This window comes from Pseudoduganella namucuonensis, from assembly GCF_900116645.1.
Taxonomy (GTDB): domain Bacteria; phylum Pseudomonadota; class Gammaproteobacteria; order Burkholderiales; family Burkholderiaceae_D; genus Rugamonas; species Rugamonas namucuonensis.
The window spans coordinates 23,546-68,150 of record NZ_FPBO01000042.1 but is presented as its reverse complement, the minus strand read 5'-3'; the positions used below and the strand labels follow the sequence as shown (position 1 = coordinate 68,150).

Below are 44,605 nucleotides of genomic sequence, written 5' to 3'. Positions count from 1 at the left end.
CTGGTGCACCGCCGACATCGGCTGGGTCACGGGCCACACCTACATCGCCTACGGCCCGACGGCGGTGGGCGCCACGCAGATCGTGTTCGAAGGCATCCCCACGTACCCGAACGCCGGCCGCTTCTGGGAAACGGTCGCCAAGCACAAGGTCAACATCTTCTACACCGCGCCGACCGCGATCCGCTCGCTGATCAAGGCCGCCGACGTCGACCCGAAAGTGCATCCGAAGAATTACGACCTGTTGTCGCTGCGCCTGCTGGGCACGGTGGGCGAGCCGATCAATCCAGAGGCGTGGGTCTGGTACTACAAGAACGTCGGCAATGAGAAGTGCCCGATCGTCGACACCTTCTGGCAGACCGAGACCGGCGGCCACATGATCACCCCGCTGCCGGGCGTGACGCCCATGGTTCCGGGTTCCTGCACGCTGCCGCTGCCCGGCATCATGACGGCGATCGTCGACGAGGCCGGCCAGGACGTGCCGAACGGGCAGGGCGGCATCCTGGTTGTGAAACGTCCATGGCCGTCGATGATCCGCACCATCTGGAACAACCCCGAGCGCTTCAAGACCAGCTACTTCCCCGAGGAGCTGGGCGGCAAGTACTACCTGGCCGGGGACGGCGCGATCCGCAACAAGGACACCGGCTACTTCACCATCACCGGCCGCATCGACGACGTGCTGAACGTGTCGGGCCACCGCATGGGCACGATGGAGATCGAATCGGCGCTGGTGGCGAACCCGCTGGTGGCCGAGGCGGCCGTGGTGGGCAAGCCGGACGAGACCACCGGCGAATCGATCTGCGCGTTCGTGGTGCTGAAGCAGGCGCGTCCGACCGGCGACGAGGCCAAGCGGCTGGCGCTGGAGCTGCGCAACTGGGTGGCCAAGGAGATCGGCCCGATCGCCAAGCCGAAAGAGATCCGCTTCGGCGACAACCTGCCGAAGACGCGCAGCGGCAAGATCATGCGCCGCTTGCTGAGGCTGCTGGCCAAGGGCGAGGCGATCACCCAGGACATCTCCACGCTGGAAAATCCCGCCATCCTCGAGCAACTTGGGCAGCAGGCTTGAGGCCGGCGCCTGTGGATATCCACGCTGCCTAAAAAATACGCAGCCATGTTTTCCTGTTTGAAATCATGGGCTTGGCAAGGCGGCGTTGGCCTTGTTAACAAGCTTATCCACAGAATCTGTTAACAACCGCACGCTCAGCCATGGAACCAAGCGCGCCACCCCCGGTCCAAACGTAAGCACCGCCGTCCGGCCGTGCGCGCACAGCCGGGGTGGGTATGCATGTGGTGGACGTGACGATGTTCTACGGAGGCGCGGGTGGCGGCGTCAGCACCTATCTCGACGCCAAGGCGCGCTGGCTCGCCGGCCGTGCGCCGCACCGGCACACCATCGCAAGTCCCAATCTCCCTCCGCACGCCGGCCAGGTCGCCCGCGCCGGGCCGCCGCACACGGCGGCGATCCCCGGCCTGGCCTTGCCTGGCCTTAACGGCTACCGGCTTCCCCGCTCGACCGAGGCGGCGGCGCGCGTGCTGCGGGCGCTGCGGCCGGACCTGATCGAGGCGGGCGACGCCGGCCCCTGCGCCTGGGCCGCCTTGCGCGCCGGGAGCCTGCTGCGGGTGCCGGTGGTGGGCTTTTACCACTCGGACCTGCCCTACCTGTTGAAGCGGCGCTTCGGCGCGGCCGCGGAAGGGCTGGCGCGTGGTTACGTGCAGCGCCTGTACAGCCGCGTCGACCTGCTGCTGGCGCCCAGCGCGGCGATGGTGCGGCGGCTGGCCGGCATGGGCCTGCGCGCCGCGCAGCAGCCGCTGGGCATCGACACCGCCGTGTTTCATCCGCGGCGGCGCGATGGCGCCTTGCGCGCGCAACTCGGCCTGCCGGAATCGGCCAGGCTGCTGGTCTACGCGGGCCGCTTCAGCGCCCTCAAACGGCTCGACCTGCTGCACGCCGCCATCCGCCGGCTGGGCGATCCCTATCACCTGCTGATGGTCGGCGGCCCGAGGGCCCGGCGCCACGGCCGCGTCACACAACTTCCGTACCAGGACAATCCGCGCGAGCTGGCGCGCCTGCTGGCCAGCTGCGACGCGCTGGTGCATCCGGGCGACAGCGAGACTTTCGGGCTGATCGTGCTGGAGGCCATGGCCTGCGGACTGCCGGTGGTGGTCACCAGCGGCGGGGCCGTGGCGGAACTGGTGGAACCCGGCACCGGCGTGGTGGTCGCGCCCAACAGCGTGGAGCGCCTGTGCGAGGGCGTGGACTTGCTGTTCGCGCGCGATCCGGCGGCGCTGGGCGGGAACGCGTGGCGGGCCGTCTGCCCGCGCCATGACTGGAACCGTGTCCTGCCGCTGTTGCTGGACCATTACGACACTTTATTGGCTGAACGGAGGGTTTATGTCCAACGCTGAACCGAAGGTATTGTGCGTCTCCATCCACGACGTGGCGCCCGCCACGTGGCCCGATTGCCTGCGTTTGTGGTCGGCGCTGCGCGCGGTGGCCGACATTCCGTTGACATGGCTGGTGGTGCCGCGCTACCACGGCAACGGGGATGCCCCGGTCTGGTACGAGACGGTGCTGGAAAATCTGCTGGAGCGGGGCCACGAACTGGCCCTGCACGGCTACACGCACATGGACCGTGGCGCGCCGCCGCGGGGCATGCGGGAAAAGTTCCTGCGGCAGGTTTGGACGGAGCGGGAAGGGGAGTTCGCCGTGATGGGCAGCGAGCAGGCGGGGCGCAAGCTGGCGCTGGGCCGGGACTGGTTCGCGCAGCGCGGCTGGCCGGTGCGGGGCTTCGTGGCGCCAGCGTGGCTGCTGGGGGACGGGGCCTGGGAGGCGCTGAAGGCGTCGCAGTTCGCCTACACCACCACCTACACGCACTTCCACTGCCTGCGGCAAGGGCGCGCCGTGTTCGCGCCCACGCTGATGTACGCCTCGCGCAACGCGGCCGGGCGGCGGCTGTCGCGCCTGGCGGCGACCGCGCAGACATCGCTGCTGGCGCGCTCGCCGCTGGTCCGTCTCAGCCTGCACCCGCGCGACGCGCGCCACCCGGAGCTGCTGCGGCACATGCAGCGCTGCTTGGCCGCCTTGCTGGCGGCCCGCCAGCCACTGACCAAGGCGGCGTACGCGGAGGCGCTGCCGACCCTCCCTACTTGAACGCGTAGCTCGCGCTGGCGTACCAGCGGCGGCCGCGCGGGTCGGTGTAGGTGGGGTCGTAGCCGGAGATGAAGTAGTAGGCCTGGTTCGAATACGGCGGACTGGTCGCGCTGGTCGACGTCAGGCTGATGTTGGCCGGGCTGGTGAAGCTGGACAGCAGATGGCCCGGCCGCTAGCCGAGCGGCGCGGGCCGGGCCGCCACCGCCACGCGGTACGCGGCGGCGGAGTCCAACGGCCGCAGCGCGTGCACCACCGTGGCCAGCGACGCCGCGCAGGCCACCGCCACCAGGTCGCCGCGCCGGCACAGGCTCAGGGCGTGGCGCAGCGCGTCGTCGGCGTGCGCACGGCAATGCACGCGCCGCCCCTTGGGCATGCCCGCCAGGGCGCCCGCCGCCACCAGGCCCGCCGCCTCGCCGGGCATCCTGCCATGGGTGTCCGCCTCGAAGATCACGACCTCGTCGCAGCCCTCGCCGCAGGCCTTGCCGGCGGCGATCAAGTCCTCGCAGCGCCGCTCGCCGGACGCCGTCACCATGCCGATCACGCGGCCGCCGGACAGCGCGCGCGCCCGGTTGGCCAGCGCGGCGTGCGCGCCGGGATGCTGCACCGGCGCCACCACCAGCTTCACGCCCAGCACCTCGAACACGGGGGCCTTGAGCGCGTTGTCGATATCGTGCGCGATGTCCTGCGCGCTGTCGCGCGCGGCGCCCATCCCCTGTTCGCGGGCATGGGCGCCGAAGCCTCCAGCCATCCTGCGGGCGGCCGAGGCAAGCGCCCCGGCGATGTCGGCCGCCTTGAGCGGCTGCTGGGTGGCGCGACCGGCCTCGGGGGCCGCCGCGATCGATAAGATGCTCTCCATTGTGGACTCGCCAGTTGTCTGTATGGAACGAGTATGGCGGCGCCAATGTTGCTGCGTAGAGGCGCACAGCGCGTCGCTTTGTAAGACTGCGCTGACAAGCACCCTTATGTTCCCCGGGAACTCAGCGCTCTCCTACCGCCAGGAGCGCGAGCGGCCTATACCGCAACTTTCTTCCAGCTTGTATCTTGACTTGGCGTTGGGACAATTGTTCCAGCCTACAACCAACCATATGGGGGATATCATGGGCTTTTTAGCGTGGATTATTATTGGCGGCCTGCTCGGCTGGGTTGCGAGCATGATCATGAAGACGGACGCACAGCAAGGCATGTTCTTGAACGTGGTGGTGGGGATCGTGGGGGCGATGCTGGGCGGCCTGTTCCTGGCGCCGATGTTCGGCAGCGGCACCATCAACGGCAACGACTTCAGTCTGTTGTCACTGGGAGTTTCCCTGCTGGGCGCCGTGATCCTGCTGGCCGTCGTGAACCTGCTGTTCCGGGGACGCGTACGCTAGAACGACACGCCGAAAAGGGCGAAGGAGCGGTTCGCCGCTCCTTCGCCTTTTTTTTAGTGGTTCTGCTTTTGCTTGGCGCCGCCGCCCGCACCCTCGGTGCTGCCGGCCTTGGTGCGCGAGGTGTGGTCCTCGCTGCTCTTGTCCGACTGCTTGCCGCCGGACTCGTTGGCCTTCTGCTGGCCGCCCTGGTCGCCGGTCTGCTTGTTGCCGGTATTCTCGGGCTTGTCGTTGCTGGTCTTGTTCGAAGACATGTGGATCTCCTTGATGGTCTTGTCGCTCCCGCCCGGACGGACGGGATCACTCATGTTAATTCGCAACAAAGCCCCGGCGTGTAGGCGGACATCCGCGCGCGCGGTAGGACGGCAGGCTGAGCCTGGGCTGAGCCTATACCGCGGAGGACGGGGAAGTCCCCGGCGCCGACCCTGCCGCCGCGGCATGCGCCGCGGGATGAACGGATACGCCGTCCACCTCCGCCGTGGCCTTGCGCACGACGCGCTCCACCGCCTGCGCCAGTCCCTGCTGGGAGATGTGCTGGATCATGTGCCCCGCGCCGGGCAGGATGGTCAGTTCGCTGTGCGCGATGTCTTCGTGCAGGCGCGACGAGTTGTGACCGGCGGCGGAGATCTTGTCGTCCTCCCCGGCGATGATCTCCACCGGCATGCGCAGCTCCGGGTAATGGCGCTTCAGCATGGCCGCGCTGGGGATCATCATCGCCGTTTCGGCGGCCTCGGCGCGCAGCTGGTCCGGACGCAAGCTCATCCATTTTGGATGGAGGCGGAAGCTGTCCGGCACCTTTTGCGGATGGAAGGAACGCCGGATCACGAACGGCCACATCAGCCGGCCCACCAGCGGCGAGAGCGTATAGCGCAACAGGTCGCCCAGGATGGGGATGGCCGGCGTGGCGGTGAGCCAGTCCAGCCGCGCGCTGGGATAGTAATAGCCGGACGCCAGCACCAGGCCCGCCACCAGGCGGGGATGGCTGCGCGCCATCTGCAGCGCCACCATCGCGGCCCACGAGTGCGCCAGGATCACCGCGCGGTCGACACCCAGCTGCGCCAGCGCGCCGGCCAGCAGCTTCGCCTGCGCCGCGGGCGTCCACACGGTGCTTCGCGGACGCTCGCTGTAGCCGAAACCGGGGCGGTCGAAGGCGATCACGCGGTGATCGTGGGCCAGCCGGTCCAGCAGGCCGGCGTTGCGGAAGTCCTCCGCCGTCACGCCGTTGCCGTGCAAGAGCACCACCACCGGGCCCTCGCCCTGGCTCAGGTAGTGCAGGCGGACGCCATCGACGGTGACGAAGTCGCCGCGCGGCGGGTGGTCCTGCTCGACCTGGCGGGTCTGGCTGCGCACCACGAGCCAGGACGCTGCCAGCACAGAGACGGCGCCCAGGGCGTATTTAATTTTGGTCGTTCCGGACATCCGGGAAATCTTGCTCATGTCAGCTCCTTGGCGATTGCGGGAACCGACATGATGCGCCGCGCGGGGGCGCGCGCCTGTAGGAATGCTGTGCCGCCGCACGTAGGACCCGGCCCGGCCGGCGCCGTCAATGTCCGAGGTTCATCGCCGAGATGGCGCGGTGCAGCTGCTGGAAGTCCAGCGGCTTGGTGAAGTGGATGTCGAAGCCGGCGTCGAGCGCGGCCTGCTTGTCGTCGTCCTGGCCCCAGCCGGTGATGGCGATCAGCGCCATGTCCGCGCCGCCGGGCAGTTGCCGGATGCGCCGGGCCAGCTCGTAGCCGGTCATGTCCGGCAGGCCGATGTCGAGCAGCGCCAGGTGCGGGCGCGAGGCCGTGATCGCGTCCAGCGCGTCCTGCGCGGTGGGCGCCGTGCGGACGTCGTAGCCGAGGAAGTCGAGCGCCATGCCCAGGCTCTCGGCCGCGTCGGCGTTGTCGTCCACGATCAGCGTCGTCAGGCCGGAGCCGGCCGGCGCCTCCACCCGCGCGGCGGCCTCCGGCGCCTGCAGCGCCTCGGCCGGCAGCGGCAGGCGCAGCGTGAAGGTGCTGCCCAGGCCATGGCCCTCGCTGGCCACCGCCAGCGCGCCGCCATGCAGGTCCGCCAGGCCACGCGCCAGCGCCAGGCCGATGCCCAGCCCGCCCTGGGCGCGCTCCAGCGCCGGCGTGAGCTGGGAGAACATCTCGAAGATATGGTCGAGCTGCTCGGGCGGGATGCCGATGCCGTTGTCCTTCACGTCGACCACGGCGGCGCCGTCCGCGGTCCGCAACACCAGGCTGATCCGGCCGTTCTCGGGCGTGTACTTGCATGCGTTGTTGAGCAGGTTGGAGACGATCTGCGTCACCCGCACCGGATCGATGCGCAGCAGCACCGGCTCGTGGCCGACGTCCACGCTCAGCGTCTGGCGCGCGGCGTCGAAGGCGGGGCGGGCGCTGTCGGCCGCGCCGCGCACGATGGCGCGCAGGTCCACCGTCTGCGGCCGCAGTTCCAGCTTGCCCTGGCTGACGCGCGACACCTCCAGCAGATCCTCGACCAGGTGGGTCATCTGTTGCAGCTGGCGGTCCAGCATGCGGCGCGCCCAGTCCAGGTGCGGGTCGGCGAAGTTCTTCAGCCTGAGCGTCTCGATCACGCTGGCCATGGGCGCCAGCGGGTTGCGCAGCTCGTGCGCCAGCGTGGCCAGGAACTCGTCCTTGCGGCGGTGCTCCTGCGACAGCGCTTCGTTCAGCGCCCGCAGCCGCAGCTCGGCGCTGCGCAGGTCGGCCGCCGCCGCCTCGGCGGTCTGGCGCGCCTTCAGCAGCTCGCGCTCGTACTTCTTGCGGTCGGTGGCCATGAAGGCGGCGATCTCGTGCCGCACCACGCCGTCCTGTTCCCGGCGCTGCGCGTTCAGCATCATGGGCAGGCGCCGGCCGTCCTTGTGCAGCAGGTCCAGCTGCACCTCGGCCACCGAGCCCTGGATCTGCAGCAGCGGGATCAAATGGGTCTGGTGGAACACGCGCGCGCCCATCGGCAGCAGTTGCGGGAAGCGCATCGCGCCGACCAACTCGTGCTCGCTGTAACCCAGCCAGCGGCAAAAGGCCTCGTTGACGCGCAGGATGGCGCCGTCGGCCGCCGCGACCAGCAGGCCGCACGGGGCGCGGTGCCACGGATCCTGGTCCGTCTCCATCAAGTCAGTCCCGGACCGTCCAGGAAGCGCTGCATGGCCGCCACGCTGGCGGCGGGCGAGCTCAGATGGGGGCAGTGGCCGGTGTTTTCGATGACGACGAGCTGGCTGTGCGGCATGGCGCGGTGCATGTAGTCGCCCACTTCCATGGGCGCGATCAGGTCGTCGCTGCACTGCATGATCAGCGTGGGCGTGCGCGACAACGGCAGGTCGGCCCGTTGGTCGGACAGGAAGGTGACGCGCGCGAAGTGCCGCGCGATCTCGGGATCGGTGCGGCAGAAGCTGTTGGTGAGCTCGGCGGCCAGTTCCGGCTGGTCCGGCGCGCCCATGATGGCCGGCGCCATGTTGCTGGACCAGCCCAGGTAGTTGCCGTCCATGGTGTCGAGCAGGTCCTCGATGTCGGCGCGGGTGAAGCCGCCGCGGTAGCCCTCGTCGTCGATATAGCAGGGCGAGGGGCCGAGCATCAGCTGGGCCGCGAACCTGTCCGGCGCGATGTTGCTGGCCAGGAGGCCGATCATCGCGCTCACCGAGTGGCCGACGAAGACCACGGGGCGCTCGGCGTGGGCGTCGACGATCTCGAGCAGGTCGCTGGCGTAGCCGTGCAGGGTCTGGTACTTGTCGCGGTTGTAGGCGGTGAGGTCGGAGCCGCCGCTGCCCACCAGGTCGAACAGCAGCAACTGGTGGGTTTCCTGGAAGGTGGGCGTCAACAGGCGCCACATGCTCTGGTCGCAGCCGAAGCCGTGCGCCAGCACCATCAGCGTCTTGCCCTTGCCGAGCAGGTGGATATTGTTGCGTTTGCCGAGATCCATACGTCTTCCCAGTTGCCAATGTTGCCAAACTTGCATTCTAGCACCCGCTGGCGCGGAGGAGAGCGCAATTGCGTGCGCGCGCGTACATACCGACGGGACCGGCGGCTATAGGCTGGCGCAAACTCCTGAAGGACTACCCGATGACCCTGCCCGATGCGAAGGCGAGCGACGCCCGCGTGGATTCCCGCCCGGATAATTATGTGCGCGTGCGCGGCGCCCGCGAGCACAATCTGAAGGACGTGAACGTCGACATCCCGCGCAACGCGCTGGTCGTGTTCACCGGCATTTCCGGCTCCGGCAAGTCGTCGCTGGCGTTCGGCACGCTGTACGCCGAGGCGCAGCGGCGCTACCTGGAGTCCGTGTCGCCGTACGCGCGGCGGCTGTTCCACCAGATGGCGGTGCCGGAGGTGCAGTCGATCGAGGGGCTGCCGCCGGCGGTGGCGCTGCAGCAGCAGCGCGGGGCGCCGACCACGCGTTCCTCGGTGGGCAGCGTCAGCACGCTGTCGAACTCCCTGCGCATGCTGTATTCGCGCGCCGGGGAGTATCCGCCCGGCCAGGAACTGCTGTACGCTGAATCGTTCTCGCCCAACACGCCGCAGGGCGCTTGCCCGGAATGCCACGGACTGGGACGGGTGTACGAGGTGACGGAGCGGTCCATGGTGCCGGACGACACGCTGACCATCCGCGAGCGCGCCGTCGCCGCCTGGCCCACCGCCTGGCACGGGCAGAACCTGCGCGACATCCTGGTCACGCTGGGCTACGAGGTGGACACGCCCTGGCGCGAGATGAGCCGCAAGGACCGCGACTGGATCTTGTTCACCGACGAGCAGCCCACGGTGCCGGTCTACGCCGGCCTGACGCCGGAGGAGACGCGCCGCGCGCTCAAGCGCAAGGAGACGCCCAGCTACCAGGGCACCTTCACCGGCGCGCGCAAATACGTGCTGCAGACCTTCGCCACCACCGAAAGCGCGTCCATGAAGAAGCGGGTGGCGCAGTACATGGTGAGCGCCGAGTGCCCGGCGTGCCGGGGCAAGCGGCTGCGGGCCGAGTCGCTGTCCGTGACGTTCGCGGGACTGGACATCGGCGAGATCGCGCGCCTGCCGCTGACACGCCTGGCGCTGCTGCTGCGGCCTTACGCGGAGGGGCGGCCGCCGGGGAAGGGCGGCAAGGCGGCCGCGTTGCATCCCGAAAAAGCCATCGTCAGCCAGCGCATCGCGCAGGACGTGGCGGCGCGGCTGGAGGTGCTGCTCGACCTGGGCCTGGGCTATCTGAGCCTGGAGCGAAGCACGCCGACGCTGTCGCCCGGCGAGCTGCAGCGCCTGCGCCTGGCCACGCAAGTGCGTTCCAGCCTGTTCGGCGTGGTCTATGTGCTGGACGAACCGTCGGCCGGCCTGCATCCGGCCGACACCGAGGCCCTGCTGCGGGCGCTGGACCGGCTGAAGGCGGCCGGCAATTCGCTGTTCGTGGTCGAGCACGCGCTGGACGTGATACGCCACGCGGACTGGATCGTCGACGTGGGGCCGATGGCGGGCGAGCATGGCGGCCACGTGCTGTACAGCGGCGAGCCGGCGGGCCTGGACGCGGTGGCGGAGTCGCGCACGGCGCACTATCTGTTCAATCACGCCGAGCGCCCGGCGCGCGCCCCCCGTCCGCCCACCGGCTGGCTGGCGCTGCGCGGCGTGGTGCGCAACAATCTGCAAGGGCTGGACGCGGACTTCCCGCTGGGCGTGCTGACCAGTGTGAGCGGGGTGTCCGGTTCCGGCAAATCCAGCCTGGTCAGCCAGGCGCTGATCCAGCTGGTGTCCGGCCACCTGGGCCAGGACGCCGCGCCGGCGGACGAGGCGGCGGACCCGCTGGCCAGCGAGGAAGCGGCCGCGCTGGACGGCAGCGTTGGGGGTGACATCGCGTCCATACGCCGCCTGGTGCGGGTGGACCAGAAGCCCATCGGCCGCACGCCGCGCTCCAACCTGGCCACCTACACCGGCTTGTTCGACCACGTGCGCAAGCTGTTCGCCGCGACGAAGCAGGCGCGCGCCCGGCACTACGACGCGGGGCGCTTCTCGTTCAACGTGGCGAAAGGGCGCTGCGACAACTGCGCGGGCGAAGGCTTCGTGATGGTGGAACTGCTGTTCCTGCCCAGCGTGTACGCGCCTTGCCCGGTATGCCACGGCGCGCGTTACAACGCCAAGACGCTGGAGGTGCGCCACCGCGACCGGAACATCGCCGAGGTGCTGGGCATGACGGTGGACGCGGCCTGGGACTTCTTCGCCGACGAGCCGCCGCTGCGGCGCGCGCTGGACACGCTGCGCGAGGTCGGCCTGGGCTACCTGCGGCTGGGGCAGCCGGCCACCGAGCTGTCCGGCGGCGAGGCGCAGCGCATCAAGCTGGCCACCGAGCTGCAGCGCACGGGGCGCGGCAACGCGCTGTACGTGCTGGACGAGCCGACCACCGGCCTGCATCCGTCCGACATCGACAAGCTGATGAAGCAGCTGCACGGCTTGGTCGACGCGGGCAACACTGTTGTCGTGGTCGAGCACAACATGCAGGTGCTGGCCGACAGCGACTGGATCATCGACGTCGGCCCCGGCGCGGGCGAGGAGGGCGGACGCATCGTCGCGGCGGGCGTGCCGGAACTGGTCGCCGCCGCCAAGGACAGCCGCACCGCGCCGTATCTCGCGCGAGCCCGCGCCGCGGGCCTCCACCCTGCCAAACGTCGTACAAGAACTGGATGAGAAGTTTCAGCCATGCATCAAAAGAACCATAATGCCCAGTTTGACTAAATTGGGCATATGGCCCATAACGAATTCATGGATCGGATACCTGGCCGACGGCATTCGGGGGAAACGGAATGAGTAACGCGACAGCCTTCCGCACGTTCAGTACGCGGGACGCAAAGATGCGCTTTGGCGAGTTGCTGGACGAGGCGCTGGGGCAGCCCGTCGGCATCACCAAGCACGACAGGTTGACCGCCTATCTTGTTTCCAAGCGGGATTTTGAATCGATGTTGGCAAACATCGAAGCGCTCCAGGACCAGCTTTGGCTTGCGAAGGCCGAGCTCGCAAGGAGGGTTTTGTGGGGGCCGAGCGGATCGAGGCGGTCCTGGGGGATTTGAAAGATTCGGAGCATGAGAAAACTGGCCCTGACGCATGCTGATGTTTCTTGAAGCTGTTGAGCGGCGCGATGAAGCTGCCGTCGCTCATGGTGGCGAATCGGGCAATGCCGACATCGATGCCGATCGCGGTGGCCGCAGTAGGCAGCGGCTGCGCGACTTCGCGTTGCGTCTGAATCGACGCGAACTACTTGCCGCCCGACTGGCTCACGGTGACGTTGCGGATCTCGCCCTGCACGTCGCGGCTGTTACGGTAACGCAGCCAACCGAGCTTGGGCAGGAAGATGCGGTCATTGCCCTGATCGAACTTGATCTGCTTCGGGTCCGGGTTGGTCGAATGCCGCACACTTACACGGCGTTTCTGTCGCATTAGCGCCATTCAAGTGCCGTTCTCCGTTGAAGTTTGTCTTTTTGCAATTAATCTAGTACAATTTTTTCAACACCACAGGACTGCCCAACGTACTTTTTCACCTTAAGCACTGCCAGGGAGGGATTGCCGGGATGACTGATCGGCTGGATGCGGGAAAGCAGCAAGGCGCAGCAGGCGCCGGTGAAGGTTTTTCTGTTTCCATGCCGTCGCTGGGTTTGCCGAAAGGCGGTGGGGCCATCCGTGGTCTGGGGGAAAAATTCACGCCCAACCCGGCCACCGGCACCGGTGCGATGTCAGTGCCGATCGCCGCAAGTGCAGGCCGCAATGGCTTCGGCCCGCATCTCTCCTTATCCTACGAATCGAGCGCGGGTAACGGTGCGTTCGGTCTGGGTTGGCGCTTGTCCCTGCCTGCGATCACCCGCAAGACCGAGCGCGGCGTGCCGCGCTACCTCGACGGGCAGGAATCCGACGTGTTCATCCTGGCCGGCGCGGAAGACCTGGTGCCGGCACTGGATGCGGGCGGCGTGCGCATGTCGGTGCGCAGTGAGTCCGGCAAGTACAGCATCGAACGCTTTCGCCCGCGGGTCGACGCGGCCATGCTGCGCATCGAACGCTGGACTCGCGACGATGGCGACGTCCATTGGCGCACCACCAGCCATGATAACGTGCTGACCGTCTACGGCGCGCCTGGCGTAAGCGGCGCGCGCATTTGCGATCCGGCCGATCCGGCGCGCGTGTTCAGCTGGCTGATTTCCGAAACGCGCGACGCGTATGGCCAGGCGATCGTCTACAAATACAAGGCTGAGGACGACGCGGGTGTCGACTCCGGCCCGGGGGACCCGCATGTGCGCGGCGCCAACCGCTATCTCAAGCGGATCCTGTACGGTAATAATGCGCCGCTGCTCGACGCGCAAGGACAGCGGCCGGAGTCGCTATCCGCACACCAGGTCGAACACGCCGGCTGGATGTTCGAGCTGGTCTTCGACTATGGCGACCACGCGTCGCTTGCTCCTGCGCCCGACGACCACCTGGCGCGGGGCGCGGATGGCACGCTTCGCTATCCGTGGCCCAGGCGCATCGACGAGTTTTCGGCCTACCGCGCCGGCTTCGAGATCCGCACCTCGCGCCTGTGTCGGCGTGTGCTGATGTTCCACCATTTCCCGAGCGAGGCCGTGGGCACCGCCTGCCTGGTTCGCTCGACCGATCTGCGCTACGCGGGCGATGATGACCCAGGAGGCGATCCCGAGGCCGCGCGCGCTCCGGTCTATGCGCGCCTCGCGGCGCTGACGCAAACCGGCTACCGGCGCACTGGCGGCGGCTACGACGCCAGTTCGCTGCCTCCGCTCGAATTCGCCTACACCGCTGCGCAACTGCAGGACCGGGTGGAAACGCTCGATGCGCGTTCATTAGACAATCTCCCGACTGGTATCGACGGGACCAGTTACCGCTGGACCGATCTGCATGGCGAGGGCGTGCCCGGCATCCTGAGCGAGCAAGCAGGCGCTTGGTATTACAAGGCGAATCTGGCGCCCTTGCAGGCGTTCGAAACGGCCACGGAGCAAGGGGCGGCCCGCTTCGGGCGCACCGAAACGGTCGCAGCCAGGCCGAATGTGTCGCTGGCTGGTCCGGTGCAACTGATGGACCTAGCCGGCGATGGTCAACCCGACGTGGTGGTCCTGGATCGCGATGCGCCGGGCTTGTATGAACACGACGGGGCATGGGGCTGGAAACCATTTCGGCCCTTTCCGTCAGTGCTGAACCGCGATTTGCGCGGCGCCCAACTCAAGTTCATCGACCTCGACGGCGACGGCCACGCCGACCTGCTCATCACCGAGCAGGACACCCTGGTATGGCACGCCGCGCTCGGCGAGGACGGATACGGACCTGGCCGCAGGGTCGCCCAAGCGCTCGACGACAGCGACGGTCCACGCGTGGTGTTTGCCGATGGTGCGCAGAGTATCTACCTGGCCGACATGAGCGGGGACGGCCTGAGCGACCTGGTGCGGATCCGCAATGGCGAGGTCAGCTATTGGCCCAACCTGGGGCATGGCCGCTTCGGCCGCAAAGTCGCCATGCGGCGTTCACCACGCTTCGACCATCCCGACCAGTTCGACCACGCCCGCATCCGCCTGGCCGATATCGATGGTAGTGGCACCAGCGACCTGATTTACCTGCACCGCGATGGGATCCGGATCTGGTTCAACCAGTGCGGCAATGGCTGGAGTGCATGCGGCACGCTCCGCTCTTTTGTGCCGCTGGACAACTTAGCCCATGTCGTTCCGCTCGACTTGCTCGGCAATGGCACCACCTGCCTGGTATGGTCATCGCCGCTGCCGGGCAGCGCGGGGCGGCAGCTGCGCTATATCAACCTCGTTGGCGCGGACAAGCCCCACCTGCTGGTGCGCAGCACGAACAATCTGGGCGCCGAGACGCACATCCACTACGCCCCGTCCACGGCGTTCTACCTGCGCGACAAGCTGGCAGGCAACCCCTGGCTGACGCGCTTGCCATTTCCCGTCCACGTCGTCGAGCGCCTTGAAACCATCGATTTTATCCGGCGCTCGCGCTTTGTGACGCACTACGCCTATCACCACGGCTATTTCGACGGCGAGGAGCGTGAATTCCGCGGTTTTGGCATGGTCGAGGAATGGCATACCGAGTATTACCGCGACAGCGCCGCGGTGGAACCGGATATCCCGCCCGTCCACACCAAGACCTGGTATCACACCGGCGCCCCCCCTGGTCCGCAGCACTGGCCGCGCCAGGCCGCTCGCGAATATTTCCAGCCCGCTGGCGGCGCCCAAGTCCCAAGCTTGGAACCCAGCGCGATACCGGATGGGCTGGACGGAGCGCAAGGGCGCGAAGCGTGGCGCGCGCTGCGCGGTAACGTGGTCCGGCAAGAGGTCTACGCACACGACGGGGCCGGCGGCGTACCCGCGCAGGAACTGCGGGCGCAGATTCCCTACGTCGTCACCGAGCGCAATGTCCGCATCGTGACGCGCCAGCCCCGGGGCGGCAACCGCCACGCGGTGTTTGCGATGCAGTCGGGCGACACGCTCACGGTGCACCATGAACGTGAAGCAGGAGCACCCAGGGTCGAGCATCGCCTGACCTTGCAAGTGGATGACTATGGCAATGTGCTGCAGGAAGCGATGGTCGCATACGGCCGCAGCGGGGCGCCCGCCGCTCCGGCCATGCAGGCGCTACAAGAGACCATCCTTGCCACCTGCACAGAGCGGCGCCTTGCACAGGCGCATGGCGGCGGGGCGGTCGATACCGAGTCAGCCTACCGCACGCCGCTCGAAGGCGAGGTGTCAGAGTACGAGATCACGGGACTGATTCTGCCGGTCGGCCAGAACATGTTCAGCCGTGACGACATGGCAGCTGCCTGCATCGCCCCTGTCATCGACGTCGCGGCGGCGCCCAGGGTCGGCGCAGTGGAACGGCGCCTGATCGGACGCACGCGCACCCAGTACCGCTCGGACGACCTGGCCATCAATCTGCCCTTGGCCGTGATGCAGTCTTCCGCGCTCGTGTTCGAGAAATACAAGCTCGCATTCACGGCCGGCCTGCTCGGTACCGTTTACCAGCGCGACGGTGTGAACCTAGTGGCCGACCCACGAGCTTTGCTGGCCGGCGCCGGCGGCGATGGCGCCGGTTATATCGAACTCGATGCGGACGGCGCCTGGTGGGCGCGTTCCGGGCAACGCTATCTGTCGCCCGACGCCGCGCATAGCCCCGCGCAGGAACTGGATTATGCGCGCGCGCACTTTTTTTTGCCGCATCGCCTGCGCGATCCTTTCCACGCGGCGGGGTTCAATACCGATAGTGTGATCGGCTACGATCCCTACTGCCTGCTGGTGCGCGAGACCCGCGACTGCCTGGGTAACCGGATCAGCGCGGGCGAACGGCTCGTGGACGGCAGCATCGATCCCGCGCGCCCAGGCAACGACTACCGGGTGCTGCAGCCTTGCTTGGTCACGGACGCCAATGGCAACCGCGCGCAGGCCGCGTTCGATGTGCTTGGCATGCTAACCGGCACGGCTGTCATGGGCAAACCCGCGCCCGCCCAGGCCGAAGGCGACACGCTCGACGGCTTCGTCACGGACTTGCCGGCCGGCGAGCGCGAACAGCTGTATGCCACAGGAGAGCCCGGTGCGCTGCTACACAACGCGGGTTCGCGCATCGTCTACAACCTCCACGCATTCCGTAACTCGCGCCTGGCGTTTCCTGCCGACCCGACGCAATGGCGGCCCGCCAGCTGCGCCATGCTCTTGCGCGAAACCCATCACGCCGACGTCGGCGTCGGTGGACCCGCCGGCCCGCGGGTTCAGCTCAGCTTCAGCTATTCCGACGGGTTCGGTCGCGAAGTCCAGAAAAAGGCACGCGCGGCGCCAGCGCCAGGCTCGGCCGCGCGCCGCTGGATCGGCAGCGGTTGGGCTATTTTGAATAGCAAGGGCAAGCCGGTGCGCCAGTTCGAGCCGTTTTTTTCCGATCACCATGGTTTCGAACACGACAATCGAGCGGGCGGCCGTGCGGTCCTGTTTTATGACGCGCTCGAGCGCGTCGTGGCCAAGCTCAATGCCGATCACAGCTGGGAAAAGACACGTACCGGCGCGTGGGAGACGGTGTCCTGGGACGCCAACGACACGGTGAACCAAGCCGATCCAGGCAAGGACGCCGATGTCGGCGCGTTTTTCCGCCATCTCCCGCACCACGACTATCTGCCGACTTGGCATGCGCTGCGCACGGAGCCGGCGCACGCGGCTGCGTTCGCGCAGAGTACGCCCGGCGCTGCCGACCGCAAGAACGAAGCAGCGGCGGCGGCCAAAGCCGCCGCGCACGCGGACACGCCGTCGAAGATCCTGCTCGATCCGCTGGGCCGGGGGTGCCTACACATTGCGCATAACCGGGCGGGCGGGGCGGACACCTACCCATCCACGCTGACCGAATTCGATATCGTCGGTCAGACGCGTCAGGTCACGGACGCCGGCGGGCGCACTGTGGTGCGCTACCGTCACGATATGCTGGGCAATCGGATCAGTCAGGCGGATATGGACGCGGGCCGGCGCTGGATGGTGGCCGACACGGCCGGTAGGGCGCTGTGCGTCTGGGATGACCGCGGCAATATCCGGCGCACGCGCTACGACGCCTTGCGCCGGCCAGTGGCTTCGCTGCTGGCCGAGGGGGGCGGGCCTATGATCATGACCGAATGCACCGAATATGGGGAGCGCGAGCCCGGCGCCGAGGGGCGCAATGCGCGCGGCAAGCCGGTGCGCGTGTTCGACCAGTCCGGTTCCGTCATTACTGACCAGTACGATTTCAAGGGAAATCTGCTGCGCAAGTATCGCCGTATCGCGCGCGAGTTCAACGTCCTTCTCGATCATGGGGATGGCGCGGGAGCGCCCGCGCTGGAGCCGGAAGGCTACCTCAGTTTGTTTCGATACGATGCCCTGAACCGCCCGGTGTGGCTGGTGCACCCACACTCCGACCAGCCGAACGCGCGCGTCAACGTCACTGCTCCAGCCTTCGACGAAGGCGGCCTGCTGACGAAGGTCCAGGCATGGCTGGGCAAACCAGGCCAGCCGCCGCCGCTGCCGAATGACCCGGCAACCCTTACGCTGGTGACATCCGTCGAGTACGACGCCAAGGGACAGCGCCGCGCCATCGCCTATGGCAACGGCGCTACGACGACCTATGCTTATGATCCGTTTACGTTGCGCTTGGCGGCACTTGGCACCGTGCGACTCGATGGCACCATCCTGCAAGACCTGCGCTACGCGCGCGACGCGATCGGCAACATCACCAGCATGCGCGATGATGCGCAGCAGACCGTATTTTTCCGCAATCGCGAAGTGGCGCCGGAGGCCCACTACACCTACGACGCCTTGTACCGCTTGACCGAGGCAAGCGGCCGCGAACATTTGGGCCGCGCCGGCGGGTCGCCCATGCTCCATTCGCACGGCGATGCGGGCCGTAGCGGCTTGCACAGCGCAACGCCCGGCGGCCAGTTCGCGCCGAACGATGGCGACGCGATGGGGCGCTACCTCGAACACTACCTGTACGACGCAGTTGGAAACCTGCTGGAAATGCAGCATCGTGGTGAAGATCCTGTGCACGCGGGTTGGACCCGGGCTTACGAATATGCGGAGGCAAGCCGGCTCGATGGGGCGGTAAGCGGAAATCGACTTAGCGCTACGAAGGTCGGCACTCTGACCGAGCGTTACAGCACCGCCGGCGATGGCTATGACTCGCACGGATGCATGACCCACATGCCGCATTTGCAAAAATTGGAATGGGACTATGCCGACCGGTTACGCATGACGCAGCGGCAACGGGTTGATGCCGCCGATACAGATGGCGAACAGCGCGACGGCGAGCGCACCTGGTACACCTACGATACCCAGGGCCAGCGGATCCGCAAGGTCACCGTGCTGGCGACCGGCCAAGTCAAGGACCAACGCCTTTACCTCGATGGGATGGAGTTTTATAGCAACAGCATCGGCACGGTCTCAAACACTGAAACGCTGCATATCATGGACGACCGGCAGCGTATCGCCATGGTCGAAACGCGCTCCGCCGTCGCGGGGGGAGACCCTCATCCGCTGCTGCGTTACCAGTTGGGCAATCAGCTGGGCTCCGCTACTCTGGAACTCGATGAGCTCGCTCAGATTATCTCGTACGAAGAATACACACCGTATGGCAGCACCATCTATCAGGCGGTACGCAGCAGGACGGAGGCGGCCAAACGCTACCGCTACACGGGCAAGGAGCGCGACGAGGAAAGCGGCTTCTACTACCACGGCGCGCGCTATTACATACCGTGGCTTGCACGCTGGGCCAGTTGCGATCCGCTGGGTGTCCAGCCGGGCCACGAAAACCTGTATCAGTACGTTGCCGGGGAACCGGTGGGCTTGCGCGACCCGGATGGCAGGTATGAGCAGGGCGGGGTGCTCGATGAGGTTCTGCAGGGAGGCTTTTACGAGGGTGAATCGACGTGGAGCGGCACCTTGATCAATGTGGGCATCGGTGCGATTCCTTACGTCGGCCAGGCTGCGGATATCAGAGATATCGCTGCAGCGGGAAAAAAAGTGCGGGACAACCCCGGATGGCAATCCGCAGCCGAGCTGACGCTTGCTGTCATCGGAATCGTGCCGGTCGTTGGCGACGCCATTAAAGGCGGGGCGAAGATGGCCGCAAAAGCGACGGCCGAGGTGGCTACGTCGATCGCCCAGAAGGTCGGCAAGGTCGGGGCAAATACCTCAAGCTTAACGATTGCATCCAAACTAGCTACTGGCAACCCAGCCGCAATTGCACGTGGAATGGGTGAACTTAATTCGCGCCAAATCGCTGCACTAGATAAACTTCCTGAGTTTGGGTCAAATACAATCGTCCATAAGTCTTTTGGACAGAAGGACTTGGCAGCATTGACGGCTGCAACCGGTGACGAATTCGCGATGTTCTCCACGGGTGGCCGTAGGTTAATCTATCGTGGTGATGCGACATCGGTTCCGATCACGCCTGAAATCGCTCAGAACTTGGCAAAGCAAGGCTGGCGATGGTCATCCCACGTCCATCCGGGATATGACACCGGAGCGTTGAGATCGTCCTTAGGTGATCAAGCCGTTCTGAGAGCGATGGGGGGAAATCAGAGTGCGATTTTCAATTCGATGGGACAGCGAAGCATGTTCACGCCGGCTGGTGATAGTTTAAATGGATGGACGCCATGGTAAACGCAGCAAAATTGTTAGGGCTTTCGGAGATGGAGGCGATTGCAAAGAATGCCACCTTCGCAGCCTTGGCTGGATATGTGCCGCCTTCAAACGAAGAGAAGGCTGTCATGACTTTAGGTAAGGTGGTCACAGATACGGAAGGAATTTTCGAACTGTATATTCCATCAGAACGCCCCCAGGACGCAAAGGTAATTAGCTGCGCCAAGGTGAGTCGAATGACTGGCGAAGTCAGGGTCGAAGTATTCTTGCAGCCGCTCTAAATAGATAGAAACGCCTGGCGATCCGGGCGTTTCACTTATGGAGCAAATAACCATTTCGGAAAAGCACACAAAGGCGGTGATGAAATCAGGTCGTAACTGGAACCGGAGTGCGAAGTGGCCTTCTGTATAAAAAATGAAAAAAGTTATGAAGGCACTGAAATTATTAAGCACACCTCTCAAGGTGATGGCGGTTAATATGGCAGAATGGAAATGAATAATTACCGTGGAAGTAACGCTGCTTGAACCACTTTTAGGGGGTGAAGAAGCACATGAGTTCATGTGGGTGAGGGCAAAACTACGAAAGGAAACGAGAGCTGGGCGGTTTCCAGAAGCTACAGAATGGGCATCGTAGTGCACTGTTCGGCTAATAGGCTCAAGCAAAATACAGACCGCATGGATGGAATTGACATAGCACCAACGGCGATGTGGCAGCAATTTACGTCCGAATTATGATTTATTTTGGAATGAGAGAATCCTTTGCCAATACTCACTTTACTCGACGTAATCCTCGGCATCATCTTCGTATACCTGATCTTCGCCCTGATCACAAGCGCAATCAACGAGGCGTTGGCGGCGATTCTGAGCAGCCGCGCCAAGTGGCTGCACAAGGGCATCCGCGCCCTGTTCGGCGAAGAAGGCAAGGCCGACGACAACGTGGCCGCGTTCTACAGCAGCCCCTTCATCCGCTACCTCAGTGACAATTCGAGCCTGCTCACGCGCGGAGTCAGCTACATCCCGGCGCCGGCCGCAATGAAAGCCCTGCTCACCCATACTGTCGCCACCCAGGAAGGCGCATTGCCCCTGCGCCAGGGGGTCGAGCGATTGCTGGCACTTTACCCCAACACCGCGCTCGGCGTGGCCAATGCAATTGCGGCGATTCCCGCCGGTCCCCTGCACGATGCGTTGAAGTCGCTCTACGAGGACGCTCTGGGCAGCGTAGAGCAGTTCCTGCACGGTCTGGGCGCGACGATCGGCAAACTCGGCAAGGAGGACAGCATCCACGCCGCCGAAGCGGTTGCCAGCCTGCTCAAGCGGCTGGCGCGCGACTTGCCGGCCGGCTGGGATGCGCTCCAGGCCACCGTGGAAAACTTGCCGCCCGGTTCGCCGATTCGCGCAGTGATGAAAGACTTACTGATGGGCGCACGCGGCAACGTACTTGCCTTCGAAGCCGGGTTCGATACTTGGTTCAAGGGCTTCGAGACCCAAGTCGGGGCCTGGTATCGGCAGAAAACCCACTTGGTGCTGATCGGAATTTCCGTGTTCATAGCTGTAGCCATGAATGTCGACACCATTGCGCTGGTGCGCCAACTCTCAACCAACGATGACATGCGCACCGCGCTCGCGACACAGGCGCTAGCCCGCGTCAAGGAAAACGGCGTCGCGGTGGAACAGCGGGCGGCGCTGATCAAGGCCCGGAGCGAGCATGCGGCATTGGTCAAGGCCGCGGCCGAGAAACCCAAAGATGAAACCGCCGCCGCTACCGCCGCCGTGGCGGCAGCAAAAGTCGATCTGGCGGAGAGGACGCAACTCGATGCACAAGCCGCCTACGAGGAGGCACTGAAGACGGAAGTGCAGGCGATGGAAAAGGCGGGGCTCAGTTTCGGCTGGGAGTCAGTCTGGTTCTCCTCGCTTGCAGATACATGGCCCGTTAGCTGGGTCGCCGTCGTGATTACCCTGTTCACCAAACTGGCGGGGCTGATCCTGACTGCGGCCGCCCTGACCCTGGGTGCGCCATTCTGGTTCGATTTGCTGCAAAAAGTGGCGCAGGTGCGTTCGGTCGGGCCATCTCTGATCGAAAAGAAGAATTCCGATCATAAAAAATAGTGCAAGGAGACGATCATGCAATTGAACGGCAAGCTGCTAGCTTCCCTGGGGGACAAGCTGGGCGACTACCAGGAAAAATTGTACAAGACCGGCTATCTGGATCAGCCGACGCTGCCGGACGGAGACCCGGACGGCGTCCTCGTGCAAGCTTTCGGCAAGTTCGTCAATAACTATGGCCTGGCGCCGCATGGCGTTCTAGACCTGTCGCTGCTGGACAAGGCGCTGCGGCACGCCGATACAATCGCGGGGCCCGGTAACTCCCCGGCGTTGACCGGGCGAGTTCTGATGGATTACGGCGCGCCTGCGTCGGGCCTGCGACTTCGCCTGCTTGAGCGGCAGTTCGGCGGAGCACCCGTTCAGATCGGCGCCGACATCACGACGGACGATGACGGCTTGTTCGCCCTGCCGTTCAATTCGGCCAGCACGGCATCGTTCGAAGTGGTCGCCATCGGCCCAGACGACAAGCCAATTGCGCTGTCGCGTACCTTGCGTGGGCTCCAGGACGGCGCCACGCTGGTCTTGGTCGCACCGCAACGGCTGCAGCCTGCCGAGAGTGAATTCGCGCGCCTGTCAGCCGCGCTGCAAGACCGGCTCGGGGTGGGCGGCGACTTGTCCATGGCCAGGGAAGACCCGGACGGCGAGGGCCACAGCGACTTGAGCGACCTCGCCGCCGACACCGGATGGGACGCCCGCATCCTGGCGCTTGGTGCACAAGCCAAACAGCTTAGCAAGACCACCGGACTGCCATTCAGCGTGCACTATGCACTGGCGCGCACCGGCATGCCGAACGATCTCCACGGCTTTGCCGCAGCCCACGCCAGCGATGTGAAAACGCGCCTGATGGCGGCAAAGGAAAGCGGCATCGCGACCCTGGACGATGCCGAGATTACCGCCGCGCTGGAAGTACACGCGAAGCTGGCGCAGGCACTTCTGATGCAACGACCGCTCAATGCCGCTGGAACGCCGGTCGCCGCCTTCATCGAGCAGGCGGCCCCGGATGGCGACGCCGACCGTTTCAAGCAAGCCTTGTTCAAGTACACGACGGCCGGAACGGCGGACAAGACCCTGTGGGACTTCGCGCGCGAAAGCAAGGTGAGCGACAAGACGCTCGCGCGCCTGGAGTTCCAGGGGCAACTGGCGTCAATCACCAAGTTCAACCTGGAGGTGATGGGGGCACTGCTGGAGCGAATGGATACCGCCGAGCCCGTTAGCCAGATTGCGGGAATGGGGCTGTTCAAGGCCGCGGCGTGGCACGACCAATTGAGCGCGCTGGCCGTCGACGATGCGGCGTGGGGGCGCCTGTTGCCTCCCGGGTCTGATGGCCTGCCGAGGGAACAGCGCCTGCAGCTATACGCGGAGGAACTTGCGCGCCAGGTGCGCCGCACCTATCCGACCGAATCGGTGATTCAACAAGTTATCGACAAGGAATTCGACATCGCCGACGGCGCACGGGACCGCGTTGTCAAGGCGCTTAAAAAAGGGCGCGGCGACGGCTTCCAGCTGGGCGCGCGCGGTATCTCCGAACTGGCCGACAGCCTGAAGGACGCCCCGGAGGCCAAGGCCGCTGTGTTACGCCTGCATGCCCTCTACCAAGTCACACCAGACGACGAGACGATGACCGTGCTATGGAAGGTGCCTGAAATTAAGAGCGCACTGGATATCGCCGATATTCCCCAGCATGAATTGATGGAGCGCTTGCGCGCAGCGTTGGCGAATTCGCCCCTGTTTGATGCCATGAAGCCGCGGCTGGAAATCGTCTACGAGAAAGCGAAACAGGTTGCGACTGCGGTGACGTCGTTTTACGGTACCGTCAGCACCCTCAGTACGTCCTCGAACACGAGCTCGCCGGTCCTGCCCGGGCGCAGCGCATCTCTGGCAAAGGTGTCGACCCTGGGTGAGTTGGCTGGCGTCGAACTATCCGAATGCGAACATTGCCGCTCGGTGCTGAGCCCCGCCGCGTATTTCGTCGACCTGCTGACCTTGCTGGACCCGCCCGACGTGAAATGGCAGAGTTTTCTGGCAACCTACCGCGCCAACCATCCTGATCCATATCCCTTCGACAAGCCCTTTGCCGCGCTGGATAAGCGCCGCCCGGATCTCGCTAACCTGCCGCTCAACTGCGCGAACACCGATACCCGGCTGCCGTATATCGATGTGGTCAATGAAATTCTGGAAAGCTTGGTGGCGGGTGAAACGCTCGGCGCCGATGTCGATAGCGCGGGTGACGAAGCCACTTCCGACGAACTGGTCGCCGAGCCGCGAAGGCTCAACGGCGCCGCCTATTCCAAGTTGGCGCACGCCGTGTACCCGCTTAACTTGCCGCTCGACCTGCCTTGGGAGCAGGCGCGTGCCAGCGCCACGCTACTGGGCCTGAAACCGGGCGAACTCGCGGAGGCATTCAATGTCGGCAAGCTGTTCAGGGGAATGGGCTCGGAACGACCGTCGCACTACGAGGCGGCGCTTGAACGGCTCGGCGTCTCCCCCGCAAGCGCCGAGGCGCTCACCGGCGAAACTCGGCTGAAAACCTGGTACGCGCTGTATGGGTATGCCGACGCAAAGACCGCCGTTGCCGAGCTAGGTCGGGCCGGCGTGCTGGCCGAGCGGCTGCAAGTGTCACCGGCGCAACTGATGGAGCTCGTACGCTGTCAGTTCATCAATCCGCGCCTGGACGCGCTGGTGACTTTGCAAAAGTGGGGCGTGGCGCTGGCGGACGTCGTGCGCGATCGGCACGGACCGCCATTGTCGGGCACAGAAAAGGCCAGCTACGAGGCGCGGTTGGCCGCCGTCACCAAACGCTATGGCGCGGTCGCGAAAGGATTCGATGCGGCGCAATGGATCAAGCAACATTGGATAAACGGTGATTTCAACGCGGTGCTGGTACTGTCGGACCGGGCCGCCGGTGGCGATTTCAGCGACGTGCGTTTCGCGGCCTGCAATGGCGACGCGCCGACCGCCATCACGTTTTTAAGGCTGAACCAGTTCGTGCGCCTGATGCGCCACTTCGACTGGAGCGTGGCGCAAACCGACCAGTGGCTGAGCGCCTTGTATCCAGGCGGGTTGGAGGCGCTGAAAGGCGAAGCCAACTGGGCCGTGCGCAGCCGGGTTATGTTGATCCAGCTCGATCGAGTCAGGCAGCTCGAGGGCATGCTGAGCGGCGTCGCGGACGGCGTCCAGTTTTTGCAGGCGCTGTGGGGACCGCTGAGCACCAGGGGGCCCGATCCGCTCTACACCCGAATTTTCCTGCGTGGCGCGGAGACGGAGCTGTTCGATCATCCTGAAGGAAAATACCTGAGCGACGCCAAGCTCCTGGCGGATAACCACACCGGTGTGTTGGGGGCGAAACTGCAGCTCGACGAAGCCAGCATTCGCTTGCTCCTGACCGACGAAGTGAAGCTCGATCTGGCTCTGGTATCGGCTCTCTACCGGCATGCCCAGTTCTCCCAAGCCCTAGGGATGCCGGTCGCCGATTTGCTCGAACTGAAGCGGCTATCGGGCATCGACCCCTTCATCCAGGCGGGAGACGACCCGGAAGACTTGGCGCAGGCTTCGGAACAGACGCTGCGGTTTGTCGGCTTCGTGCGCGCTATGCGCGCGGCGCAGCTAAGCGTGCCGCAACTGGCGGACTGGATGGCCGGGCGCGCCGAGGAGGTGCCAGAGGCCATGCTACAAGAGCTGGCCGCAGGATTCCAGGAAGCGGCCAAGGCACTTGATAGGGAAGATAGGGAAGACGTGCAGGTTGCCGACCAGAACCGCGCACGGGGACTAGTCGCGGCGCGCCTAGCAACGTTGTGCCGGTTGGACGTTGCGGCGCAGCGCGAATTGCTGGGCACGCTGGAAGTGGCGCCGGGCGCTACGCTGGTAAAAGTGTTCTTCGATGCCGTCGAGAGCGACAAGATCGCGCCACTCGCCGCGCTGCCGGAGGCCTGCGCCCAGGCGTTCCAGTTTTTCCTGGTCGCCCTCGATGTTGCCAAGGGATTGAAACTGAGCGCGGGGGAACTCGCCGTCGCCTTGTCGGCCCCGCCATTTTTCGGGGGCGATAAGGCCACCCTGCTGGGATCGTTCAAACAGGCGAAGAAATCCGAAGCCTTCGACGCGTGGGAGGGATTGATCGGCTACGTGGCGCAGCGCCAGGCGTCGGATTTCCCGCGTGCAGCCTGGCTGCCGGTCCTGCACGCCTGCACTGGCGGACCAGGCGCCGCCCAGCTCGATGCCTTGCACGCCGCACTGGCCGCGCTGACGGGGAGCGCGGCGCGCGATGTGCAGGAGGCGTGCCCGGAAGTGCCAAAGCACTGGGGCGTACTGGAGAAAGTCGTCGCCGTGCTCAAGGCTGCCCGGCGGGTTCGCCGCGCGCCGTCCGACCTTGCTTCCTGGACGGCGCTGGCCGATCTGGAGCTGGATCATAAGAAGCGACTGTTTGTCAGTGAACAACTTCGCGCGGCCGCCCGCGCCCGCTTCGGCGAGGGCGGCTGGCGACTGGCGATCCGGCCGCTGGCGGACGCGTCGCGTAAGCAACGGCGCGATGCCCTGACTGCCTACATCGTGCACGCGAAGAAACTGGCCGACGCCGACGAGCTGTACGAAACCTATCTGATCGATACGCGCATGGAGCCGGCGGTGCTGACCTCTCGCCTGCGCATTGCGATTGCCGCCGTGCAGTTGTTCATCAACCGCTGCCTGCTCAACCTGGAAAAAGAGAGCGTTAAACCCTCCGCCATCCCCACCGCGCAATGGGACTGGATGAAGCGCTACCGGGTGTGGGAGGCGAACCGCAAGATTTTCCTGTATCCCGAGAACTGGCTGGAGCCGGAATTCCGCGACGACCGTACCCATTTGTACCGCCGTCTCGAAAGCCGGCTGCTGCAAAGCGACCTGACCAGCGAACTGGCCGACAGCGCCTTCTTCGAATACACGCGCGACCTGGAAACCTTGGCCAACCTGGACATCGTTGCGATGACCTGCGAGCAGCACGATGACGTGGCGTCCAATACGCTGCATGTGATCGGCAGGACCCATGCGTCTCCGCGCAAATATTTCAATCGCCGCTACGCTCAAGGCATGTGGACTCCCTGGGAGCCGCTGGACGCCGATATCCAGGGCGACCACGTGGTTGCCACCTTCTGGAAAGACAGGCTGCACGTGTTCTGGCTTGTTTTTATCGACTCATCGGCGCAGAGGCCGCCTTCCGCCGGTCCGTTCACGGCCGAGAAAGGCGTGGAGTTGCCGCCGACTGAAGAGATACGCACGGTTAAGCTGGCGTGGGCCGATTGCATCAACGGGGAGTGGACCACCCACCATGCCGCCGGTCCCGGCATCGACATGCCGGCGGTGCAGATCGGGGCTGCTGGACCGCAACGATTGGCGGCGAACCTGTTCATCAATCTGCAAAGCGAGCGCGGCGCGGATGGTATCGAATCCGCGCTCAAGGTCAATCTCTATAGCAAGCGCATGGTACATTCGGCCGGACCGCTTCCTCTCCCGGGAGGGGGAAGAGACGGCTACGTCAGCCTAAACCTGAGTTTCGAGGTGATCAGCCATAACGCGCCGGTGGCGCGCGTCGCGGCCGGACCTCTGGCGGCGGCCCCGGCCACCCTGCGCAATGTGCAGCCGTCGATCAATCGCTACGTCCATGGCCCCGGCAAACTGGTGACATCGTTCTATCAATCTACCAGCCTGCAATTTGCCGAGGGAACGGGGCCTGCCGCTCCGGCCGCCCCGACCGAACCACCCGCACCCATGACCGAGAACACCGAGGACGCCACGCTCCTGACGGCGCCGGAGGCATTGCGCATCACCACGCTCGATCGTCCTTTGCGTTCGAATGACCCGTGGGCAGCGCGTCTGGCGCCATTCTTTTTCAGCGATTCGAGCGGAAGCTACTACGTGGAACCCAGCCGGAAGCAGGAAACCACGGTGGACACGACGAAGTGGCTCGGCAATAACTGGCCCGACGTCATCATCAAGCCCGGCGTGCTGCCCGACATCGGACCAATCTTCCCCCCGCTGCCGCCGCGTCAGCCGATCCCGCTGCCGGGCGGGCCCTGGCCTGGCCCGCAGCCCATCGATCCATTCGACCCGGTTTTTCCGGACAGTCCCCTGGGTCCATTCAACCCCGGCGATCCGGCGGGACCGCGCGTTCTGCCAGCCAATCCGCTGGCACGCTACGGCCTGGAGCAAGCCGCTGACTGGTTGACGAAGCCCGGCACCGTCGTGCGTTTCGGCGACACTCTGCTGGGCGCACGCGGCAGCGTGCTCGGGCGCTCTCAACAAACAAAAGGATAAGCCGTGAACGACATCAAATCTGGAATGCGCCGCTTCCATGGCGCCGACTTCTTGCCGTTCGATCTCATTAACCCTGGCAAGCCTGCCCTCGGTCCCAATGACGAGCTGATCCAGAGGTGGAAACAGACCATCAGCGCGACCACTGAACTGCAATTCACGATCTCGAACCATTTTCATCCATATGCGGGCAAGCTGACCGGGGAATTGTTGCGCGGCTCGGTCGCCGGTCTGCAGGCGGTCGATACCCAGCTCAAACCGGGCGTCGCTCTGGACGCGCGGCCGCCCGCGCCGGGCGACTATGCCTTGCATGAAGACTTTTTCGCGGCGCGCTACCAGCCCGGCGCGGTGGTCAACCAGCAACTGCCGGTGCGCAACCTGGACTTCGATGTCGACGGCGCCTATGCCGTCTACAACTGGGAATTGTTCTATCACATTCCGATGGCGGTCGCCTTGCAGCTCACCCGCAACCAGCGCTTCGCAGAGGCGCAAACTTGGTTGCATTACCTGTTTGATCCCACCGACGCCAGCGACGGCCCGCCTGAGCGCCACTGGAAAGTACAGCCCTTCCAGGTCAACGAGGTCCAGCAGATCGAGAACATTCTGGTGGCATTGGCCGGGGACGACCCCGCAACAGCCGATTTGCGCGCGAAAACCATCCTCGCCATCGAGGCGTGGCGGCGCGCCCCCTTGCGCCCGCACCTGGTGGCGCGCACGCGCAGCGGCGCCTACAAGTTGCGCACCCTGATGGCTTACCTGGATAATCTGATCGCCTGGGGCGATTCGCTGTTCCGGCAAGACAGCCCGGAAACTATCGACGAAGCCGCCATGCACTACATCCGCGCGGCCCAACTACTGGGCAAGCGGCCCGCGCCTACGCCGCGGCGCGGCACGCCGCGCACCGAGTCGTATCGTACCTTGCGCAAGGATCTGGACGAATTCGGCAATGCGCTGCGCAAGCTGGAAGCCGAGCTAGCCTTCGATTTTGCACCGATGCCCGCTAGCGCCCCGGATAATCGCGGCATGGCCGCCATCGACAGCATCGGCCGGTCGCTTTACTTCTGCGTGCCCGCCAACGAGAAATTGCTTGGCTACTGGGATACGGTCGGCGACCGCCTCTTCAAGATCCGCAACAGCTTGAATTTTCAAGGCGTGTACCGGCAATTGCCACTGTTCGATCCGCCCATCGATCCAGGGTTGCTGGCCCGTGGCGTGGCAGCGGGACTGGACCCCAACAGGTTGCTCGACGATATTGACCGGTCCCAGTCCCCCGTGCGCTTCACCTGGTGGATGCGCCACGCCCAGGAGCTATGTCAGGAAGTGCGCGCGCTGGGCTCTGCCCTGTTGGCGGCGATGGAAAAAGAAGATGCGGAAGCGCTGGCGATGCTGCGTGCCCGGCACGAGAGTGCCCTGTTGACCGCGATTGAATCCGTGCGCTACGGGCAGCTGGCTGAAGCAGGTAAGAACCGCGAGGGGGTGGAAAAGTCGATCGTCTCGGCAGCCGAGCGCTACAGGCATTTCGAGCAAATGCTGGGACGCAAACCGGACGAGATTCGCTTGCCCGAGTTGGAAGCGCTGCATGCCGAGGGGTTGGACCAGTTCAAGTTTAAGAATACCGAACCCGAGCTCAGCCCGCGCGGCGTCGAGTACGACATCGTGGAGGGGATGGCGGGATTGACCGGCGGGCGCGTCGTCAACCGACACGAAGTAGCGGAAATTCTGCTGTCGCGCGCGTCGAGCGAGAGCATGGCCGCTGCCAGCCATGCCGACGGCGCCGCGGCGCTGTTCTCGGCGATGCCTGACTTCGCGATCAACTGCATGTTTTGGGGTGTGGGGCCGACCGTCGAACTGGGGCCCCGACAAATTGCCGCGGCGGTGCAATCGCTCGCCGCGTCGATGCGCGCCAATGCGACCACGCTCGGCACCCAAAGCCAGGACGCGGCGCGGCTCAATGGCTTTGCGCGGCGCGAGCAGGAATGGGCCCAGCAGAGCAACGCCGCGGCAGGCGAAATCTCGTTGCTGTACAAGCAGCTGCGCGCGGCGCAGATCCGCGAAGCGGTCGCCGCACGCGAGTGGAGCAATCACAAGAAGCAGATTGCGCATGCACGCGAAATCGAGCAATTTCTCGGCGACGAGCGCGAGGGCAAGGTCACCCGGCAAGCGCTTTACACCTGGATGAAGCGTGAAACCCACGGCCTGTACACCCGCGCACTGGACCAGGCGCAAGCGGCGGCGCGCATGGCGGAGCGCGCCATGCAGCATGAACTGGGACGGGCGGACAGCTTCATCGGGTCGGCTTACGCGTCCGGGAACGAAGCGATGCTCGCCGGCGAGCGGCTGGCGCTGGACCTGCAGCGCCTGTCGGTCGCGTATCACGAATGGAACGTACGCGAGCTGGAACTGCAGGAAAATGTCAGCCTGCTGCAACTGAACCCGCAAGGCCTGATGCATCTGCGCACCAGTGGATCGTGCACGCTCGACATCCCCGAAGCCTTCTTCGACCGGCGCACGCCCGGCCACTACCGACGCAAGCTTAGGACGGTGGCCGTGAGCATCCCTTGCGTGACCGGGCCGCACATGTTGGTCCACTGTACCCTGGCCCTGACCGCCAGCAAGATCCGCACCAGTGCGGCACTCAAAGATGGCAAATATCCGGACGCCGGGCCGTTCCAGGAACTGCGGCCGGCCGGCACGGCGCGCATCGTCACCAGCGGCGCGCAGCACGACGACGGACTGTTCGACGGCGCCGGGAGCGACGAGCGCTATCTACCGTTCGAAGGGCAGGGCGCCATCAGCACTTGGCAGATCGACTTGCCCTCCAAGATGCGCGATTTCGATTATGCGACCATCTCGGACGTCATCTTACACTTGGGTTACACGGCGCTCGACGGTGTCGACAAGGCTGCGGTCCTGCTTGCTGTCGAGGAATCGCTCAAACGCCAAGAGGCGCGGGGCAGAACCAGGCTCTTTTCGCTTCGCGAGGATTTTCCGGATACTTGGGAAACATTGCGCTCGGCGTCACCGGGCGATACGTACCACGCGATCGAGGTGGCCTTGTCACCCGAACATTATCCCTATTGGCTCCAATCCGTGCTAAACGGGCGCGCGCTGGCGGTGCAGCAGATCGATTTCTACGCTGTGGCGTCGGAAGAGGTTGCGCCGCTGCGCTCTGGAAGCGATGCCGCGCCTGTCGAATTCCCGTTTAGCAGACGCTGGAACGAATGGTTATTGTACGAGTGCGCATTGTCGCCTGTCGAATCCAAGACCATTCTGTCGGATGCTTTCGGTACATTGCGCTGCCAAGTGCAGCCGGGCGTGCTGCAAGATTTCTGCTTTGCGATCAGCTGGCAAGCGCCATGAATGTGCGTGGTGTCAGGTGAAAATTGCGCACGCTGGCTATGTGCAGGTTTTGAACAGGACCATCCACGTCGGCCGCTTCGTGATAGCGGAGCGGGCTGTATCGCGCCGCATCGCGCGAACGCTCGCTGCGGCGCAATAGCAAGGAACCGATTTTTCGATTCTCATCGGTAGTGGCAGAAGCTTTTTCTAGCTGGATGTGTGGGGCGGTGCGTTGTGGTCGCCCCCCTACTTCGCCGGTAGCTGCGGCGGCGGGCCCATTGCGGTTATCCGCCAGTAGATCGATCAGCAGCAGACGCCTCACTAGATGCACTAAACCGGACGGATTCGCCATCCGCGCTCTTGACCCCGCCCTGAAGTGCGGGGTTTGCCGCGCAACCGATCAAGGGCGATACGGTTGAGGTGTTGGTCATGGGTAAACGCAACGATGACCAGGTTTACAAGGAATGGGGCCGGCTTAAATAGCCGCCAGATCCGTGTACCTTCCTTATTTGTGCGGAAGGTCGTAAAATTTCGCACAAAACGTGCATGAAAGCGCGAAAAATCCGTCTCTGGCGCGTCCATATTGCGGAATCGCTGCAATACACTAACTACTTCCAATCACTTAGCCGGGAGTAGTGAAGTGTCTGATCTGTTTGAGAATCCGATGGACCTGATGGGGTTTGAGTTCGTGGAATTCGCCTCGCCCACGCCCGGCGTGCTGGAGCCGGTGTTCGAGGCCATGGGCTTCACCAAGGTGGCGCGCCACCGCTCCAAGAACGTCACCCTGTACCGCCAGGGCGGCATCAACTTCATCATCAACGCCGAACCGGGTAGCGCCGCCGCCTACTTCGCGGCCGAGCACGGCCCGTCGGCCTGCGGCATGGCTTTCCGCGTCAAGAACTCGCAGCAGGCCTACCGCCGCGCGCTGGAGCTGGGCGCGCAGCCGGTCGAGATGCCGGTGGGGCCGATGGAGCTGCGCCTGCCGGCCATCAAGGGCATCGGCGGCGCGCCGCTGTACCTGATCGACCGCTTCGAGGAAGGCAAATCGATCTACGACATCGACTTCGAATACATCGAGGGCGTGGACCGCAACCCGGTGGGCGCCGGCCTGACCACCATCGACCACCTGACCCACAACGTCTACCGCGGCCGCATGGCCTACTGGGCCGGCTTCTACGAGAAGCTGTTCAATTTCCGCGAACTGCGCTACTTCGACATCAAGGGCGAGTACACCGGCCTGACCTCGAAAGCCATGAGCGCGCCGGACGGCATGATCCGCATCCCGCTGAACGAGGAATCGTCCAGGGGCGCCGGCCAGATCGAGGAATTCCTGATGCAGTTCAACGGCGAGGGCATCCAGCACATCGCGCTGTTCACGCCCGACCTGATCGCCACGCTGGACCAACTGAGGGAGGCCGGCGTGCCGCTGATGGACGCGCCGCCCGCCACCTACTACGACATGCTGGAGGGCCGCCTGCCGAACCACGGCGAGCCGGTGGCCGAGCTGAAGGCGCGCGGCATCCTGCTGGACGGCACCACCGGCGGCGAGGGCCGCCGCCTGCTGCTGCAAATCTTCTCCAAGACCACGCTGGGTCCTGTATTCTTCGAATTCATCCAGCGCAAGGGCGACGAGGGCTTCGGCGAAGGCAACTTCAAGGCGCTGTTCGAATCCATCGAGCGCGACCAGATCCAGCGCGGCGTATTGAAAGCGGAATAAAGACCATGTTCAAACATGTTGAAGCCTATCCCGGCGACCCCATCCTGACGCTCAACGAGAACTTCGGCGCCGACCCGCGCCCCCACAAGATCAACCTGAGCATCGGCGTCTACCTGAACGAGGCGGGCAAGATGCCCGCCATGGGCGCGGTGCTGCGCGCCGAGTCGGCCCTGGCCGCCGACCTGGGCACGCGGCCCTACCTGCCCATGGAGGGCAACGCGGCCTATCGCGCCGCGGTGCGCGAGCTGACCTTCGGCGGCGCCGTCCCGGCCGACCGGGTCGCCATCGCGCAGACGCTGGGCGGCTCCGGCGCGTTGAAGGTGGGCGCCGATTTCATCGCCCGCTACTTCCCGAAGGCGGGCGTGTGGGTCAGCGACCCCACGTGGGACAACCACTACAGCATCTTCGCCGGCGCCGGCCTGCCGGTGCAAAAGTACCGCTACTACGACGCTGCCACCGGCCACGTGGACTTCCCCGGCATGCTGGCCGCGCTGGAGGCGCTGCCGGCGGGCGACGTGGTGCTGCTGCACGCCTGCTGCCACAACCCCACCGGCGCCGACCTGGACGAGCTGCAGTGGCGGGAGCTGGCCGCGCTGGTCAAGCGCCGCGGCCTGCTGCCGTTCTTCGACATGGCCTACCAGGGCTTCGGCAAGGGCGTGGACGAGGACGCCTTCGCCATCCGCCATTTCGCCGCCGAAGGCATTCCGCTGTTCGCGGCCACGTCGTTCTCCAAGAACTTCTCGCTGTACGGCGAGCGCTGCGGTTCGCTCAGCGTGGTGTGCGCGGACGCGCGGGAGGCCGGCAACGTGCTGGGCCAATTGAAGGCGACCATCCGCCGCAACTATTCCAGCCCGCCCACGCACGGCGCCCGCATCATCGCGCGCGTGCTGGACGACGCGGCGTTGCGCGCGGAATGGCGCGCCGAGCTGGAAGGCATGCGCACCCGCGTGGCGGACATGCGCGCGGGCCTGTACGAGGCGCTGCGCGAACGCCGCCCGGACGGCGATTTCGGCTACCTGGTCAAGCAGACCGGCATGTTCAGCTTCACCGGCCTGACGCCGGCCGAGGTGGAGCGCCTGCGCGAGGAGTCCGCCGTGTACCTGGTGGGTTCTGGCCGGCTGTGCCTGGCCGCGCTGACGCGGCGGACCATCGCGCCGACTGCCGACGCGATGGCGCGTGTGCTGGGGCGGCGCTAGCGATACCGGCGCGGCGCGGCGGCCAGCCCGGGTTGCGGGTGACCGCCAGTTCTACCCGGCCCGGTGACGGACCGAAGGCAAGCACGCGTCAGTGGTGCAGAGGTGCTTGCTTGCCGCCTTTGGCCTGCTGTTGCGTCGTCGCCTTGGCCTGTTCACCGCCACGGCGCCGTTCCGGCGGCTCGTTGCCGCGGACTTCACCGTCGCCGCCCGGCTGCTGCATTTGCTGCGGCTGATACTGTTGTTCCCCCGGCTGGTACGACTGCTGCGGCTGTTGCTGCGGCCGATACTGTTGCTGTTCCGGCTGGTATTGCTGCTGCGGTTGATATTGTTGCTGCTGCGGCTGGAACTGCTGTTGCTGCGGCTGATACTGCTGCTGCGGCTGCGGCTGCGGCTGGAACTGTTGTTGCTGTGGTTGATACTGCTGCTGTGGCTGACCCTGTTGCCGCTGCGGCTGATACTGCTGCTGTGGCTGGCCCTGTTGCCGCTGCGGCTGATACTGTTGCTGCGGCTGGAACTGTTGCCGCGGCGGCTGATACTGCTGCCGCTGCTGCGACTGGTACGGCTGCTGCGGCTGATGCTGTTGCTGCTGTTGCTGCTGCGGCTGATGGTGTTGCGGTTGGTACTGCTGTTCCTGCTGCGGTTGGTACTGCTGTTGCTGCCGCTGTGGCTCCTGCGAGCGGTATTGCTGCTGCCATTGCTGGCCTGCGCGCTGCAACTGGTTGCGCTCGGCGCGCGTGATGTTCAGCGCCGCCCCCATGATCTGGCTCATGTTGTTCACCATGTCCAGCATCAGGTTGGTGGTGGTGTGCATGGCGCGGCTGCCGACCTGGCTCATGGCGCAGATGGACTCGTCCATCGCGTCGATCAGCATCGAGGAGCCCACTTCACGCGCGCCCCGCATCACCTGGCTGGCGATGCGCGTCGAGCCGTCCACCATGTCCGTGCCCATGCGCTCGGTGACGTTCAGCGCCTCGCGCATCACGCTCTGGGTGGTTTGCACGGCGTCCTCGCCGACCTCGCCGGCGGTGTGCATGACGCCGGAGAGGCGCTGCGCCTGCTCTTCGGGCGAGATCAGTTCCATGCCGCCGCGCCACTGGCCCGCCTCGTCCTCCTGGTTGTAGCGCTGGCCACCTTGTTGCCGGACGCCCTCATCGGCCCATTGTTGGGAGCGGCCCTGGTCCCAGCGCTCGCTTTGCTCCAGGTCCTGGCGCTCGCCTTGACGTTGCCCGCCGCGGTCCTCCGCCTGCTGGGTGCCCCGGTCGCCCATCCACTGTTCCTCGCGCTCGTCCTGCTGTTGCCCGGCGCGCTCGCCCGTTGGCTGTTCCTGCCGTTCGCCCGGGCGCTGTTCGGTGCGTTGCTCGTTGCGTTCCCCCTGCGGTTGCTCGTTCCGTTGCTCGTTTCGCGCGCCCGCCTTCTGTTCGCTGCGCTCGCCTCCCTGTTCCTGGTTGCGCCCTTGTCCGGCCTGCTGTTCGGAACGGGCGGTGTCGACGGATTTCGTCGCTTTTTGGTCTTTCTGTTCAGTCTCTGCCATTTGGTATCTCCTGTGGATAAAGCGCCGCAACCCTTGCGGAAATGTGGGTGCGGCTCAGGTTCGACCCGGGGACCGCGGCATCGTTCCCTCCGCCGAGCATCTTTTTAAGATCCAGGATTCTCCATTTGGAATGCCAGCCGTTTTGCAGACGCGCTTCTAGGCCGCCAGCGACGCCTTCGCCGCGCGCTTCACCGCCTGCGGCGGGTGGCCGAGCAGGCGCACGAAGGCGCGCCGCATCCGCTCCGGGTCCACGAATCCCGTCTCCCTGGCCACGATCTCCACGGGGTGGGCGCTTGCCTCCAGCATCATCTTGGCCGCCTCCACCCGCAGCGTTTCGATCGCCTTCGCGGGGGATTGCCCGGTCTCGAGACGGAAGGCGCGGCTGAACTGGCGCCGGCTCAGGTGCGCCACGTCCGCCAGCTCGTCGACGGTCAGTTCGCGGGCCAGGTTGCGCTTGGCGTAGCCGAGCACATTCTGGATGCGGTCCGATTTCGGTTCCAGTTCCAGCAGCGCCGAGAACTGCGACTGCCCGCCGCTGCGGCGGTGGTACACCACCATCTTGCGCGCGATGGCGCGCGCGCTGTCCACGCCGAGATCCTGCTCCACCAGCGCGAGCGCAAGGTCGACGCAGGCCGTCATGCCGGCCGAACTCCAAATCCGGTCGTCGTTGATGAAGATGCGGTCCTCCTCCACGCGCGCCTTCGGATAAAGGCGCTGCAGTTCCCGCGCGGCTGCCCAGTGGGTGGTGACCTTGCGGCCCGTGAGCAGGCCCGCCTCGCCCAGCAGGAAGGCGCCGGTGCAGATGCTGGCGGTGCGGCGCGAGGCGGCGCTGCAGGCGCGCAGGAAGGCGATGAAGCCCGCGCTGGAGGACGAGGGTTCCATGGAACCGGCCACCATCACGGTGTCGAACGCGGGCTCGCCGAAGGGCGCGCTGTCCACGTTCACGCCGGCCGAACTGCGCACCGCGCCGCCGCGCTCGGACAGCACGCGGATGTCGTAGTGCGGCCCGCCCGGCAGGGCGTTGGCCAGCTCGAACACGGAGACGGCGGCCATGTCCACCAGCTGGAAGCCGTCGAAAAGAATGAAGGCGATCGATTTTTTCATAATGTTCCAAGTCTAGCATGATGTCCCGATTCGAGGGATATGCGTCGCACGGGCCATTCCCATACGGCGCAGAATGGCAACATCAACCACCCGAAAGGAACACATCATGACCACGACCACCCTCGGCACCGCATTGATCACTGGCGCTTCCTCCGGCATAGGCGCCGTCTACGCCGACCGCCTGGCGCGGCGCGGCTACGACCTGATACTGGTGGCGCGCGACGCGGCCAAGCTGGACGCGGTGGCCACCCGCCTGCACGCGGCCACCGGCCGCCAGGTCCGCACCGTGGCGGCCGACCTCACGGTGACGGCGGACCTGCGCCGCGTGGAGCGCCTGCTGCAAGACGACGCGGCGGTCTCCATGCTGGTCAACAACGCCGGCCTGGGCGCGTCGGCCAAGCTGCTGGACTCCGATCCGGACACGCTGGACGCCCTCATCGGCATCAACGTGACGGCGCTGACCCGACTGGCGCGCGCGGCGGCGCCGGGCATGGCCGCGCGCGGCAAGGGCACCATCGTCAACATCGCCTCCATCGTGGCGCTGGCGCCGGAGATGCTGAACGGCGTCTATGGCGGCACCAAAGCCTATGTGCTGGCGTTTAGCCAGTCCATGCACCACGAGCTGGCCGACAAGGGCGTGCGCGTGCAGGCCGTGCTGCCGGGCGCCACCGGCACGCCGTTCTGGGACCGCGCCGGACTGCCGGTGTCCTACCTGCCGGAGGCCATCGTCATGACGCCCGAGAACCTGGTGGACGCCGCGCTGGCGGGGCTGGACATGGGCGAGGTGGTGACCCTGCCTTCGCTGCCGGACGCGGGGGAGTGGGAGAGGCTGAACGCGGCCCGCCTGGCGATGGGGCCGAACCTGTCGCACACGGCTCCCGCGGCGCGCTACGGCCTGGCGGCGGCCATGCCGGGCTGACCGCCGCGCCAGCGGTAGAGGTGGACGGTGACTTGCGGGTTCAACGCGCCGCCAGGTCGCCGCGCAAGGCCTCCAGCACGGCGTCGCGTTGGGCGTGCAGGAAGAAGTGGTCGCCGTTGAACCACTGCGTGCGGCAGGTTTCGCTGGTTTCCACGCTCCAGCCTTTCACCGTCTCCGGCGACAGCAGCGTGTCGTCCTTGCCGGCGTAGACCGACAGCGGCAGCGCCAGCGGCGGCTGCAGGCGGTAGGCGTAGCGTTCGCCCAGCGCGAAGTCGGCGCGGATGGCCGGCAGCAGCAGCGCCATCAGCTCCGCGTTCGCCAGCACCTGCGGCGGGGTGCCGTTGTAGCGCCCCAGGGCCGCGATCAACTCGTCGTCCGGCAGCGTGTGCAGGGCGCCGCCGCTCTTGCGCTGGTTGGGCGCGTCGCAGCCGGAGACGATCAGGCATTGCGGCAGCGGCAGGTAGTGCCGCCTGCAGTAGCGCGCCAGTTCGAACGCGAGCAGCGCGCCCAGGCTGTGGCCGAAGAAGGCGAACGGCAGCGACCTGTCCCGCGAGGTGAGTTGCGCCAGCTCGGCCAGCAGCTCGGACAGCGTGTCGATCGGCGTCTCGCCGAAGCGGCTGCCGCGTCCCGGCAGCTGCACCGCGCAGATTTCAACGCCGGGCAGGGCTGCGTGCCAGCCGGCGTAGATCTCGGCGCCGCCGCCCGCGTAGGGGAAGCAGTAGAGCCGCATGCGCGGCGCGCCGGAGCAAAGTCTTGTCAGCCAGGGAGTGTGTTGCATGATGCGGTCCTTTGGAGCGTTGTTATATGGGGGAAGCCGCCGGGGCGGCGGCGCGGCGCGCGGCGGCCAGCGCGCGGATGGCGTGCCACGCGAGGCCCATCAGCAGCAGGAAGACCACGCAGGCGCCGGCGAACAGGTCGTGCATGGCGGAGGTGTCGGCGTACAGCTGCAATTGCGCCAGCATGGCCGCCACGTCGGCGCCCACGCCGCCGTCGGCGCTGCCGTAGCCCTGGGCCAGCAGCGATTCGGAGGCGTGCCCGCCGAGCAGCTGCGACAGGCGAACGCCCAGCGCCACGATCAGGTTGGCGAAAGCCATACGCAGGAACATGGACAGGCTGATGGCCGCCGTACTGTCCTTCTCGGGCAGGTCGGCCAGGCTCATGAAGGTGGCCGGCGAGAACAGCGCCAGGCCGAATCCGAGCACGATGCGGGGCAGCATCAGGTCCGCCATGCCCGATTGCGGCCACACACCCACCGTCAGCCAGCAGGATAGCGCGAACACCGCCAGCGAGGCGGCGATCATCAGCGGATACAGGCCGGGCACCTTCACCTTGGCCAGCACGGGGCTCAGCAGCCCGGCGATCAGGCCGCCCGCCGCCACGACCCAGGCCACGTCGGTGACGGACAGGCCGTAGCCCGTCTGCAGCCACATGGGATAGCACACCATGGTGGCCATCAGCACCGCGTTGACGGTGATGATGATGGTGGTGTACAGCCGGAAATTGGCGTTGGCCAGCAGGCGCCATTGGAACAGGCCCTGTTCTCCGCGCGGCGCGCGCCGGGCCAGCAAGGCGCAGCTGGCCGCCAGCGCCACGGCCGCCCATGGCGCCGCCGCGCCGCCGGCCGGGGCGAAGATGGCGTCGGTCAGCACCTGCAGGCTCACCAGGGCCACGGCCAGCAGCGCGAACGGCGCCAACCGCGGACGGGCCGACCAGGCGGCGCCGGTGAAGCGCAGGCCGTCGCCCAGCAGCAGCATGGCCAGCGCGATGACGGGCACGTTCATCCAGAACAGCCAGTGCCACGACAAATGTTCGAGGATGGCGGCGGCGGCCAGCGGGCCGGCCACGGGGGCGATGGAGACGGCGCTGGTCCACATGGACAGGCCGAAGGCGCGCCGTGCCGGGCCGACCGCGTCCAGGACCAGGCGCTGCCCCAGTACGATGATGCAGCCGGAGGCCAGGCCGTGGGCGATGCGGAAGAACACCATCTCGGCGAAGCTGCCGGCGTAGCCGCAGCCCAGCGCGGCCAGCGCCGACGCCAGCAGCGCGTAGCTGAAGACGGTCTTTTCCCCCGCCCAACTGGACAGGCCGGCGCCCATGGCCACAGCGATGGCGGTGCCGATGCCGAAGGAAGTGACGATCCACTGCCCCTGGTGCAGTTCGATGTGGAAGTCGCGCGCGATCGTCACCAGCGACAGGTTGGCGATGGAGCTGTCCAGCACGTGCAGGAACAGGATGACGTACAACAGCGCGAAGCGGCCCATGTCACTTTCCGGCTTGGTGCGCCAGGCGTTGCGCGGGCTGTGCCGGCTGCGCGGCGGCCAGCGCGGAGCGGCAGGCCGGGTCCTGCGGCAGCGACGCGGGCACCAGCCGCTGTTCGGCGGCGGTGACGCGCTGGATGTGCTGGGCCAGTTCCTGCGCCAGTTGCTCGTCGGGGCGGCGGCGCGGCGGGGGAAGCGTGGGCGCCGCCGGCGCGTGCGGGCGTGCCGCGGCGCCCGCGTGGATCACGACTTCGGCGGAGGAGCCCATGGGCGGCCGTTCGCTGGCGGGCGGCGCCTCGTCGAGCGCGATGATGACGGGCACGCGCTGGCTGACCTTGATCCAGTTCGAGTCCGTGTTGGCGCGCGGGACCGGCGAAAAGGCGGCGGCCACCGCCGGCACCAGGGCGCTGACGCGGCCGCGGTAGGTTTTCTGTCCGGGGCTGGCGTCGAAACGCACGTCGACGCTTTGGCCGATGCGCACCTGGCGGTACTGCGATTCGAGCACGTTGGCCTGCACCTCGACCGGACCGTCCGGCACCATGGTGGCCAGCAGCGTGCCCTCCGAGATGGTCTGGCCGCGCGTGACGAAGACGTCGTAGATATAGGCGTCCGAATCCAGCCGCAGCGTGGAGCGCTGCTTGGTGGCCAGGGCCGCGCTCAGGGCGTGGATGGCGGTGGCCACGTTCGAACGCATGGCCAACGGCGCGACCAGCTGGTAGTCGGCCTTGTCGCCTTCGAGCTGGGCCAGCTTCTGGTTCAACAGCGCCTGTTTTTCACTGGACTGGCGCTCCAGCAGCGCATCCTTGGGCAGGTAGGCCTTGCTCACCAGGTTGTTGGCCTGTTCCAGCAGGGTTTGCGAGCGGTCCAGCGCGGCGTTGGCCTGCTCGGTGCGATAGCGCGCGGCCTGGCGCGACGAGCATTTGAGCAGCTCCTCGCGCAGCGCCGTGCGCAGCTGGGTGGACGCGTTGGTGATGGCCAGCTCGTATTCGGCCTTGTTCAGCACGAAGGCCACCGCGCCCTGGTCGGCGGCAGAATGGGGCGCCAGCGCGAGTTCGTCGACGGCGCCGTTGATGGGGCTGACCAGCCGGGTCACGTGGCCGAACACGAAGGCGTTGTCGGTGCGGATGGTGCCCGCGTGCTGCGTTTGCCACCAGGCCAGGCCGGCCGCCGCGCCGGCGCAGCCGAGCAGCGTCAGCGCCAGGCGGGGCTTGCCGAATACCTTTGCCACCATCTGTTTCATGCGTGTTTCCTTGTCGTTGGTCTAGGCCGCGTTGGGCACGGTGCGCAGGGACAGCGGCCGCATGTCGCTCCACACCTGGTCGATATGGGCCAGGCAGGCCTCGCGCGTGCCCGGCGCGCCGGTGCTGGTCCAGCCCAGCGGCAGCTCTTTGCTGACCGGCCAGATTGAGTATTGGCCTTCCTGGTTGACGACGACGGTGTGCAGTACTTCGTTGATGGTGTCGAGGCTCATTGCGGTGTCCTTGTATCGGCTGTTGCGTGGCGCGCCAGTTCGGCGACGGTGGGGTGAAGGTATAGGTCCTTGATGCTCAAGGCGGCGCCGTTCGGGCCGGCGGCGAGCGCCGCGAGCAGCTTCACCGCCAGCAGCGAATGGCCGCCTATGGCGAAGAAGTTGTCGTGGATGCCGACCCGCGGCAGTCCCAGCACCTGTTGCCAGACTGCGCAGAAACGCTCTTCCCCGGGCGTTTGGGGCGCGGCGTAGTCGTCGCTGATGCGGGACAGGTCCGGCGCGGGCAGGGCCTTGCGGTCGGTCTTGCCGTTGGGGGTGAGCGGCATGCGTTCGAGCGGCACGAAGTGGGACGGCACCATGTAGTCGGGCAGCGCGGCGGCCAGGGCGGCGCGCAGGGCGGCCGGGTCCAGGGCCGCGCCTTCGGCGGCCACGAAGTAGGCGACCAGGCGCTTGTCGCCGGGGACGTCCTCGCGGGCCAGCACGGCGGCCTCGCGCACGCCGGGCAGCGCGGCCAGCGCGGCCTCGATCTCGCCGGGTTCGATGCGGAAGCCGCGGATCTTGACTTGCTGGTCGATGCGGCCGAGGTATTCGATGGTGCCGTCGGCGCGCCGGCGGGCCAGGTCGCCGGACTTGTACATGCGGGCGCCGGGCTGGCCGCTGAACGGGTCGGGGATGAACTTCTCGGCCGTCATGGCGGGGCGGCTCAGGTAGCCGCGTCCCACGCCGGGGCCGCCGATGTGCAGCTCGCCGGCCACGCCGGCCGGGACGGGGTTGAGCCAGGCGTCCAGGATGTGGATGGCGGTGTTGGCGATGGGGCGGCCGAGCGGCAGCGGCAGATTGAAGTCGTCGCCGGCCGTCACGGGGTGGTGGCAGGCGAAGGTGGTGGTTTCGGTGGGGCCGTAGCCGTTGCTTAGCAGGATGGACGGGTTGGCGGCCAGCAGGGCCTGCGCGTGGGCCGGCGACAGCGGCTCGCCGCCGGCCAGGATGTGGCGCATGCCGCTCAGGGCTGGCAACTGGTGCTCCACCATCTGGTTGAACAGGGCGGCGGTGAACCAGGCGGTGTCGACGCGCTGGCCGGTGATGGTGAGTCCGAGGTCCGCGACCGAGCAGGGGCCCGGGGGGGCGAGCACCAGGCAGGCGCCGTTGAGCAGGGCGCCCCATATCTCGAAGGTGGAGGCGTCGAAGCTGACGGGGGCGAATTGCAGCACGCGGCGCTCCGGCCCGAGCTCGCAGTAGCCGCCATGCACCAGGCGCAGCACGTTGCGGTGGCTGATGGCCACGCCCTTGGGCTGGCCGGTGGAGCCGGAGGTGTAGAGCACGTAGCACAGGCGCTCGGGGTGGGAGGCATGGGCAAGATTGCCGTCCAGCGCGGCCGGCTCCCGGGCGGTGTCGTCGCCGACGCCATCGTTTGCGGGCGGCGGCGCGTCGGCATGGGCGCGGATGGCGCCATCGTCAGCGGACGCGCGGGCGCTGGCAGTCACGTTGACGCGGGCGCGGGTGGCGGGATAGGCGTGGGCATCGGCGTCGTTGCCGGCGTTGTCGGCGTCCAGGCACAGAACGGGAAGGGCGGCTGACAATGGGAGCCGGGCCAGCAGGATCGAGTCGGTCAGCAGCAGGACCGGCGCGGCGTCGGCCAGCATGTGGGCCAGGCGGGCGGCGGGATAGGCCGGGTCCAGCGGGACGTAGGCGGCGCCGGCCTTGAGGATGGCGAGCAGGGCGACGATCAGGTCCGCGCGGCGTCGGCCAGCATGTGGGCCAGGCGGGCGGCGGGATAGGCCGGGTCCAGCGGGACGTAGGCGGCGCCGGCCTTGAGGATGGCGAGCAGGGCGACGATCAGGTCCGTGCCGCGCTCCAGGCACAGGGCGACGCGGGTGTCGGGCGCGGCGCTGTGGCGCAGCAGGCGGCGCGCCAGGCGGTTGGCGCGCGCGTTCAGCTCGGCGTAGCTGACGGTGCCGCCGTCCCAGGCCAGCGCGGCGCCGTCGGGCGTGCGGGCGGCCTGGGCCTCGAACAGCTGGTGCACGTCGTGGCTGGAGGGGTAGGGCGCGGCGGTGTCGTTCCACTCCACCAGCTGGTGGTGGCGCTCGCCGTCGTCCAGCAGCGGCAGCAGGCCGACCGGCGTGTCAGGATCGGCGGCGACGGCTTGCAACAGGCGCAGCCAGTGGCCGCGCAGGCGCTCGATGGTGGCGGCGTCGAACAGGTCGGTGTTGTACTCGAAGGCGCAGTCGAGGCGGCCGGCGGTCTCGGTGACGTTGAGCAGCAGGTCGAAACGCGCGCTGCCGGTGTCGGTGATGGCGGTGTCGACGCGCACGCCGGGCAGTTCGCGCTCGCCGGTGGGGGCGTTCTGCAGCGCCAGGACCACTTGGAACAGCGGCGCGTGGCTCAGGTGGCGCTCGGGTTTCAGGGCCTCGACCAGCTGGTCCAGCGGCAGGTCCTGGTGGGCGTAGGCGTCCAGCGCGGTGGCGTGGGCCTGGGCCAGCAGGTCGGCGAAGGGGGCGGCGCCGTCGACGCGGGCGCGCAGCACCAGGGTGTTGACGAAGAAGCCGATCAGGTCCTCGATCTCGCCGCGGTTGCGGTTGGCGATCGGCGCGCCGATGCAGATGTCGCGCTGGCCGCTGTAACGGTGCAGCAGGGCCTGGAAGGCGGCGGTGAGGGTGACGAACAGCGTGGTGCGGGCCCGCCTGCCCAGTTCATACAGCGCGCCGGTGGTGGCCGCGTCGACCGTGAAGGACAGCGTGGCGCCGCGGTGGCGTTGCACGGGCGGGCGCGGACGGTCGGTCGGCAGTTCGAGTAGCGTGGGGGCGCCGGCCAGCTGCGCGGTCCAGTAGTCGAGCTGGCGGCGCTGGACGTCGCCGGTGAGCCACTGGCGCTGCCAGTGGGCGAAGTCGGCGTATTGCAGCGGCAGCGGCGCCAGCGGCGAGGGCCGCCCGGCCGCGAAGGCGGCGTACAGCGCGGTGAGCTCGCGCAGCAGCACGCCCATGGACCAGCCGTCGGAGACGATGTGGTGCATGGTCAGCAGCAGCACGTGCTCGCCGGGGGACAGGCGCAGCAGGGACCAGCGGATCAGCATGTCG

27 protein-coding genes and 2 pseudogenes are annotated in these 44,605 nt (G+C 66.4%); 15 read left to right on the top strand and 14 right to left on the bottom strand.

Annotated elements, in window-relative coordinates; translation table 11 throughout:
* From BM436_RS30515 to BM436_RS30505, 3 genes are all read left to right on the top strand, one after another.
* A partial coding sequence (locus tag BM436_RS30515) for an AMP-binding protein (RefSeq protein ID WP_143133377.1) occupies window positions 1-1,063 on the top strand: 1,063 nt, incomplete at its 5' end.
* 215 nt (window positions 1,064-1,278) lie between these two features.
* Window positions 1,279-2,403 (top strand): glycosyltransferase, encoded by a 1,125-nt coding sequence (locus tag BM436_RS30510; RefSeq protein WP_093559907.1) that lies wholly within the window; start codon window positions 1,279-1,281, stop codon window positions 2,401-2,403.
* The gene (locus tag BM436_RS30505; RefSeq protein ID WP_093559905.1) at window positions 2,390-3,148 is read left to right on the top strand and encodes a DUF2334 domain-containing protein; all 759 of its coding nucleotides are present in this window, start codon (window positions 2,390-2,392) and stop codon (window positions 3,146-3,148) included. Before BM436_RS30510 ends, BM436_RS30505 begins: the two co-directional genes overlap by 14 nt.
* A 172-nt stretch (window positions 3,149-3,320) precedes the next feature.
* On the opposite strand, the gene BM436_RS30500 is transcribed toward BM436_RS30505, so the two are convergent.
* On the bottom strand, window positions 3,321-4,004 hold the full coding sequence (locus BM436_RS30500) for a glutamate ligase domain-containing protein (protein WP_093559903.1): 684 nt from the start codon (window positions 4,002-4,004) through the stop codon (window positions 3,321-3,323).
* Window positions 4,005-4,245: 241 nt separating this feature from the next.
* On the opposite strand from BM436_RS30500, the gene BM436_RS30495 reads away from it, so the two are divergent.
* On the top strand, window positions 4,246-4,515 hold the full coding sequence (locus BM436_RS30495; RefSeq protein WP_093559911.1) for a GlsB/YeaQ/YmgE family stress response membrane protein: 270 nt from the start codon (window positions 4,246-4,248) through the stop codon (window positions 4,513-4,515).
* A gap of 53 nt (window positions 4,516-4,568) precedes the next feature.
* On the opposite strand, the gene BM436_RS30490 is transcribed toward BM436_RS30495, so the two are convergent.
* The 4 genes from BM436_RS30490 to BM436_RS30475 form a co-directional block, all read right to left on the bottom strand.
* Window positions 4,569-4,820 (bottom strand): hypothetical protein, encoded by a 252-nt coding sequence (locus BM436_RS30490; protein ID WP_229490879.1) that lies wholly within the window; start codon window positions 4,818-4,820, stop codon window positions 4,569-4,571.
* Window positions 4,821-4,899: 79 nt separating this feature from the next.
* The gene (locus tag BM436_RS30485; protein WP_093559899.1) at window positions 4,900-5,949 is read right to left on the bottom strand and encodes an alpha/beta fold hydrolase; all 1,050 of its coding nucleotides are present in this window, start codon (window positions 5,947-5,949) and stop codon (window positions 4,900-4,902) included.
* A 106-nt stretch (window positions 5,950-6,055) separates the two neighbouring features.
* Entirely contained in the window at window positions 6,056-7,624 is a 1,569-nt protein-coding gene (locus tag BM436_RS30480; RefSeq protein ID WP_093559897.1) for a hybrid sensor histidine kinase/response regulator, read from the bottom strand.
* Entirely contained in the window at window positions 7,624-8,430 is an 807-nt protein-coding gene (locus tag BM436_RS30475; RefSeq protein WP_093559895.1) for an alpha/beta fold hydrolase, read from the bottom strand. Before BM436_RS30475 ends, BM436_RS30480 begins: the two co-directional genes overlap by 1 nt.
* A gap of 140 nt (window positions 8,431-8,570) precedes the next feature.
* Here BM436_RS30475 and BM436_RS30470 point away from each other — a divergent pair, with 140 nt between their 5' ends.
* Both BM436_RS30470 and BM436_RS30465 read left to right on the top strand, forming a co-directional pair.
* Complete coding sequence (locus BM436_RS30470; protein ID WP_093559893.1) at window positions 8,571-11,162, top strand: excinuclease ABC subunit UvrA; 2,592 nt, start codon at window positions 8,571-8,573, stop codon at window positions 11,160-11,162.
* A 116-nt stretch (window positions 11,163-11,278) separates the two neighbouring features.
* Window positions 11,279-11,542 carry a type II toxin-antitoxin system Phd/YefM family antitoxin gene (locus tag BM436_RS30465; protein WP_093559891.1) on the top strand — a complete coding sequence of 88 codons (264 nt, stop codon included), beginning with the start codon at window positions 11,279-11,281 and terminating at the stop codon, window positions 11,540-11,542.
* A gap of 37 nt (window positions 11,543-11,579) precedes the next feature.
* Here BM436_RS30465 and BM436_RS30460 read toward each other — a convergent pair.
* Window positions 11,580-11,867 (bottom strand): annotated as a pseudogene (locus tag BM436_RS30460) (RNA-guided endonuclease InsQ/TnpB family protein); the annotation flags it as partial.
* 173 nt (window positions 11,868-12,040) lie between these two features.
* On the opposite strand from BM436_RS30460, the gene BM436_RS30455 reads away from it, so the two are divergent.
* The 8 genes and pseudogenes from BM436_RS30455 (at window position 12,041) to BM436_RS30425 (ending at window position 34,254) form a co-directional block, all read left to right on the top strand.
* Window positions 12,041-19,642 (top strand): SpvB/TcaC N-terminal domain-containing protein, encoded by a 7,602-nt coding sequence (locus tag BM436_RS30455; protein ID WP_093559890.1) that lies wholly within the window; start codon window positions 12,041-12,043, stop codon window positions 19,640-19,642.
* Window positions 19,636-19,902, top strand: a complete 267-nt coding sequence (locus BM436_RS36540; RefSeq protein ID WP_143133376.1) for a hypothetical protein — start codon at window positions 19,636-19,638, stop codon at window positions 19,900-19,902. The genes BM436_RS30455 and BM436_RS36540 overlap by 7 nt, the downstream gene beginning before the upstream one ends.
* A 477-nt stretch (window positions 19,903-20,379) precedes the next feature.
* Entirely contained in the window at window positions 20,380-21,726 is a 1,347-nt protein-coding gene (locus tag BM436_RS30450; protein WP_093559888.1) for a hypothetical protein, read from the top strand.
* Window positions 21,727-21,741: 15 nt separating this feature from the next.
* A complete protein-coding gene (locus BM436_RS30445; RefSeq protein ID WP_093559886.1) occupies window positions 21,742-28,005 on the top strand; it encodes a neuraminidase-like domain-containing protein in 6,264 nt (2,087 codons plus the stop codon).
* 3 nt (window positions 28,006-28,008) lie between these two features.
* Window positions 28,009-31,362 carry a Tc toxin subunit A-related protein gene (locus tag BM436_RS30440; RefSeq protein ID WP_143133375.1) on the top strand — a complete coding sequence of 1,118 codons (3,354 nt, stop codon included), beginning with the start codon at window positions 28,009-28,011 and terminating at the stop codon, window positions 31,360-31,362.
* A gap of 196 nt (window positions 31,363-31,558) precedes the next feature.
* Window positions 31,559-31,639: pseudogene (locus tag BM436_RS38130) on the top strand (IS200/IS605 family transposase); the annotation flags it as partial.
* Between the two features lie 342 nt (window positions 31,640-31,981).
* On the top strand, window positions 31,982-33,058 hold the full coding sequence (gene hppD / locus BM436_RS30430; protein ID WP_093559882.1) for a 4-hydroxyphenylpyruvate dioxygenase: 1,077 nt from the start codon (window positions 31,982-31,984) through the stop codon (window positions 33,056-33,058).
* A 5-nt stretch (window positions 33,059-33,063) separates the two neighbouring features.
* Window positions 33,064-34,254 (top strand): amino acid aminotransferase, encoded by a 1,191-nt coding sequence (locus BM436_RS30425; RefSeq protein WP_093559879.1) that lies wholly within the window; start codon window positions 33,064-33,066, stop codon window positions 34,252-34,254.
* A gap of 88 nt (window positions 34,255-34,342) precedes the next feature.
* On the opposite strand, the gene BM436_RS37330 is transcribed toward BM436_RS30425, so the two are convergent.
* Both BM436_RS37330 and BM436_RS30415 read right to left on the bottom strand, forming a co-directional pair.
* Complete coding sequence (locus BM436_RS37330) at window positions 34,343-35,785, bottom strand: hypothetical protein (RefSeq protein ID WP_177307644.1); 1,443 nt, start codon at window positions 35,783-35,785, stop codon at window positions 34,343-34,345.
* 156 nt (window positions 35,786-35,941) lie between these two features.
* Complete coding sequence (locus BM436_RS30415) at window positions 35,942-36,889, bottom strand: GlxA family transcriptional regulator (RefSeq protein WP_093559877.1); 948 nt, start codon at window positions 36,887-36,889, stop codon at window positions 35,942-35,944.
* A 106-nt stretch (window positions 36,890-36,995) separates the two neighbouring features.
* Here BM436_RS30415 and BM436_RS30410 point away from each other — a divergent pair, with 106 nt between their 5' ends.
* Window positions 36,996-37,808, top strand: coding sequence for an SDR family NAD(P)-dependent oxidoreductase (locus tag BM436_RS30410; protein ID WP_093559875.1), 813 nt, complete (start codon window positions 36,996-36,998; stop codon window positions 37,806-37,808).
* A 40-nt stretch (window positions 37,809-37,848) separates the two neighbouring features.
* On the opposite strand, the gene BM436_RS30405 is transcribed toward BM436_RS30410, so the two are convergent.
* The 6 genes from BM436_RS30405 to BM436_RS38365 all read right to left on the bottom strand — a co-directional run.
* Window positions 37,849-38,586, bottom strand: coding sequence for a thioesterase II family protein (locus BM436_RS30405; protein ID WP_093559873.1), 738 nt, complete (start codon window positions 38,584-38,586; stop codon window positions 37,849-37,851).
* A 22-nt stretch (window positions 38,587-38,608) separates the two neighbouring features.
* Window positions 38,609-40,069: an MFS transporter gene (locus tag BM436_RS30400; protein ID WP_093559871.1), complete on the bottom strand. Its 1,461-nt coding sequence runs from the start codon at window positions 40,067-40,069 to the stop codon at window positions 38,609-38,611.
* Between the two features lies 1 nt (window position 40,070).
* Window positions 40,071-41,306: an HlyD family secretion protein gene (locus BM436_RS30395; protein ID WP_093559869.1), complete on the bottom strand. Its 1,236-nt coding sequence runs from the start codon at window positions 41,304-41,306 to the stop codon at window positions 40,071-40,073.
* 21 nt (window positions 41,307-41,327) lie between these two features.
* Window positions 41,328-41,537: an MbtH family protein gene (locus BM436_RS30390; RefSeq protein ID WP_093559867.1), complete on the bottom strand. Its 210-nt coding sequence runs from the start codon at window positions 41,535-41,537 to the stop codon at window positions 41,328-41,330.
* Window positions 41,534-43,240: an amino acid adenylation domain-containing protein gene (locus tag BM436_RS38370; RefSeq protein ID WP_259741449.1), complete on the bottom strand. Its 1,707-nt coding sequence runs from the start codon at window positions 43,238-43,240 to the stop codon at window positions 41,534-41,536. Before BM436_RS38370 ends, BM436_RS30390 begins: the two co-directional genes overlap by 4 nt.
* A gap of 17 nt (window positions 43,241-43,257) precedes the next feature.
* On the bottom strand, window positions 43,258-44,605 hold a 1,348-nt coding region (locus BM436_RS38365; RefSeq protein WP_259741448.1), incomplete at its 5' end, for a condensation domain-containing protein.

Coding starts and splice junctions, on each gene's coding strand:
- BM436_RS30510 (WP_093559907.1), top strand. CDS start 1,279: ATGCATGTGGTGGACGTGACGATGTTCTACGGAGGCGCGGGTGGCGGC.
- BM436_RS30505 (WP_093559905.1), top strand. CDS start 2,390: ATGTCCAACGCTGAACCGAAGGTATTGTGCGTCTCCATCCACGACGTG.
- BM436_RS30500 (WP_093559903.1), bottom strand. CDS start 4,004: ATGGAGAGCATCTTATCGATCGCGGCGGCCCCCGAGGCCGGTCGCGCC.
- BM436_RS30495 (WP_093559911.1), top strand. CDS start 4,246: ATGGGCTTTTTAGCGTGGATTATTATTGGCGGCCTGCTCGGCTGGGTT.
- BM436_RS30490 (WP_229490879.1), bottom strand. CDS start 4,820: ATGAGTGATCCCGTCCGTCCGGGCGGGAGCGACAAGACCATCAAGGAG.
- BM436_RS30485 (WP_093559899.1), bottom strand. CDS start 5,949: ATGAGCAAGATTTCCCGGATGTCCGGAACGACCAAAATTAAATACGCC.
- BM436_RS30480 (WP_093559897.1), bottom strand. CDS start 7,624: ATGGAGACGGACCAGGATCCGTGGCACCGCGCCCCGTGCGGCCTGCTG.
- BM436_RS30475 (WP_093559895.1), bottom strand. CDS start 8,430: ATGGATCTCGGCAAACGCAACAATATCCACCTGCTCGGCAAGGGCAAG.
- BM436_RS30470 (WP_093559893.1), top strand. CDS start 8,571: ATGACCCTGCCCGATGCGAAGGCGAGCGACGCCCGCGTGGATTCCCGC.
- BM436_RS30465 (WP_093559891.1), top strand. CDS start 11,279: ATGAGTAACGCGACAGCCTTCCGCACGTTCAGTACGCGGGACGCAAAG.
- BM436_RS30455 (WP_093559890.1), top strand. CDS start 12,041: ATGACTGATCGGCTGGATGCGGGAAAGCAGCAAGGCGCAGCAGGCGCC.
- BM436_RS36540 (WP_143133376.1), top strand. CDS start 19,636: ATGGTAAACGCAGCAAAATTGTTAGGGCTTTCGGAGATGGAGGCGATT.
- BM436_RS30445 (WP_093559886.1), top strand. CDS start 21,742: ATGCAATTGAACGGCAAGCTGCTAGCTTCCCTGGGGGACAAGCTGGGC.
- BM436_RS30425 (WP_093559879.1), top strand. CDS start 33,064: ATGTTCAAACATGTTGAAGCCTATCCCGGCGACCCCATCCTGACGCTC.
- BM436_RS37330 (WP_177307644.1), bottom strand. CDS start 35,785: ATGGCAGAGACTGAACAGAAAGACCAAAAAGCGACGAAATCCGTCGAC.
- BM436_RS30415 (WP_093559877.1), bottom strand. CDS start 36,889: ATGAAAAAATCGATCGCCTTCATTCTTTTCGACGGCTTCCAGCTGGTG.
- BM436_RS30410 (WP_093559875.1), top strand. CDS start 36,996: ATGACCACGACCACCCTCGGCACCGCATTGATCACTGGCGCTTCCTCC.
- BM436_RS30405 (WP_093559873.1), bottom strand. CDS start 38,586: ATGCAACACACTCCCTGGCTGACAAGACTTTGCTCCGGCGCGCCGCGC.
- BM436_RS30400 (WP_093559871.1), bottom strand. CDS start 40,069: ATGGGCCGCTTCGCGCTGTTGTACGTCATCCTGTTCCTGCACGTGCTG.
- BM436_RS30395 (WP_093559869.1), bottom strand. CDS start 41,306: ATGAAACAGATGGTGGCAAAGGTATTCGGCAAGCCCCGCCTGGCGCTG.
- BM436_RS30390 (WP_093559867.1), bottom strand. CDS start 41,537: ATGAGCCTCGACACCATCAACGAAGTACTGCACACCGTCGTCGTCAAC.